Consider the following 57671-nt stretch of genomic DNA (forward strand, 5'->3'; position numbering starts at 1 on the left):
AATAAAAGGAGGTGAAAAGAGAACTTGTGATAAACCCACTCTCATTGATAATAGATCAGATTGTTTATCACGTGCGAAATGAATCTGATTGCATCATCTAAACTGAGTTTGTTTGGTTTAGATTGAATCTGAAATTGATTTGATTGATTTGATTTAGTTGTTTTGATTTTGATTTGAATCTAAATCTGTTTTGATTTTGATTTGAATGTTTTGGTTTTGAATTAGTTTTGAATTTGAATTGTTTGATTTGTTTTAAATCTAAAATTGATATTGAATCTAATTGATTTGAATGTTTTGATTTTGATTTGAATCTAAATCTGATTTTAATTGATATTGAGTCTAATTGATTTATTTTAAATCTGAATCTGATTGATTTTGATTTTGAATTGAATCTTTTTGATTCAAGACATCATTTTATTGTTTGAACGCATTGAGAAACCTTCAAGCTTGAACCCCCCGTTAATACCCGATTGAGCCACGTTGTCATCATAGGAACTTGGGGAGGGGGTAATACTAGCAATTTTTATTTATTTCTTATAATACATATTAAAACCACTCAGATTTATATTGAAAGCTAATCTTGTGTCTTGAATATCCATCCTATCCATCCTAACCATCCAAGATGTTTTGTTCTGATTTGTTTAGATCTAACCACAAGGAGTGATTGATGAACAAATCCAATAAAAGAGAGTCCAAAAACTCCTCAAAGTCAAGAGCTATGAAAATGATAGGATTTGTTTAGAACTAACCACAAGGAGTGATTGAATTAAGAATCTCACTGCAATCAACATCTCTCACTCATTGGAATTGATATTGAATCTAATGAGATCATCTCTTGTTTCAATAGGAACGATGATTTCAAAGAGTAATAAACAGGAAGTGACGAGAAGTGAATTTGGTTTGTTTAAAAATGAAGTGCTAGAGCGATGACATTCCAAATCCACTCGCTAAATGATAAGAAGTCATTAGAGTTGCTATATAAATCTTGATTCTCAAGGAAGCTCTATCAAAAAAACAACTCCATATCTTTATCTCATAGACTCCCCTTGTGAGATCTTGATATTGAATATATAAATGTTCAATCTTGAATGTAATGAACTATTTCTTATATCATTGATCTTAAACACACTGATAGGATTTCCAAAGAAACCACTAAAACTGAGTTTCTAATCCTCTCTAGCAGGTTATAACTCAATACCTTAGGAGCGAGGTAGATTTTTAACCTGCGTAGTGATGAGGATTCAAAAAATCCCAAACCATCAAAATTGGGTTGATAAGAAAGCTTTAGCTTTAAAATAACTCTAGTCTTTAGAAAACCACGCGAATTTAAATCGTGTGCATCATCTTGACCTTCATAAGAAGGTCAAACAAATAAAACACAACAAAGGAGCTAAAATGCTAACAAAAACATTTAAATTCAGTGATGATAGAGAAATCACACTCAAAGAACCCACAGTACTCCAGCTAGAATCAGCACAAAAGAAATATGGCAAAGATGAATTAGGTATTTCCAAAGCCTTGCTAGTAGATATGAGTGGAGGTGATCTAACCATTGATTCAATCAATAGCTTATCTGTTAGAGAATTCAAGCAGTTATTAGAAAGCGTGAAAGAGTTCATCGGGGTTGATGTATCGGACTAAGAGAGGGCATAGCTTTATTAGGCTATGCCCTACATTTCACATTGGTGGAAATAAAAAATATGGGTTATAGTGAATTTTTGGATTATTTTGAGATAGCTAAAAAGATAGTTGAGGTGAAGATATGAATGGATTAAAGAAGAGAGTAAAAAAGCAGACAACACTCTATCTATTTAGATATAGCGTTGAACTGCTTTCTCAAATTCACGCTCTTGCTTGGTTATTGCACTTCGCTTTTTAAGGCCAAACTTGATTTTATCGAATATGCCTGGTTTTTCTATAGAGTCAAATTCTGCTTGAATTTGGCTTATTTTTTGTTTCAATTCAAGCTTATAAAGTACACCGATTTTTTTGCGTATATAATCTTTTGCAATGTTAAGTTTTTCGTCTATGGTATCAAGATATTCGTAGGTTTTTTTGATTTTTTTGCCAAATCCTTTAGAAGATGTTATTTCAGAGAGATTTTGATCAATCTGGCTTATTTTCTTTTCAAGTTCGTCATCTGCTTGTTTAAGGTCTGCATCAAATTCGCTTACACTCTCGCCAATTTTTTTAGAGATAGCATCGTTTATTTCTTTTACTTTGTTTTCAAGCTCTGGAGCTTCTATTTGAATTCTCTCAGCTTTGAGCTCATAACTAAGCCTAGTAACATCATCAAGCGCATTTTTAGCTTTTTTTTCAAGTTCCTTAATTTCGTTACTAGAATCGCCAGAAGTAAGAGGGGTTAGGAAGTACAGATCGACAAGACTCAAACTCATATTTCACCCTTTTATCATAAATATTTTGCAAATATTTTACATCGTTTGTTTAAAAAAATCAACACCAAAACCACAATAAAGGATAAACAATGGGCTTAAAATCAGATCTAACAGTTAATCTAGGAGCAGAATTTTCAGAGATCACTAAAGGCATCAGGATTTTCAGTAGAAAAATAGGAGAGAGCCTAAGTGATAGCATTGCCAAAGGAATATCAAACCCGATCAATAAATTCAAAGGAGAATTAGTAAAACTCAAAGTCTCTTTCAGTGTTCCTGCAGGTCAATTCAAAAAAGTTGATGAAATGGCTAAAAGAATCAGCGATACTACGCACGTAAAACCAGAATTGGATTTAAAACGAGCCAATAAACAGCTATCAGATCTTAGAGGTCAAATACTAGGGACCTATTCCACATTTATCTCTAAGCCCGTATCCGCAAGTATAGACTTCAACAATGCCATCAATGAAATCAATCGTTTTGCTGATCTATCCACCAAAGAACTCTCCATTGATCTCACCAAATACAATGCTTTAAAAGAGCAAAAAATAAAATTTGAATTGATCTTATATAAAAAACTTTTAGGAATCTATAACGATATGATAGGGAGTGTTAAGCAAATGAATCAAAAAGAATTAGGGATATTTGAACTATGCGATAGACTTCCGAGTTTGCTAGAAGACAAGGAGACTATCGTGGATTTAAAAGCATCATAAAAAGCTATTAATTTAGGTTTATATATTTTTGTATTGCTAAAAATAATCTTTCTATTCTTCAATTTTACCCTAGCTTTTTTAAGTCAATATATAATGTTTTTCCTTTTTCTATAATTAAAAAAATAAAAAGAGGCTCATAACCAAGGTTGCTATAATTGTCTATTTCAGAGCCAAATATAGAATGTTGATTTTGATTATAGCCTTTTTCTATAAAGTGTTCTTTGAGAGAAAAACGTAACTTTATTGCATCATTATTTGTTATTGTGTTAGATAGAATGTCTTTTTTCAATAGCCTTTTTTGCTCCATCAGGAATTTTGTCGAATAATTCATCAACTTCTTTTTCTGCGGTAATCATTCTGTCAGCAATTAAATTTATCATTTTAAAAAGTTTATAGGCAATTTCTGACTTGTCGTTTATATCTAGCTCATTTGGAATGGACGGCATTATTACCAACAACTCTGACAATATCTAGTGCCTTTTGAACTTTTGAAGGCAAACCCTGTTTTACTAGTTCTGCAATAACATCATTAAGATTTTTATCACCTTGTCCTAAATGTTGCGTTAATTTTTGTAACGCTAATCTTAGCAAAGCACAGGCTCCTCTTGGAGAATAATTCACAATCAAAGCAGTCTCTTTATAGATTTCTTTGATGTCTTCAGGTAAATCTTTATTAGGAGAATCAACAAGTATTGGTTCGGGATAAACCATTTTTTTTGAATACCATATGCTTGGCTTTTCACAAACCCAACAAGTTGCTCTATCGATTTCTGCAAAAAAAATTGTAACAAATTTTCTCCATTCCATCTGAGCATGTACATTACAACGGGGACAAATAAAGTTGCTTTTCATAAATTGTGGTTGTGCTTCACTAATGTTTTCGATTATTTCTGAAATCCTTTCAAAAAATTGGGTGGAGATGGTACGCTGCTTTCGAGTGTTGTGTTTTAGGTAGTTCTTAAATCTTCTTATGCTAGAATCACTGATAGGAACACAGATGGCGAGTTCGGGTTTTAGGCAGTTCTTAAATCTTCTTATGCTTGCTAAAATAGCATTTGCTATCCAAATATCTTCGGTTGGTTTTAGGCAGTTCTTAAATCTTCTTATGCTAAAATTATTGAATTTATTATTGAAAGTCTTAAAAGGTTTTAGGCAGTTCTTAAATCTTCTTATGCTAAAATTAATAAAATTCATATTTCCAAAACGAATGAGTTTTAGGCAGTTCTTAAATCTTCTTATGCTAAAATTGTCCCAATCGAAAGAAAGGGACAACCTGAGTTTTAGGCAGTTCTTAAATCTTCTTATGCTAAAATATTTTGAATACCATCAAAAATAGAAAAGAAAGTTTTAGGCAGTTCTTAAATCTTCTTATGCTAAAATGAAGTCCAATGTAAATAGTTCCCTCCTCTAGTTTTAGGCAGTTCTTAAATCTTCTTATGCTAAAATACATGAGATATTCACTTGAATCTTCAGAAGGTTTTAGGCAGTTCTTAAATCTTCTTATGCTAAAATGATAGGGCATTTTTAATCAAGCTACCAAAGGTTTTAGGCAGTTCTTAAATCTTCTTATGCTAAAATTTATATAGAATGTGATAAAAACCTTTCTAGGTTTTAGGCAGTTCTTAAATCTTCTTATGCTAAAATCATACTTCTCTGCAATAATTTCATCAAAATTGTTTTAGGCAGTTCTTAAATCTTCTTATGCTAAAATTTATGGGGAGCAAAAACGGCGATACCACAGTTTTAGGCAGTTCTTAAATCTTCTTATGCTAAAATTTTGGGCAGTTTGTTCTGCTTGGGCTTTAGGTTTTAGGCAGTTCTTAAATCTTCTTATGCTAAAATCTTTTGATAAGTTATCCAAACTCAAGGCAGGTTTTAGGCAGTTCTTAAATCTTCTTATGCTAAAATTACTTTTGTTAAAAAGTATTAATATGTCCTGTTTTAGGCAGTTCTTAAATCTTCTTATGCTAAAATCTTTTGATAAGTTATCCAAACTCAAGGCAGGTTTTAGGCAGTTCTTAAATCTTCTTATGCTAAAATTGTCATTGGTAATGCTAATAATGTGAGTTCGTTTTAGGCAGTTCTTAAATCTTCTTATGCTAAAATTACTTTTGTTAAAAAGTATTAATATGTCCTGTTTTAGGCAGTTCTTAAATCTTCTTATGCTAAAATATTACCTTCTATTATGGAAAAAATAGACAAGTTTTAGGCAGTTCTTAAATCTTCTTATGCTAAAATCTTGCCCTTGATTCTTAAAACTCAGGATAGTTTTAGGCAGTTCTTAAATCTTCTTATGCTAAAATAAAAAACATAAACAATTCTATGTTTATCATGTTTTAGGCAGTTCTTAAATCTTCTTATGCTAAAATAGACCCTCTTGATTTCCCCTGTATTGTGGGAATTTTAAGGATAAATAGCATTGAAATATGCTAAAATTGCATCAGAAGATTTAAGAACTGCCTAGAATAAACGGTTATTGGGTTCCGTGCGGGGTTACAATCCCCCAAAAACCCTAAATCAGAAATTATTTTGTATCAGCAAAAAATAAGATAACATAAAGATTAGCTTATCAGAAACTAGATTTCAAATATCCCTAGTCAAATCGCCTTTTATATTCCCAAAACATTTTTCAATCCCCACAAAAAATCCATTCCCTGAATCAGAAACCTTAACTTTGAATGTGTATTTATTAGAAATTAAATTATTTCTATTTTGAGTAGTATTTTTTATTCACTATTTTTATAAATTTTTAGTATATTCAGTTTTAAAATTATATTTTAAAACTATTTAGTAGGTTTAGTTTTAAAATAATAATAAATCTATGAGAGAATTTGAAAAAATAATCAATATTTAAAAAATAGACTTCTTATACACCATAGATAATCTAACAAAAAAATACAAGTTAGCCATTATTGTTCGAAATTGATAAAAAAGTGATTTGACGTCCAGATCAAAACAAGGAATGTATCCTTATTTTATTCACTCAGGCCACATCTCCCACTATCACATTGATTCACAGAGGCTGCTGATGGAAACACTCCAGTTCCTCTTCTATCCTCACCCTCTCCAGTACAATTATTGTTAGAAACTTCCCTATCAAGGGAATCAGAATATAAAGTCCTCATTGCAAAAAGTGCTATACCTGTCAATGAATAGCTTCCTGAAGCTCTTGCAGTAAGCCTACTAACTAAAGATTGTGCATCATTTGAAGGTGCTAGTAACTGATTGAACCGCTCAAAAGACATATTGGTATTTGTAGGAATCACAACCAAACCTTGTGTTGTTCTTACAATAGGAATAGCGTGATTATTGATACTCCCATCTGGTGCACGTCTAACTACAACAGCTATCCACGCACTGCCATCAGGTGCATTAAAAAGCGATGTGAGTGCAGCAATTATATCTGGACGAGCCAAGGCACGATGTGTGAGTGTCCAGTCATATTGAGAAAGCATTGAAATGGATGAAGCAAGCACAATATCCATATCCCGATAAAACGCGTTATCTCCAGGCAAAAGAGGTCGATTGAACCAATCAGTCATATCAATGAGAGTGTGATAAAGCAAAGAGTTCCTAGTAGAAAAGGAAATGAATGGATTTACCCCCGTAGCGGTATTGAAAAAATACCCTCCAGTTGTGAATGGACTACCTGGATAACGTTCTTGGAGTTCTGCTAACATCTGATAAGAATGCAACAAGCATATTCCACATCTCCCCGCTATAGGGGTACTCCCATCTGTTGAAACTGCGATGCTATAAAGCCTATTAATCCATTCTTGATTGAGAGTAAAATCAGAGGGTAAATTTCTTTTTTGACGTTTCTTGCCTTCGATGGTTTTTAAGCCAGGTGCAGGACAATGCTGAAGAGTCCTGCTAATATTCCCATCAACGTAACGAATCCAATTGAGTAAATCTCGATCTACTCTAAACTCAGAGGTAGGACTATGAATGGTATCGTTTTTTAAAAAACCGCGTTTAGCGGTATAAGCCACGCCCCAATTAGATCCATATCTAGTGACTCTAAGTGCATTATTTCTATAATCCCTAATGATGCCTCCATTTTTACTCATCAACTCCAGGTTCCAAAAATTTGCATCATCTTTAGCCATAGGTGCGTCATTGCAAATCTCCCAACTTGCCCAATTCCAATCCTGTGATACCGAAGTTTGGGTATGCATACAATAAAGACTCCCACTCACTTTATCATAAGATGCAATATGGCCATTATCGGGATTGTAATAAAGTGGAGGCGACCCTTCTGAAGAGAGATTTCTATCTAGATAATAACGTGTTATACCCTTAGTATTGGGAAAATTCCATCCAATAAGTGTTCTCACACTAATATTTCCAGGTGTGGCAATAGTATTCATCCAATCTTTCATTGAAGCATCTAGGGTGTGATTGTAATTATCACCAGAATTTTTTGAAATATAGCCATACCATTCATAATCTTTCAGTCGATACTTGCCATCAGCAGTCCAAAAGGCATTATCTTTGAGAATCCAACGTTGATTGGCATCATTGATAACACAAGGTCTAAGATGCACATAATCCCAACCTTCACCTCCTTGAGTCACGCTTTGAGGTGCTGTGATACAAAGCCAAACACCATCAATTTGATAAGAAAGTCTTTGGAATACATCATATCTAGAAGCTATGGCACCTTGTTCCCAACATTGAACGATTTCTATATAAGATTCTCCACCACTAAAACTAGGAGCATAACAAAATTTTCCTCCATCATGAACAGTGATTTTTATGGGCTTGTCTTTAGGAGAATCTGTAGGTTTTTGAACGACTGAGAGGGGAGTTTGTTCTGCCAAAGACAAAGTGATGTAAAATAAAACCATCAAGATAATTTTTATTGTCTGAGTCATATTTTTCCTTTCTTAAGTGATTATTAATATGGCATAAATCTTAGTTTTTTATTAAATCAAGCTCTATTTTTCCCTTGCTCAAACCTAAAATTTGACATTTTATTTTATCACCTTCAGAAATATAGCTTTGAATACTCTCATCTCTATTTTTGGTTATCTTGGTCACGTGCAATAGTCCATCACCGCCTTTTGGAAGAGATATGAATGCTCCAAAATCGAGTATTTTTTTTACTTCACCTTCAAAGATAAGGCCAATTTCATATTGACTCAAATCAATTTTTTGTCCTTGTGTGAGGTTTAGGATAAAATCTTTTGCACCACTCACATTATTTTTATCATTTCCTGAAATTTTTACTTCTCCATTTTCTCTATCTAGATCAATACTCACACCAAAACGTTCAATAATATCTCTGATAACCTTTCCACCCTGTCCGATAATTTCTACGATTTTATTAGGTTGTACGCTAAATATTTCTAAACTTGGTAAAATATCAGTATTGAGAATAATTTTTTCTTTTGCTTCTTCCATAATATCAAGTATGCGTTTTCTTGCATTTTTGGCTTGATATAGTGCTTCTTGAAGTATGATATGGGAAATGCCGCCCATTTTTATATCCATCTGCATCGCTGTGATGCCATTTTTAGAACCAGCAATTTTAAAATCCATATCTCCATCTTGATCTTCTAAGCCATTAATATCAGTGAGGATTGCATATTTATCTCCCTCTATGACCAACCCCATCGCAACTCCAGCCACAAGAGAGCCTATCTCAATCCCACTTGCAAGGAGTGCCAAAGAACCTCCACACACACTTGCCATTGAGCTAGATCCATTAGATTCTAAGATTTCTGAAACCAATCTGATGGTTTTAGAATGATCTAAAATATTACTTTCTAAAGCTCTTTTTGCAAGATTTCCATGTCCTAGCTCTCTCCTACCTGGAGAGCTGATGATACTCGCCTCCCCCACACTAAATCCAGGAAAATTGTAGTGAAACATAAATTTTTCTTTGTTAGGAAGCTTGTCAGAAAGCATTTCCTGAGTTTGAGCATCACTATCTGAACCAATAGTACTCACAACTAAAGCTTGAGTTTGTCCTCTAGTAAATAAGGCACTCCCGTGGGCAAATGGAAGAATATTTGTTTGTATCTCTATAGGCCTTATGTCTTCATATCCCCTACCATCGCATCTGATTTTTTTATCCAATATCTGATTTCTTATGATTTCTTTTTTGTAGTTTTTCAAGACTGCAACGATGTCTGCAATTTCCCAATCTTTACTTTCGGCTATTTTTAGAGAGATGTTTTTTAATCCTGCTGTTCTTTCGCTTTTGGCCATTTCTACAATGGCATTTTGAATTTCTAAAGAATAGTTATCTTTAATATATTGATAAATTTCAGAGTTATTTTTATCAGATTTCAAAAGCAGATTTAATGCATCTTTTTTATGAGTATCAAAAGCATTTTGATACTGAATGCAAGAATTTAAAATACTATTTTTTGCTAGCATGAGTGCTTCTAAAAGTTTTTCTTCGCTTATTTCATTTGTTTCAGAGTCTTTGGAAAGACTACGCATTTCTATCATCAATAGCTGATCATTACTCCCTGATACATACAAGTCAAGAGTAGAATTCTGAAGTTCTTGCATTGTTGGATTGATGATAAATTGTTTCTCAATCATCCCGATTCTAACCGCACTTATAGGATGATAAAAAGGCAAACTAGAAATATAAAGAGCATTTGCAGCAGCATTAAGAGCACAAACTTGCAAATCACTCTGTTTGTCATAACTTAAAACCATCAAAGTGATTTGTGTAGGGTAGCTATAACCCTTTGGAAATATAGGGCGGAGAGTTCTGTCAATAATTCTTGAAGTTAAAGTCTCAAATTCCCCTGGCTTACCTTCTCGCTTGATAAATCCGCCTGGAAACTTCCCTATAGAATAGGATTTTTCTATATATTGAACAGTGAGTGGAAGAAAATCTTCTTCTACGATTTTTTCATCCACACTAACACTTGCTAAAATCACCGTACCACCACTTTGATATAAAAGCGCTCCACTTGATTGCTTGGCAACATACTCTAGGGTATATTTTTCTCTTAGATTTTGTAGTTCTAATTCAATAACATTCACTTGGTATTCCTTACTGTAATTGTATTTTTTAAAGATCGATCCAATATGTTTTCAACTTCCTCTTCATCCATAGGTGGCAGGGATTTATAATAATGATCAGTACAAACAAAATGATCGGGTCTAAAAACGCTAATAACCTCATCACAGATTTCTGAGAGAGAAGAAGCGACATTTTGAGCTATCACAGGCGTAGCCACATAGATGCTTTTAGCTCCTTTTGCTATGCAAGTCTGGATAGCAACATTCATGGTAAGACCTGTTTCAACCCCTTGATCAACGATAAAAATATCCTTATCGCTCAAGGAACTTATCATAGAGCCTTTTCTAAATTTATAAATATCAGCCAAAATATCTTCTTCGTATGTTCTTTTGGCTTCTCCATAAACATAATCTAAAGTGATTTCAAAAGAATCAATTAAAGCTTCGTTCATAATTATATCGAGATTTTCACTCACAATAGCAATTTCACATTCACTATTTAAGGGAGCGTAAATAGGCATAGTGAATAAGAAATCCAATGGAACATTCATTCTTTTAGACATTTTCTCTCCAAATCCCACTCCCGCTAAACTTGTTGCAAGAATAATGGAGTCCTTAGTCTCTAAATGTCGTATCAATATCTCATCCATCAAACGCCCTAAGGCATCATCTCTATTTTCAAATTTGAGATTATCTATTTTTAGTTTGCTCATTATGCTTCCTTATTTTGTAATCCGATAAGTCAATCCTGTATTTGTAAGAGGAACAAAGTTTAACTCAAGTTTGATATAAGTATTCTTTAAAACTTCAAGAGGGTTTCCAGGATTGTTGGTGAGTATAGGCCTTCTTTGATTAACAAATTTTAGTCCAATACCAAAGCAACGAATATTTTTGAAAATACCAATATCCCAATCAAGCAATACATTATTTTTGATATCATATCCTGCAGAGGCACTGAGCCCAAAATACCCAAAATCGTTACTAAAACCACCTTTGAGATAATTTGCTGAACTTTCTACAATTTTATTGATACCATCATCACGAAAATCTCTTTTAATATAATACGATAAATTTGCAATCATATATTTGTATTTATAGTTTGCGTTCAATGCAATTTCATCTAAAGCATTGTAATAGAATGAATAAAAGATACTTGCATAAACATCTAAGCCTTTAAGTGGGGAAAAACCAACCTTATTTTCCATAGGGATACGGGCAATGGAGATTGAATCATCAAAATTCAGTGTCTGGGTTATCTTCCAATAAAATAACTCTTTTCCTTCTAGTCCATAGAAATATTGAGTGAGACCTAGATCCATTGTTTTTGCTGAAATTGCATCTCCTGTTAGGCTATTAGGATCCCAAATATCGCTATAGGATTTTCCACTTATGAGATATTGCTCAAGACTATTTTTAGCATATAAATTTTTCGCTTGAGTAGTTTTCTTATACATTTGAGAATCAAATAAGCCATTTGACATACTAAAATATGGAGCACGAAATGCCATTTGAAATTGAATAGTATGAAAAACCTTATCATAATCCTTTGCTAAATCAGAATTCAAATAGATCGTATAACCTGCTGATAAAATATTTCCATATTCTTGTGTGGATTTCTTATGAAGATCTGGTATGTATGTATTTTGTTCTTTAGTAAGAATAGCATTACTGACATAAATATTATTCCAAATTCCTAGTGAAATGTATTTTTTAAAAAGTGAAAACTGGATCCCAATAGGTACATTCATGGAGTTTTGTACATATCCATAACCAATATCTCTAGTTGTATTTTTAAACTGATAGTCTATTGAATAAAGAAGATTATTAAAAAATAAAGAATCTAAATATTTATGATATTGCAAGTTTGGCAGGGACTGAAAAGTGCCATCATTATTAATTTTATTTAGGTTAATAAAGTATTTAAAATTAATGCCATAGTAGTTGTTTTCAGTTTGGACATAATAATTTCCTCTAGACATATGTGTTCCATCAGTAATAATAGTGTTAATATTCTCAAATCTAGCGTAATCCAAGTCGTTCATAAACAAGAAATCTACATAAAGTCCATTATCTAATGGAGATTTTAAACCAAAATACTTCTGAAGAGGATTTCGACTTGTATTTAAAATCTCAAAACCATAGATATTTTTATTCCTAAGACTATATTTTTCATAATAATTCATATTATTATGAAAAAATCTTGTTGTTAAGGTTAATTTATCTTGTGCCTTATTGATAAAACGAGCTTCAAAATTTGCTCCATAACCCCGACTTGTTCTAACCTGAGGAGTGAGCGTCATATCCCAAAAATCCTGAAGTGCCAAATAAAAAGGCTGCATGAAAACAAAACCTTCAGTATTTGAGGCAGCGAATTCTGGATATAAAAGTCCTGTTGTTCTTTTTGTGCTAGTAGATAAATGCACATAAGGAAAATACAAGATAGGAACATCACCGATATATATCTTTGGATTCCATAAGGATAAAGCCGACTTATCTGAATTATAAGAACCCGAAGTAGCATCAATATGCCAAATAGGATTTTCTATACTACAACCAGAAACTGTGACTTTTTTGAAACTATATTTTTTATCACGACTACCAGCATTATCTGAACTTATCCATAATCCACTCACGCCATCTTGCAAATAAAATGGCTGAATAATTTCATATTTTTCATTCATATTTAAAACAATATGCTCTGCTCTAGCAAAAACACCTCCGCCTTTGTATATCTTAATATCTCCATCAATGGTGGCGATTTTATTTTTTGTATCATATGAAATCTTATCAGCAAGGATATAAATATCCGTATTCAATAACACTGCATTGCCTGAAGCAATAACTATATTTCCTTCACCTTTGACATTATCAGCTAGAAGTTCAAAAACCTTATTGTTATTTTTATCAAATTTTTGCACCGCAGTTTGAGTACCAAAAGCAAAAATACTAAAGGAAATGAAGATAATGATAAATCTAATCAAGCTTTTTACCTATCTGAAACGACAAGTGTTCTGCTTAATCTATCATGAATAGCACGATAAAATTTATCATCAATAGCAAAAATAAGCAATACAAAGCCAAGCAACTCTTCAAAAACCTTCAAGACAGATCTTTTGAATATTGCTTTTAACATAGGTCTATCTAGATCCAATAAAGAAATAACCTTAAGTCCAAAGATAACTTTCCCAATAGAAGCACTAAAAAACCTCAGAGAGAGACTCTGATATATAAAATTCAAAATAAAATAAACAAGAATAAGCTTTTCAATCGAGTATATTTTGGATTGTATATCATCAGAAGAAGTGATTAAAAAATTGATATATATACCCCAACTAAGAAAAGCAACTAAAGATACATCTACGATAAAAGCAGCTATCCTATGAGATAAAGAAGCTATTTTGATATTTTCTCGATATAATATCTCCTCTATTTTTTCATCTGTGTAAAACATCTATCCCTCAAATTCAAACATAAGATCTGATTCATACATTTCTTAATGCCCTAAATCCAATATCATCTCGATAAACCATCCCATCAAATTGAATCTTACCTACTAAAGCATAGGCATTTTTTCTGGCCCCTTCAAAATCATCCCCTATACCGATACAAATCAAAACCCGCCCTCCTGTAGCCATAAGAACACCATCTTTAAAGCTCACTCCAGCAAAACAAATATGTCCTAAGATATCATTAAAATCATCAATTCTAATCACACTAGGCTCACTTGAATCATAAGGATAATTCTTTGAAGCAACCACAACTCCTACGCAATATTTATTTAGTAATTCAATCTTCAATAGACCTAATTTATGTTCCATAACACCATAACAAATATCTAAAAGAGAGGTTTTTAATAATGGTAATAAAATCTCACATTCTGGATCCCCAAAACGCACATTGAATTCAAGCAAATATGGCTCTAAGATATTATTATTTTTTACAACCATAATCCCTGCAAATAAAACTCCACAAAAGGGTACATTTTCTTCTTGCATACCCTTAAGCGTAGGCTTTATAATAGAATCCTCTATCTTTTTCATCATCTTTTCATCGCACAATGGTGTTGGAGCATAAGCACCCATTCCACCTGTATTTGGACCCCTATCTCCACTCAAAAGACGTTTATGATCTTGAGAAGCGGGAAGCAATACATATTCTTCTCCATCGCATATGGCAAAAACTGAAAGTTCATACCCGTCTAAAAATTCTTCAATCACAACGCATTTGGCAGCATCACCAAAACTCTTCCCTTCAAGCATATTCTTGAGTTCTTCCAAAGCTTGTTTGTGGGTGGGGAGAATCAAAACACCCTTCCCTGCACACAAACCATCAGCCTTTAGTACAATAGGGGGGGTTAATAAAGTTATGAATTCTTTTGCTTTAGTAAAATCTGAAGTCTGTAAATATTTCGCAGTAGGGATATTAAAGCGGGAAACAAAATCTTTCATAAAAGCCTTAGAGCCTTCTAGTCTTGCAGCTTTTTTGCTCACTCCAAAAACTTTGATTCCAGCTTTTCTTAGAGTATCGCTCATTCCTTGCACTAATGGTATTTCTGGACCAATAAATACAAAATTTATCTGATGAAACAAGATAAAGTCTATGAGCTCTTTATCGCTCTTGAAGGAAACATTCTCTCCTAATTGAAGGGTTCCGCCATTTCCAGGATAAAAATAAATCTTATCAACGCGAATATCTTGAGAAAATGCCTTTCCAATAGCATACTCCCTCCCACCATTTCCAATAATTAAAATTTTTTGAGATGAGTTTATTTTCATTACTTTATCTTTGTATCAATTACCCAAATGACCGTTATGTATTCATACGTAGCCCAGAAAGCTACAAAATAGGTCAAGAGAATCTTATTAGGCGGCAGATTCTAACCAAAAAGGCTCAAGCAAAAATACCGAACACACAAAGACTACTACAATCGACCTGATAATACTTATTAATAGACTCGTAATTTTTAACAAACACGAATCATTCAGGCAAACACATTATAATCAATGCAGCTTTAAAATAAAATATATTTTTTTAATAAATCACTCGCACTAAATACAAACCATTTGCACTAACGGGCTTATGATAGTGATAGTTTTCACAACGCAATTGTGATGAAATTTGATCTAAGGTGATTTCACCTCTAGAATAAGCCAAGACAGAACCTATGATAAGACGAACTTGAGATCGTAAAAAACCATTGGCTTCTAAGTAGATGATATTGCAATTCTTAGAAAATATCTTACATTGATATATTTTTGCCTTAGATATCTCCCTATCATCAGTTTTTGTAGGACTTCCTTGTTTTTTAAAATAACTAAAACAATGTTTCCCCATAAAAAGATTCAATGCTTCTTTGATGAGCTCCTCTGAACCGTATTTTTCAACTGAAATATATTTGGAAATAAAGGGATTATCAAGATAATCACAAAACACATATCGATAGCCTCTAGATTTTGCATCAAATCTGGGCTGAAAAGACATAGAAACTTCTTGAATATTTTTTATAAAAATATGAGGATAAAGTTTTTGGTTCAAAAGTGGTTTAATTTTTGAAATCTGTATTTTTTCATCTATACAAAAACTAATGATTTGACCTGTAGCATGAACTCCTTTATCCGTTCTTCCTGCGGCAATGATTTCATTATTTATACCCATACTTTTAAGTGCGATCTCTATACGTTCGCTAACACTCATAATACCCTTGCATCTTTGACGTGCAAAACCACTAAAGACACTTCCATCATAAGAAATTTTTGCAATGAGTTTTTTCATCAATAAAATTTCAAAATAAATCGTTTATACAGAAAATAAGAAACAATAAACCAGAGAGTGGGGAGAAGTGTCATGCCCCAAAAAGGAATGTTTTGACTTGTTATATGCATAATCAAAAAATAAATTCCAACGCCAAGTAAAATATAGACATAAGACATATTCTTATGAAATCTTGGATTGGCAATTCCGAATAAAGGTATCAAAAATACGCTCACAATCGGGAATAAAGAAGTTATTATGGCTTGGGAGAGTCTTCTAGCCTGAGATGAATCCCCACTAAAAGCACTCTTCCAATAATCAATCAAATCATAAGAACTAAGCTTGATAGTTCCTGTTTGATTTTTTAAACTCATCTTCTTAAAATCAATTTTATTTATTTCTTTATTTTCTGCAAAGTAAGCATCTCCATCATAAAGATTGAGTTCAAAAATACCATTATTGTTATTCACTTCCCCGCTATTTGCAACAATAAAACTCTCTTGAGCTAAACCATCACTAGAAAAAAGCACGAGCTGATTGTATTGATTATGGCTAACATTACCAACATAAATAAGCCAATCACCAAGTTTTTGACCAAATTCACCTGGTCGAATATTCACATCCACCTTATTCTTTTTCTCAGCAATAAAATCTGAATAAGCACTTTTTGACAAGGGTATCATTACAAGTGAAAACATCAGCAAAACGATGCTCACCAAAATACTAATGGGCACAAAAACCTTTAAAATCGTTTTAGGCGAAACACCTAGTGAAAAAAAAACAAGCAATTCATAATCATAACAAAGACGAGAAATACCCAAAACGCAAGAAGCAAAAAACGTGATAGGGATAATAAAAAAGACTGTTCCAGGTAATGAATATAAAAAAAGCTGCCCCAAATCAAAAATATCCATTTTTACTACTAATGTGACTCCAGCTATTCCAATAAGCAAAACAACAGAAGCAATGAAAAACAATACTAGGAAAAATGGAAAAAATATTTGTGAGATAGCTAGGAAAATGTATTGTTTAATCATTTGATATACTCATTAAAAAACAAAATAATAAACCTACGGAAATAAAAGTTATGAATGGTAACTTAGAAACTTTTTTACCAAAAAATCTGAAAAAAATGCTATAAGTAGAGCCAAAAACACAACCCCAAAAAATACTCATCAAAGTATCATAAACTCCTAGCAACATTCCAATGCTAGATCCAAAAACAATATCTCCTTCGCCTAAAATTTCGGTTTTACAAAACATATCTCCAAAGATTCTTAATATGCTAAATAATCCAGCAATACCAAGTCCGCTTAAAAAAACATTCCAAAAATTTTCTGAGAAAAAAAAGCTACCTAATAAAATACAAAAAAATAAAACCAAATTCATCCAATCAGGAACGGCTAATATTTTAAAGTCTATTGCAGATAAGAGTACCAAAAAGCTAAAAACAATCATTAGCCAGATTTGAAATATTCCGCTATAAAAATAGCCTATAACCAATCCTCCTAAAAAAAGAAGGAGTATTAAAACAATATTTTCAATCTTAGAAAAAAATAACCCTCCATAAAGATCAAAATTTATTTTTTGTCTTTTTTTTTGTATATCAATTAAAAATTCTACCAAAACAAAAATACCAATGCCAAAAATCCCGACCAAAAAACTATCAATACCAAATGAAGTAGGAGAGAGGAAACGATAATAAAGAGCACTTTTATCAAAGTTAAAAAAATCAGTTAGCATTATCTCATCACCCCATCAAGAACTGGGACAAACAAACACTTCTCCAAAATTTCAGGAGCACTCAATCGATTATTTTTTTTTCGAAATCGCATAATAACTTGAGTATCGCCATCTAAAATTGGAGCAACCAAAATTCCATCTTCTTCAAGTTGCTCAACAATAGCTTCAGGAATTTTTTTCACACAAGCTGAAAACATTATCCTATCATAAGGAGCAAATGCCGACCAACCATTTTGACCATCATCTAGCTTGGTATTAATGTTACTTATACCTGATTTTTTGATTCGCTCTTTTGCTTCTAAAAGTAATTTTTCAATACGCTCTATTGAAAAAACTCGGCGAAAAAGTTTGGAGAGAACCATCGCTTGATAGCCACTCCCACAGCCTATTTCAAGCACACTATCCCCACCTTCTGGTATGAGATATTGAGTCATTTTGGCAACTGTCAATGGAGAGCTTATCCACTGATCTGCACCCATTGGAAGAGCATCTAAGTTATAAGCGAGATGTTTGAGCGAAGAAGGAACAAACAACTCTCTATCAATGCTTGAAATGGCCTCTTTGACATTATCTTGAAGAGGAAATTTTTCGGCGATTTGATGACACATCAAATGGCTTTTGATTCTAAACATAATTATTCCCGTAATTTGAGATTGAATGTAATAAAAAAATCACCCTAATAATAAAATAATACTATCATTAGAAATCATCAAAATTCACACTTCCTTTGGCATAATTGGTTACTTTTGCTTCAAAAAAGTTGGTTTTTTGATCATTAAAACTAGCGAACTGATCAACCCACTTTATCGGATTACTGACATTATAAAGCTTTGGAAGACCCACTTTTGACAACCTTTCATCAGCAAGACTTTGAATATATTGGTGAATAATTTCAGAGGTAAGTCCTAAAATCTGTCCTTGAGTAATATAATCACCCCATTGAGATTCTATCTCAACAGCCTTTCTAAACATTTCAATAACTTCTTCTTCAAGAGATTTTGTAAAAAGATCAGGTCTTTCTTTTTTGGTAGCATTAATCATATTTTGAAACAACACAAGATGGGTCACTTCATCACGTTGTATGAAACGTATCATCTGTGCAGAACCTAACATTTTTCCACTCCTAGCAAGCGTATAAAAATAGCTAAAACCACTATAAAAATAAATCCCCTCTAAGATTTGATTAGCAAACATCGCTTTGACTAAATTTTGCTCTGTGGGATTTTCCGATAGTTGCATATAAACATCAGCAATATAGTCATTTTTACTACGAAGTTGCATATCCACACGCCACATATCGTAAATTTCTTCTGTATTTGCAGAGATTGATTCCACCATTACAGCATAACTTTGAGAGTGAAGAGCCTCCTCATAAGCTTGTCTGACCAAAATAAGATTGATCTCAGGGCTGGTCATAAAGGGATTCACATTATCAATGAGATTATTTGTCTGCAAACTATCCATAAAAATAAGTTGTGCCAAAGCTCTATCATAGCCTAGTTTCTCCTGAGTTGTGAGATGATTACCATAATCAAGTTTATCACTATTCATATTCACCTCTTCAGGAAACCAGGTATTTGCCAACATCAGTTTCCAAAGATTATATGCCCATTGATATTTGATTTTATTCAAATCAAACATACTCGTGGGATTCCCTCCAAAAATCCTACGATCATTCACACTTTCATTTGAATTGGGATTATATATTTTCTTCCGCGGAACAATTTTTCCTTCCATAATGACCATCCTTTTGTTTTTGTGTTGAAAAATTATTGAAGAATAACGAAATTTTTCTTTAAGTTCCCATAACTCGTTTTACTGAATTATTATTTCAGTTTGATTTAAAGTTTTAATGAGTAAAATACTGCCCTTGATTAAATTTCTTGTTGTTTTGCGGAAGTGGCGAAACTGGTAGACGCACCAGACTTAGGATCTGGCGCCGCAAGGTATGGAGGTTCAAGTCCTCTCTTCCGCACCACTGCTACCTAATTTATACTTACTTATTTTCTACTTTTTTGTAAAATCTCTAGCGACTGATATTCGCATTTAGTCTTGGTATTTTACTGAGCTTAATATTTCGTGATTTTAGCAAGGTTTTTGGTAGAATTTTATCCTCAAGGCATAATCAAAAAATCATAGGCAGAAAACTCAAAAGGGCAAAAATGAAAAAGATAAATCTTCACGAATCTTCTCCTTTTCGTATCATTCTTTTTAGGACTGATAGACTTGGAGATACTGTGCTCACAATACAATGCGCACAAGCACTCAAAGATAAATATCCTGATAGTTATATATGCTTTGCTTTGCGTTCTTACACAGCTCCCCTATTGGAAAATAATCCCTTTGTAGATGAAGTGATTTTGATAGATAAATACTCACAAAAACAGCTCACACAGCTACTGAAAAATAAAAAAATTGATATAAGTATCTCATTTTTTGCATCCAAGTTAGCTACCTATGTGCCACTTTTTGCCAAAATTCCAATCCGTATTGGCCCCTTATCTAAACTCAGATCAATATTTTTCACGCATAGAATTCGTCAAAAACGATCAAGTGGATCTGAAAACGAAGGTCAATATAACCTCAATCTACTAAAACCACTAGGTTCTCAGAAGGTATTTTTTCCAAAAATATACGTGAATGAAAATGAAAAATCAAATGCAAAAGAGTATTTAGAAAAAAAATTTGGTTCTCTAGAGAAAAACCTCATCATCTTACATCCAGGCAGTGGAGGATCATCAAAAGATTGGAACACCAACAACTATCTAGCTTTAGCACAAAAAATCCTTGAAGAAAATCTTGCTGAAGTTCTTATTACTGGATCTACAGAAGAATTATCAAAATACAAAAAAATGCTAAAAAACTACCCTATCATTGATAAAAATAACTTATTAGAAGAACAGAAACCCTTGAGAGAGTTTTTTGCCATTATCCAACAAGCAAAACTCTTTTTAAGTAATGGTACAGGGCCTTTGCATTGTGCTATAGCTTTAGATGTGCCCACAATTGGATTTCATACCTTAATGAGATCTTGTAAGCCTGATAGATGGGGGCCATTCACCTCTGATATGCAAAAACATACCGTTTTTACTCCCAAAGATGATAATAATGAGCCTCTGCCTGAATGCACTTCTTGCAATACAAAATGTCCTTATTATCTGTGTATGGATAGAATCAAAGTCATAGATGTTTATGAAAAAATTAAAGAAATTTTTTATCCATAAATACATATAGTCTTTTTTTGATTTGATTATAGAGCCTACAAAACTCTCTCCTCAATCGATACACAAGAGGCTTTTTTATATCATCATTATCATAGCGATGCAAAATGGTGGTGTTATGGCTCATCTCATTATCTCCTTTTATCAAAAAAGGAATATGCAAGATATTCCTTACACCATGCATCCAAATTCTATCCATATAATTATCCACTGGTAAAACCCAATACTTAGATCCTTTGATAAATTTTTTTGCCGCTTTTGGAGTGATGTAATAGCCCTGTGCTCCAAGCACTTCATCATAACTCAAGGCAAAATGTGAATCAATATTTATGAATGGCTTCTTAAAAGTATCCATCGCAAATAATCGCACATAATCATAACTACAATCACAAATCCTAGCTAGTCCTAGTTCAAACTCAGGCAATAGCTCAATATCATCTTCTAAAATCACTATGGGTTCATTTAGTTCTATGCATTTTTGCCACAAAGAAAAATGAGAAGCATAACAGGCTCTTTCGGACTCTTTTAACTCTCTTCCTCCATTGACAATCGCCAAAGATTTTTTATAAAAAGACTCAAATGTATGATGTTCGCCATTTTTTGCATCAATGGCATTAAAAAAGATAAAATCAAGATGCTCAAATTTATCAATCTGCTTTTGCATAAACTCTCTTCTATCTAGTGCTCTAGCTAAATTGATGATAAATATTTTCACAATAACCCTTTTTTGCATAGAAAAATATAAATATTCTGTTTGATTTGAATGAAAAATCGATAAAATTCCCTGAAAATCTTCCAAATCAAAAATTTTTTTAAATTCTTATCATAGCGATGTAAAATAGTGGTATTATCCCCTATTTCATTATCTCCTTTTATCAAAAAAGGAATATGCAAGATAGTCTTCACGCCAGTCATAGAAATCCTATCCATATAATTATCCACTGGTAAAACCCAATACTTAGATCCTTTGATAAACTTTTCTGCCGCTTTTGGAGTGATGTAATAGCCTTGTGCTCCTGCTAGTTCATCATAACTCAAGGCAAAATGCGAATCAATATTTATGAATGGTTTCTTAGGTGCATCTGTAGCAACCAATCGCACATAATCATAACTACAATCACAAATCCTAGCTAGTCCTAGTTCAAACTCAGGCAATAGCTCAATATCATCTTCTAAAATCACTATGGGTTCATTTAGTTCTATGCATTTTTGCCACAAAGAAAAATGAGAAGCATAACAGGCTCTTTCGGACTCTTTTAACTCTCTTCCTCCATTGACAATCGCCAAAGATTTTTTATAAAAAGACTCAAATGTATGATGTTCGCCATTTTTTGCATCAATGGCATTAAAAAAGATAAAATCAAGATGCTCAAATTTATCAATCTGCTTTTGCATAAACTCTCTTCTATCTAGTGCTCTAGCTAAATTGATGATAAATATTTTCACAATAACCCTTTAAAGAATATTTGTGCAATTATAGCAGACTTGTGAAGTTCTTATGCTGGTAGTCTTTAGAGAGTTTTAGATATAATCTCCCTCTACTATAAAAATTCAAAAGAGTTTGAATGAAAAATAATAAATTCTTATACAGTCTAAAAGGAATGGGATATTTTTTATACCCGAAGTTTTTAGGAAAATATGCTATCAATTCCAAACTCCAAAATATAAAAAAACTCAAAGATGATGAACTTCAGAAAATTGCTAAAAGAGTGAATTATTATTGTTCTTTTCTTCATACTTGTTTGCCGACAACTTCTAATCCAAGCAATTTAGAGCTACTTAAAAGAGGATCAAGATATTTTTTTGATACCTATGAACATATGAGATTTTTTCCAAAACATCTCATCTATACCTTAAAAGAAGGAGATATTAACTTTGAACTCTCTAGCCCTTCTTTATGTAAATCTCGACCTGTGCTAAAAGATTTCAGCAATAATGTTTTGCTCAATATGGATAAAATTAGACATTTTAAATTTTTTACCTCCACTCCCTTAGTTGAATATGAATCAAAAAAAAATATTTTGTTTTTTCGTGGAGCGTGTTATCAACCCCATAGAAAAGATTTTATGAGAAAATATTTCAATCATCCCATCTGTGATCTTGGGCACGTAGGAGGAAATGAAAGCGAACTTAATATATGGAGAAAAGAAAAAATTAGCATAGAAAATCATATGCAATATAAATTCATTTTATCTTTGGAGGGAAATGACGTTGCTACAAACCTAAAATGGATAATGAGTTCAAATTCAATCGCAGTGATGCCAGAACCAAAGTTTGAAACCTGGTTTATGGAAGGAACACTTATCCCAAATGTGCATTATATAAAAATCAGTTCTGATTATATGGATGTGCAAGAGTGCCTACAATATTTTATCTCTCACCCAAAACAAGCTAAAGAAATTATTCATAATGCAAACAACTACATCAAGCAGTTTTTAAATAAAAATACCGAAGATCTGATCTCGTTTTTAGTATTGAGAAAATATTTTTATCAAACCCATCAAATAGAGATTTCAAAACTAGAGGAAGAAATTTTCACCTAACAGATTCTCAAAAAAGCTTTTTTGATTGAATTCCAAGAGTTTTTGATACAATTCAAAAATTGAAATTTTCGCTATTTGGGAGAGAAGATGAAAAAAATAAAACTTAATTTCGTGGATATGTGGGTGGATTTTGATATTGAAGACAACTTCTTCACAAGATTACTTTCTAAAAGATTTGAAATAGAAATTTCTTCTGAACCTGATTTTATTATTTGTTCTGTTTTTGGAAGCGATTTTAAAAATTTTAATTGTCCTAGAATTATTTTTATTGGTGAAAATATTGTGCCAAATTTCAACGCTTATGATTATGCATTGAGTTTTGAATTCTTGCAATATGGGGACAGACATTTAAGATTGCCCCTATATTACATGTATTTAGATAACTATATTCACAAAGGCCAAACCTTTGATAGAAACATCACAAAAAATGATGCTCAAAGAAAATTCTGTAATTTTGTCTATTCCAATAATCTGCAAGCTGATCCTATCAGAGAAGAATTCTTTCATCAATTATCAAAATACAAACAAGTTGATTCTGGAGGAAGATTTTTGAACAATATAGGTGGTCCAGTCAAAAATAAATATGAATTTCAAAAACAATATAAATTTTCTATCTCATTTGAAAATAGTGCTCATCCAGGCTACACAACAGAAAAGATACTTGATGCATTTCTAGCTAAGAGTATCCCTATTTATTGGGGAAGTCCTATGGTAGGAAACGATTTCAATAAAGATGCATTTATTGATATCAATGATTATAAAAGTATAGATGAGGCTATCAATGCCATCATAGAATTGGATTGCGATGATGAAAAATATCTTGAAAAACTATCACTTCCATATCTTAATAATGACAAATTTTGTGATGATTTAAATGATGATAAAATTTTAGATTTCTTTGAAAATATATTTTCAAATCCTCATATTTATCACAAAGATTCCTTACCTAATCGTGATGAAAATGGTCATTATGGTAAAGTGCCCTTTATGATAAGATTTCTAAGTGCCCTCGTTCCTATCAAATCAATGCGACATCAGTATAGAGATTATCTCATCAATAAAGATAAAATGAAAAAATATCAAAAGTTTGTAAAAAAATATTAGAAAAAATAAAAAAGGGAAGGCAAACCTGATTTAAATACCATAAATAAATATTTCAACAAATCAAGCTCAAAACTATTCTTCTATTTATTGAGATGCTTAATTCAAGGATTTATTTTTGTGAGAATAAACAATACTTGCAAATACTATGACTATCAAAAGAAAATAATTTCCTTCTGAAAATGCAATCATCGGCTCATTTCCTATGCCAGCAACAATATATAAAGTCAAAATACCCATAAAGGCAATACTAAAAATTGAAGCTAGAGCTTTATTTGGATCAAATATATCACAAAGCGTATCATCTGATTTGATTCTCTTGGCAAAGAATACACCTGTGCTTATCCATACCGCCAATAATGCCAAAATACCCAAAATACCCTTTCTAGCTAGAGTATTAAAAAATTCACTATGAAGCCTTTGATAGCAGTGATTTCTAGGATAAGTTTCCTCATTTGGATATTTTACATATTCACATAAACTTTTTGGATTCAAACCTATGATAGGAGATATTTTAAAAGCCAACCAAGCATCTTTCCACATGTTAAAACGAGCACCTATACTTGTATCAGGATTCTTATTTTCATATTCTTTGAGATCTGTTTTTATCATATCATAGCGACCTAAAGATTGCTTGATAAAAGGAGAGAAAGCACCTGCAAATAGTGCTCCAAAAACAATCAATAAACATATATTTTTGAATATAGAAGAGATTTTTTCTGGCTTGAAAAAAATATAAATAAACAAGATAGCAACACAGCCAAAGCCAAAGCCCATCGCAATACCTCTAGATTCATTAAAAATCAACACACACACTACCAAAATAAAAGCAATTCCAAAAAATATGCGTTCTTTTAAACTTGTGCTATCTTTCAAAAAATAAGCAAAAATACACAGCCCCAAAACAGCACTCAAGTGTGCAAATTCAAATATTTCAGTAAAGCCATCAACTCTCTGTATATGAAATAATACCTTCTGAATGATCCCAATAATGCCATTAATATAAGCTGATACACAAATGATATACATTATAATTTTTGAATTCAAAGTTACCTTTAATTTAATCATCAAGATAAGACAAACAGAACCAATAATATAGGCTATCTGCATATTAAAACTTCTAAAATGATCATAAGCAAAACCACCATTAAAAAATAAATTTGGAATAATGGTTACAAACATCGCAATAAAGGAAAAAACAATATACTTTACTTCCCTCTGAATATTTGCAAACTTACTAATTTTAAAAGCACAAAAAATTAATGATAATAAAAATAATATTAAGATTGCTTCAGAAGAATGATTTACACAAGAAAGAAGAAAAACTCCGCAAGAAAGAATCATAAAAACTAGATTCATCCTATTGGAAATAAAAGTATTCAAACAAAACCCTATCTGTCTTTGATACCTAATTCAACTATCAGTTTAGAATATCTCTGGTACTGAGTTTTCTTGAGATATTTAAGTAAATTCTTCCTTTTTCCCACAAGTTTTAAAAGCCCCAATCTACTAGAATGATCTTTTGGATTTACTTTTAAATGCTCTGTCAGCTCCGAAATCCTCTTGCTAAATAATGCAACTTGAACTTCTGAAGAACCTGTGTCCTTGCTGTCTCTTGAAAACTTTGAGATAATCTCTTGTTTTTTCGCCGTATCTAAAGCCATAATGACCTCCTGAATGGTATTTTATTTTTAAAGTCAGCATATTACACAAAAAAAGCAAAGTTTTACATTAAAGATTGTAAAATTACGCTCAAAAACATTTTTAAAATTAAGGCATCAGTGTAGTGGCTTCAGAGAGACAAAAAAACATCATCAAAAGAATTATTCCATCACTACGATACATAACCGAATCCAAAGATTTGACCGTTGTTGCCTTTGTCATAGCTATATTGGCCATTATTATCGTCCCCCTACCCCCTTTTTTATTAGATTTTTTATTGACTATCTCTATTGCTTTATCTGTTCTCATTATCCTTATTGGACTCTATATCACTAAACCCACAGATTTCTCTGCTTTCCCTACTTTGCTTTTGATTGTAACTCTATATCGACTTGCACTTAATGTGGCTACCACAAGGATGATACTCACTGAAGGATACAAGGGACCTCAAGCAGTGAGTGATATCATCACTGCATTTGGAGAATTTACTGTTGGTGGCAATTACGTCATTGGAACGATCATTTTTACAATTCTTGTGCTCGTGAATCTTCTTGTAGTCACAAATGGTTCAACGCGTGTTACAGAGGTTAGAGCGAGATTCGCACTTGATGCTATGCCTGGAAAACAAATGGCAATTGATGCGGATTTGAACTCTGGTCTCATTGACAATGAAGAGGCAAAAAAAAGGCGTACTGCCCTCACTCAAGAAGCTGATTTCTACGGAGCAATGGATGGTGCAAGTAAATTCGTAAAAGGCGATGCGATTGCCTCAATCATTATCACTCTTATCAATATTATCGGTGGATTCCTAGTAGGCGTGTTTCAGAGGGATATGAGTATGGCTTATAGTGCTTCAACCTTCACCGTTCTGACTATTGGAGATGGTCTTGTAGGTCAAATACCTGCACTTATTATCGCCACCGCAACAGGCATTGTGGCTACCAGAACCACTCAAGGCGAAGAGGAAAATTTTGCTAGCAAACTCATCACCCAACTTACCAATAAAAGCAAGATACTCATTATAGTGGGCTTGATATTAGTCCTATTTGCAACCATACCTGGTCTTCCAGCATTTTCTTTGGGCTTTGTAGGGATTTTATTTTTATTTATTGCTTGGATCATCTCTAGAGAAGATAAAAAAAATCTATTTTCAATTTTTGAAAAATGGCTAGGCAAAAAAATGAATATGGATATTTCCTCTAAACCTTCTAAAAATAGCAACGAAGAAGAAAATGATGAAAAACATCAAGGAACGAAGGCACAAAAAACTCCTGAGGAGATCAAAAAAGAAGAAGAAAAGGTCATTGATGAGGTTCTAAAAGTGGAACTTTTAGAACTCGCACTAGGATACCAACTTATTGGACTTGCCGATGTAAAGCAAGGTGGAGATTTATTAGAGAGAGTCAGAGGGATTCGTAAAAAAATAGCTAGCGACTATGGGTTTTTGATGCCACAAATCAGGATTCGAGACAATCTACAGCTCCCACCCACAAATTACGAAATCAAACTAAAAGGAATTGTAATAGGTGAAGGCAGTGTGATGCCTGACAAATTTTTGGCGATGAATACAGGCTTTGTTGGTAAAGAAATTGAGGGCATACCCACAAAAGAACCTGCATTTGGAATGGATGCTTTATGGATAGAACCAAAAGACAAGGAAGAAGCTATTATTCAGGGATATACAATTATTGATCCCTCTACGGTTATCGCTACTCATATGAGCGAACTTGTGAAAAATTATGCAGAAGAATTTATTACAAAAGACGAAGTAAAATCACTCTTAGAAAGACTTGCCCAAGACTATCCAGCTATCATAGAAGAGGCCAAAGCAATCCCAACAGGAGTGATTCGATCAGTATTGCAGGAATTATTGCACGAAAAAATACCTATCAGGGATATGCTCACTATTCTTGAGACCATTACAGATGTCGCACCTCTAGTACAAAATGACGTTGCAATTATAACCGAACAGGTTCGTTCAAAACTTTCAAGAGTAATCTCTAATATTTTTAAATCCGAAGATGGAAACTTGAAAATCCTTACCCTTTCAATCACTTCTGAACAGTACCTTCTTGGAAAACTAAAAGAACAGCCTTCTGGAAGAACACTTCTCTTAAATGCCACCGAACTCCAAAAACTAGTTGATGCTATTAGTGAAGAGTCAATGAAAGTACTACAAAAAGGTATTGCCCCTGTTATTCTTATCGTAGATCCACAATTAAGACGTCCTCTAGCAAACAAAATTGAACAATTCAAAATTGATTTGGTTGTCTTAAGTCACGCAGAGCTTGATATAAACAGCAAATACGAAGTCTTGGGCAATATTAATATTAATTTTTAAGGAAAAAAATGGAAGTTCATCATCTCTCACATATCGATTTAGACGGCTATGGCTGCCAGTTAGTTTCTAGTCACTTTTTTGAAAATATTAAGTTTTATAATGCCAACTATGGAAAAGAAGTCATTGTCCGTATTAATTCAATACTAGATAATATAAATAATTCAGCACACGCCAAACTCACATCAAAATTTCATTCCAAATCGCAGGTGAAATTTTTTATTCTAATAACTGATCTAAATCTCTCAATGCAAGAGGCAAAATATCTTCAAGAAAGAGTTGATGAGGCCAAAATAGCTGGAAAAGATATAGAAATTTTACTTCTAGATCATCATATTAGTGGGGAAGAAAGTGCAAAAGCATATCATTGGTATTTTTTAGATTCCAATCGATGTGGAACAAAAATCACATACGAAACCCTCAAAGAAAAATATCCCTTAATCAATCCCAAAGATGAGCAATGGCTCAAGCCAATGGTTGATATGATTAATTCAGTGGATATTTGGCAAGAAAATGGCTTTGGATTTGAATTTGGGAAAGTCGCAATGAGTATGATTTCAAGCTCAAATGAACTCAATCGTTTTATGTTTGATACCGAACATAGAGACTATAAACTCAAACTACTCAAAGAGGCTAAAAATTACCTATTACTTCAAAGAGGGGAAATCAAATTTGACAATGAAATTTTTCGTCTCAAAAAAATTGCTTTAGGTGGCGATCCTGATCTTCAAACAATGGATAATATCGCTTCTTTAGCACAGGTAAATCTCTTATCGCAAAAAAAATCTCAATGTAGCATATCTTATGGCAATAAAAAAGGTTTTTTGAGTTACTCAATGGGAGGAATTAGTGTTCTTGCAAACTTGTTTCTAACACAAAATCCAGAGTTTGATTATTATATGGATGTCAATCCTAGAGGAAATGTCAGCCTTAGAGCAAATGGAAAATGTGATGTGAGTGCTATGAGCAAAGAACTTTTTAATGGCGGTGGACATAAAAATGCCTCTGGAGGTAAAATTGACGGTTTTAGAGAAAGCTTTTTATACGAAGATATTAAGCATCAGATTGATAAAATTTTTGAAACCCACTCTAATGCTTAGGAGGTTATAAGGTTTTTAATCTAAAATAAAATATCTTAAGGAAAATAAATGAAAACAAATGAAGAAGAAAAAATAGATTTTGAAGATCTCGCTCTTGAAGTCATTGATATGTTGGCAGTTGCTTTGCATTTTGCTGGAGTCAAAAAAGAATGTATCGAAAAAGCTATTGATGACTATTTAGAAGAATTGGATAATCTTGATGAAAACACTTCTTATGGTCAAAAAGAAATCATAGAAGTGATTGAATCTCTCAAAATCAAACGAAAAGATCTATTTGAAATGTGAAAATCTTCAATAAGGATTAACATGAAAACATCAATCAATATCACACTCTTGACACTTTTGATAGTGTTAATGAATGCCTGTACGAACTATAATGTAACACCTCAAAACATTACTCGTTACGATAAAGGTATTGATATTTTGGATGCCTCACAAGAAGATTCAAGGGTGCAAATTGAGATCTCTCAACACAAACTTGGAGGCATCAATAAAACCCCGCTTGTAATCTATGTTGGTGTTCAGATCATAGCTGGAAAAGAGATTATTTTTGATATAGATAATTTATCTGCGACTCAAAATCAAAATAAATTAGAAATCCTAACCTATGATCAAATTCTTCGCTCAAATTATGATTTTAGTGATATATTACAAGGTTTTGGTATTCTTACTCCACCAATTCCTAGCACTACAAATATTTACGCACCGATGTTTTATTTTGGAAGGGGTGGATTCCTAGCTTATGGAATGTTTTTCAGCCCATTCTTTATAGACAGTGTTCAAAATCAGCAAGCCATTGCCGATCAAATACAAGCAAAAAAAATCTTAGCTACAAACTACTTGAGAAAAACAACGATCAGTGTACAAACTAAAGCAAAAGGTGGATTCATCGCCATCAAGCCAAATAAAATCAAAGCTGGAGTAATAGAACTAAAGATTTTTATCAGAGAAAAACCTTATATATTTAAGATTGATATATCAAAAGCTCAAAAATAATACAGGAATTTAATTTCTCACATCAAATCTTAATTATTTTTTAATTTTCCATAAATTATAAACGACCTTGATAAGAATCGTGAAGATAATTCCTTCAAAGATAGCTGCAAGCAAAAATGAATAATACGTACTTTGATCCATTGCCTTAAGTTGTAACCCCAACGCTGCAGTCGCGACTAAAAATGTCAAAGGCATTGAATCGCTCAATGCAAACAAAACAGTGTTTTTTGTACTCTTAAAATATGTCCTAAAAGCAATCGTAGCAGATACCAATCTCAAACTTATCATTGCTATTACAATAAAGATTCCGTGCAACATTAAAGCTGGGGTATGGATAATCAAAGCAAGATCAAGTGTTGTGCCTACGTGTATAAAAAATAATGGGACAAAAAAGCCAAACCCAATATCATTAAGTTTATCTATGAGTTCGTGCTTATAAGGGAAAAAAGTAGCTACAATCATACCCGCTAAAAATGCACCTAAAACACTTTCTAACCCTAGCCAAATAACAATAACAATCAAAACAAAAAACAGCATCATGCTAAAACGAATATCCTGATTGTTGGCATCATCATAAGGCATAATAAATAATTTTAGATTTGGAAACCACCAAAATAATATTTTACCCATCTGAAATACGCCCACAATCACGAGTATAAATAATAATAAAACCGCTAAAGTTCTATAAAGATCAATGGTGAGTCCATAAGAATAAGCCCCATTGATAATAACCAAAACAGCGATACTGACAAGCTCTCCAATAATCCCAACCTTCAATGCAAGATCAAGCCAAGGCATATTTTTGCCATAATCTTTAATGAGTGCCATAATCATTCCCAAGCTCATCACAGGAAAAGCAGCAATATAAATAGGTGGAAGCTTTAAAAGCAAAACTGCTGAAGTCGCAACAACGTATAAAACTAAAAAATAAACTCCCGCTCTTTTTAAAAATCTTTTTCCAAGACGCTTGAATCCACGTAGATCAACTTCCATACCACACAAGAACATCAAAAATAAAAAGCCTACTTCAGCTAAAGTATCAAAAGCCTCTGAATGCTTAAAAACACCCAGATAATAGGCCAAAGCTCCCAATATCATTTCAACCACGACAATAGGAATCCTTGTTATTTTACTAACAAATGGGGCAAAAACTATCAAAATCGTAATGATTGCAAAAGTAACTAGATTCTCCATTATTTAATCACTCGTGTTAGATTCAATGCTTTTAATATGGCAGTTGGATATAAGTTATGTTCTAATTTATGTATTCTATCCTCAAACGCTTCCAAACTTTCCCCTGCAATTTTTGGAATATAATCTTGTAAAATTATCTCCCCGCCATCTAAAATATCACTAACCCAATGAACACTAACACCACCAAATTCATCGCCTGATTCATAGGTTTCCTTGATCGCATTAGCTCCTTTATATTTTGGAAGAAGCGAAGGATGTATATTGATAGATTTTATTACAGAGGTAAAGACTGGAGATAATATTCTCATAAAACCTGCCAAAATCACAGCATCAGGATTATATTTTTTTAAAAGAGTGAGCAAGGCCTCATCAAATTTTTCTCTTGAATCAAACTCCTTATGAGGAAGTATTTCGCAATTCACCCCTAAAGCCTCGCATCTAGAAATGCCATAAGCATTGGGATTGTTTGTAACTGCACAAGAAATCTGAATACCTACTTTTTCTTTAGCATCTTCACTTAAAAATTCGTTATGATTGAAGTATTCAATCAAGTTTTCCATATTGCTTCCATTACCACTAAAAAGAATAACAAGATTGATTTTTTTCAAATACACATACCCTTTTGATGCTCTATTTATGAGCTAGAATTCTAGCATATTTTTATAATAAGATTTAGTTTGATGCAATTAATCTATCAAGATACTGATATCTTATTTTGTTTAAACACTTCTTCTGGAGATGTTTTGTACATGATTTTTTCATTCAATAGGTTTTTCTTTAATGAAGACAATAATCCCCGCTTTTCCCACCACTTTTAGACTCTAGCTTGATATCGCTAATAACCATTGATTTATCAATTGCTTTGACCATATCATAAATCGTCAAAAGTCCTATACTCACACTACTTAAAGCCTCCATTTCAACCCCAGTCTTTCCTTCTGTTTTTACGCAAGAGGTTAAAATAAAACTATGAGAAAAATCATCTTGAGAAATGTCGATATCAACACCATTTATCATCAATGGATGGCACATTGGAATCATATCGCTTGTCTTTTTCGCACCCATAATTGCAGCAATGATTGCAGTCTGCAACACAGGTCCTTTTTTACCCGTTTGTGAAATGACAGCCTCATAGGCTTGCTTATTCATAGTGATTTTACCACTTGCCTTAGCCTCTCTTTTGGTTATATCTTTTTGACCTACATCTACCATTTTTGGACGATTTTTTTCATCAATATGAGTGAGTTGCATTTAAATTCCTTATCAAGATGTGATTTTATCTATCAAGACTTTGGGCGGAAAATCTTGATATTATCTTCATTTGCGTTAATATATCTACCACCAATAAGATCTATACAATAAGGAATAGCAGGAAATACCGCCTCCAAACATTCTTTTATACTCTTTGGCTTCCCAGGTAAGTTAATAATTAAAGATTGCTTTCTAATACCTGCGGTTTGTCTAGATAAAATAGCTGTAGGGACATATTTTAAGCTAGTTTGACGCATCAATTCCCCAAAACCAGGCATCATTTTCTCGCATACATTTTGTGTTGCTTCTGGGGTAACATCTCTACTTGCTGGTCCTGTGCCTCCTGTACTAACTACCAGATCACAGTTTTGAATATCACACAAGTCTATAAAATTTTTTTCAATTATATCTTGCTCATCTTCTATGAGTCTATAAATATATTCGCACTCATTGAGTATATATTCTTTTAAAACATCTTGAATTGCCTTTCCAGAAATATCTTCATAGATACCATTAAATGCTCTATCGCTAGTAACGACAATTCCGATTTTAATTTTATCCATCAATTTTCCTTGCATTTTTATCAATCCATCCAATGATTCCTTGAGTGTCATTTACATCAAACACACAAACCCCTACAGGAAGAATTGAAATATTTTTTGTATCTTTATCTAGTGCAAAAGCATCACTATAAGACAGATATTCTTCTTCTATCTCATCTCTTGCAACACAAATTCTAGGGAATTCAAGTTCTTTGAGACCTTCAATAAAAACATAATCTTTATCAAAAAATACTCTATATAAAAAATCCATATCCAAAACATCTTGAAAAATCATCGTTGTTTTACTTGGTGAAGCAAGGACAACATCCGCACCTGCTTGAAAAAACTTATAGCTATCTTTACCTTCAGTATCAATTTGAGCTTTATTTTTAGGATCGTGCTTTATAACACCTATAGAATAATCTGAAGATAAAATCTTGATAATTTTTTCAATTAATGTGGTTTTTCCGCTATTGCTTTTTCCAGTAAATGCGACTATCTTCATTAGCTTAAAATACCACTCCCACTCAAATAATGACTCCTATGGAATGCATAAATACGTTCATTGCCCTTGAGATCATATTTCCAAATTGGAGCATTATGCTTAAAATCCTCTATAAACTCCTCATAAACCTCTAAGGCAAATTTTCTATGAGCACATAAAACAGCTGACATATATGAGCTTTCGCCATTTTTCACATCTCCAAATGAATGTGCCATCATCAAAATCACCCCTTGATGGCTTACTTTTTCTTGCCAATGAGAAAACCATTTATTTAAAAGTGGCTCATAAATATCAAAACTAAGTCCATCTATGCCAGATTCTTCTCTCACAATCCCTGTAAAAACACAAAATGCCCCAAAGTTTCTATTTCTCGCTTGTGATTCCCATTTTTGGTAGATTTGATATGTTGGCAAAGCACCTTCATAGATCTCTAACATTTTCTAACCACCACAAACAGGAGGCAAAATAACAACTTTATCACCATCTTTTAAGGGTGTATTTATATCCTCTACCAAAACATCATTGATGGCTAAAGCACTCATAGAAAGCCATTTTTGAACACTTTCAATTGTATTTAATTTCTCTTTAAGCTCTACCAAATTTTTTACATCTAGCTCCATTTTTTTTTCACCAATAGGTCCTAAAAACTCAACACTTACCATTATATGCCTCCTATTAAAAAGTTTCTGAAAAGAATTATATCAACTTCCTGCCCACTATATAGATTCCCTTCATTTTCTGGCAAAACCACAAGGGCACTCTGACCACATAGATTGTTTATGACCGAACTTTGAAAAGCTCTTTTTTTTGAAAAACCTACATGATACTTGCCATTAAAAATCTCTAAATCACAAACTCGAAATTCCATTCTATTATCATTTCTAAGAACATCTTCAGTTAAAGTTGCTTTCAAAAATTGATGCTGGTAATTCATACCAAGCATTCTAGCAAAAACAACACTACCAAATAAATAAAAACTCAAGGCGGCCGAATTTGGCGATCCAGGTAATCCTAATAAGTACTTTGTTTTTCCATTTTGGTGATAAAGTGCATATGTAAAAGGCTTACCAGGTTTGATTCTAACACCCTTAAAAAGCACCTCACAAAGCTCTGCAAGTACTTCTTGGGTAAAATCATAATCTCCCATACTCATACCTCCTGTGCTTAATAAAATATCACAATCTCTCAGTGCCTCAGACATAAGCTCTCTTATAATTTCCTTATTATCGGGTATTATGGGATAAAGAATTGCTTCTCCTCCCATTAAACTCACCATTGCTTTAAGCAGATGATTATTCACGCTATAAATTACATTTTCATTTTCCCTATGTTCTCCAACCTCTATTATCTCTGAACCACCTGTCAAAATAGCAACTTTTGGCTTTCTAAAAACCTCTACAAAAATTTGATTTAAATCTGCTAAAAGCCCAATTTCATACGCCCCTATAGCACTCCCTTTCTTGAGTAAAACATCTCCCTTGCAATAGTTTTCTCCAATACATCTCACCCACTGCCCTTTTTTGGTTACTGGGGCATCTTGGGATAAAAATACCTTATTGTCTCTAATGACACTATACTCAACTAACAAAATCGTATCTGAACCTTTAGGCATTTTTGATCCCGTAAAGGTTTTGATAGCACTAGCAGGTTTTAAAGAAAAATCAAAATTCGCACCTGCTGGATTATCGCCATCTAAAACAAGCCCCTCTTTTAAAAGCTTGGGGAAGTCCTCAAAACAAAAAGCATAACCATCCATGCTTGAAGTAGGAAACTTAGGCATATCAATTTTAGCAACAATATCTTGAGCTAAAACTCTACCTAAAGAATCACTAAAAATAACCTTCTCAACACTCATTGGTGCAATATTGGATTTGGATACCAGATCCAATGCTTGGTAAAAACTAATATTTTTTTCCATTACAATAAATGCCCTAATTTCGCTTTCTTGGTGGCTAAATATTTTTCATTATAACAATTACTTGGTACAACAATGCTGTCCCTACTGACTTCAACATATTTACTCATCGCTTCAATTTTTTTAGGATTATTTGTGAGTAAGCGAATTTTTTTGATTTTATAGTATTCAAAAATATCACCCACAAGCGAGTAATTGCGATTGTCACTTTTAAATCCAAGTGCTTCATTTGCCTCAACAGTATCATAACCTTTATCTTGAAGGGCATAGGCATTCACCTTATTAAAAAGTCCAATTCCTCTACCTTCTTGACGCAAATATATCAACATGCCGCCTTTCCCGTTTTCTTGTTCTTGTGCTATTTTTTCCATCGCAAGTGCAAGTTCGCCACCACAATCGCACTTGTGAGAACCAAATACATCTCCAGTGAGACATTCAGAATGAACTCTTACAAGTGGAGCATCGCAAAATTTATCTGTAAAAACAACTAAATGTTCTACTGGACATTCACACTCTTTTTCTAATTTAAATTCTCTAAATGATTGTATAAAAAAATTCCCAAATCGGGTAGGCAACTTTGCCTTTTGTGAAACTTGAAATTTTTCCAAAAAATATCCTTTTATTCATTTTATGCGATTATATCAAGAAAAATATCGATTTTAGAAAACCCTAAAATTGATAAGCAAAACTTACCCCTGTTGGAGAAATACCTGTTAAGATTTTATTTTTATTTTTAACGCCCACAAGCTCTCCAAGTCCAAGATCAGAAATGATAAAACCTATAGGATCCATTAGCGCAATGAGCGTATAACCCAAAACTCTAGAACCAAAAAGTTCGCCATTATTGGACTGAATATAACGTGTAAATTGATAAAAAATTTCTCCAAATATTGAACCCATCGCAGGGGTATAAATCAGATCCTGCCAACTAGGTATCTCAACAAAAGCTTCAATACCATATTCCCAAAAAAAAGCTGAAGTGATAAAAGAAAAAAGCACAGACTCTGCCCAGCTATAACCAGCTTTACGTGGTTGGAGATAATACACAGCTCCAAAATATGGATGGGCAACACCATTGAGCCAAAAATTATCATCATCTACAGCAGGAGCCACTTGGACATCTTGAACCCAACTCCTAAATCCAAACCTTTCTCTATCCCAATTTGTAACGCTCTCAGGCATCAAGTATAAACCTGCAATGCCTACAAACAATCCCGCACCCAATATTCCAGCACTAGTCCCTAGATATTTACCCTTACTATCAGGCACGTAATAATAAGGATTGCCTGGCTGATCAGGTTTTGCAGGAAAATTCCAATGCCTTGACTCAGGATTTTTAAGCGTCTCTTCAAGCGAAGAGCCAAACAGGCTTGTACAAATACACAGGATCGCTAGGGTTTTTAAAACATTCAAATTCTTAATTCTCCGAAAGTAAATCGCTATTGAAAGCAAAGATTTTATCTTAGTATTTTAAATGATTGCATATACAATTATTTAAAATAAAATGGTACAATCTAGAATTCAAAAAACAATAAGTAACTCTTTATCTAGTAGGAAGATTGATGGCAATTATAGGAAAATTACATTCTTTAGAGCATTTATTCCAAAAAACAGATGATCTTAAATATCTATACGAATATCTTCAGAACGCGACAAATCCAAATCATTCTACTCATCAAGCCATCATAAATACTCCATTAAAAACAGAAAACAAAATTGATTTAATCAGTGGAATGTTCGCCATAATCCAATCTTATCCTCTGAAAAATCCAGATGATGCATTCTATGAAACCCATATCAAGTATATAGATTTCCAACTAGTGATAAAGGGGGTAGAATTTTTTGAAATCGGGGATAAAACAGATTTTGAAATCAAAACACCCTATAACGAAGAAAAAGACCTGATTATTTATAAAAAAAGCCTCAAAACCTCAAAGCTCAGACTCCATGAAGGAATGCTAGGAATTTTCTTTGATACCGACGTACACGCTGGAGGGCTCAGTATGGATGAAACACAAGAAAATGTTTCAAAAGTTGTGATCAAAGTTCCAAAATCAATCGTAAAATTAAAACTGTAGAAAAATAATGAAATATTTGTTTTTATTTTTATTTTTTATAGATTCTGTATTTGGAAATCAATTAGCGGGAATTTATCAATCCCAATCCTTTTTACTCTTCAAGAGTGCTTATGTTGAGTTCTTTGAATTTAATGGTAAATATTATGCTTATGGCATAGAAAATACAGATCATTCTCCACCAAAAAAAGATTCTAAAAACCCAAATCCATATCTTAGAAATCGAAGTGATAAGGGAGTGGTTTTTTTATATGGACTCGTTCATACTTCTGCAGACAATTATAAATATGGCAAAGCGTATAATTTTTATGATGGCAGAACCTACCATATCAAAATTCACCAAAGAAAAAATGGAGATTTAGATTTTCGCTCCAGCATTGATTCAACAGGCTATATAGGGAAAACTTTTTTGTGGAAAAAGCTAACCCAAGATGAGATAGAAAAAGCGGGTATCAAAAGACCTAATTTTCATGAAGTTTTAAACACTATTTCTGAGCTTGATCTTTAAATTCTACCCATTTTTTGGCAATCCTCACAGCATTTGTTGCCGCCCCTACACGTAACTGATCTGCCACGCACCACAAGTGTAATATTTTCTTATCATAAATATCATTTCTAATACGCCCTACATAAGTTTCATCGGTATCTATAGAAATAATAGGCATTGGATAAAGCTTCTCAGCAGGAGTGTCTACGACGACAATATTCTCAGATTTTTCCAAAATTTCTCTTGCCATTTGTGCTGTGACTTCACGCTCAAAAGCTATACTGATAGATTCACTATGCGATCTCAAAACAGGAACTCTCACACAAGTTGCACTCAATGGAAAATCAGCTCCTAAAATCTTATGAGTTTCATTGACCATTTTCATCTCTTCTTTTGTGTAATCATTGGGCATAAAAACATCAATTTGTGGAATCAAATTAAGAGCTATCCGATGTGGAAAAGTTTGTGGCTCACACTCTTCTAGTTCAAATGCAAAAAACTTTTGCATTTGGGTCACAAGCTCCTCCATCCCTTTTTTACCCGCACCACTCACTGCTTGATAAGTACTTACATCCACGCGTTTAATTCCAAATGCCTTATGAAGAGGTCCTAAAACTTGCACCATTTGAATGGTAGAACAATTCGGATTGGCAATAATCCCTGCACCTTTGCACTTCAGTATATCTTTGGGATTCACCTCAGGAACGATGAGAGGAACATCATCTTGCATCCGAAAATGACTTGTATTGTCTATGACAAGTGCTCCAGCTTTAATTGCACTAGGGACAAATTCTGCACTCACACTTCCTCCTGCTGAAAAAAATGCGATTTCTATCCCCTCTTTTTCAAAGACGTTATGAGTGGTTTCCAATATCTTGTGATTTTCGCCAAATGCTTGTATTTCTTCTCCAGCACTACGAATACTAGCTAGAGGTACTAGCTTTTTGATAGGGAAATGTTGCTCATCTAAAACTCTAAATAGCTCTTCTCCGACAGCACCACTAGCCCCTACCACTCCAACAACATATTTTTTCATCTCTATCCTACCTTTTTGCGTATCTTCTCAATATAAAATATAGCCTTTAGTGTCATTTTAAAATTCTTAAATTTTATCAAAATAATCACAAAATTAGTATCAACCTAATATGAAATTATGAAGTCTTTTATAGAATTTTATTTAAAAAACTTGTAAAACCTATTTTCCAAAGGTGCTAATTCTAGCATTTCTTTATCGCCCTCACTATCCCCATAGGCATAAATCTGGGTGTAATCTTTCAAAACATATTTGCTTTGAATTCTATTTACCTTTTCCTTGCCATAACAGTTAAGACTAGCAAACTTCCCACTTAGCCTTCCATTTGTAATTTCCAAAATAGTTCCTATGCAATCTATCTTTAGCTCTTCGCATAAAGGCCTGAGATATTCTTCAAAACTCGCACTCACTAAGACAACCTTATGTCCTTGTTTTTTATGCCAGTATATTTTTTTTAATGCAGATTCTTTTAGAGTTGTTTTTAAAATCGGTAAAAATTTCTCACATTTATCTAGAAATTCTTTAGATTCATATCCTTTGAAAAAATAACCACTCAATCTTTCTTTGGCATAAGAATTTTTTAATATACCCATCAGATATCCAAGCAAAATATATAGATGAATGAAAATACCCCAATAAAATCCCCTTTTTCCGACCAAAAACCTTACAAATAAAAATAGGCTATCCTTGTGAGTCATGGTGCCATCAAAATCAAAAAAAGCAATATTTTCTCTCATTTTATTTCTCTTTTGAAGTCTTGTATTCATCATAGGCTTCTAAGAGCATATCTCCATCTTCTTGCAATGGTTCCCAACCCAAGATATTTTGCGTTTCTGTAATATCTACGATATATTCTTCATCGGCAATTTCATACTGTTCCTTATACATAATTTCTAACCCCAAAAATCCCAAAAACCCCAAACAAAATTTTACAAATCTCCCATAAGTTGGTATCAGTAAGGATTTTGAACCCGTCTGTAAAATAACTTTTCTGAGTAGATCTTTTACTTTTGGAGGATTTTTACTCCCTAAATTAAATTCAGCATTAGGGATACCTTTTTGCAATGCCAAATAAATCGCATTCGCACAATCTAGAACGCTCACCATTTGATAGCAATTATTCCCGCTTCCAATCATAGGAATAGGCAATCCCATATCCATAAGTTTGAATAATTTTATCAAAATTCCAAATCTACCCTTCCCTACTATCATGCGAGGGCGAAAGATAGTTATATTAAAACCCTTCTTTCGATATTCTTCACAGAGCTTTTCAGATTCAAATTTACTCTTACCGTAATCTCCAAAAGGATTTTTAGGATGATGTGAATCAATAGGCAAGTATTGAGGTTTTCCATAAACCATATCTGTGCTGAAATAAATCATTTTATTGCAACCTCTTTTTTCCATTGCCTCTAAAATATTTTTTGTCCCTGAAACATTGGTATCAAAAAAATATTCCTTTCTGTTTTTTCTAGGTGGCTTTAAATGGTATTGTTTAGCGGCTAGATGGATCACGTTATCATCACTTAGAAATTCAAAGTCAATTTTTTTAGCAATATCAACACAAAAAAACTTTGATTGATTGGGAAGTTTTTTGGGCTTTAAAGTATCTAATATAATAATCTCGCTCTGAATTCCTGTAGATTTTTTAGAAATCAGATCCACTACATATTCACCCAAAAACCCCGCTCCACCCACGATGATATAACGCATTTTTATCCTTTAGAAATACTCAAGAAGAGCAAACCCGCACAAATAAAAGCTATCCCTATCATTTTATAAAATGTTAAAGGCTCTCCAAAGCTATAATAAGCAATAATTGCTGAAAGGATGAAGCCTAGACTCAAAAATGGATATGCGATGCTGACATTCACCTTTGAAAGCACAACCATCCAAGAAAGAATACTGATAGCATAACAACCCATACCAAGCCAAAGATAAATATTTCCCAATCCTCTAAGAATGAAATCCATATTCAAAGACAAAGAACCAAGACTCATCATTCCTTTTTTAATAAAAATCTGTGCAAAAGAATTCAAAGCCACTGAAAAAATTATGATTGGAATAAATTTAATCATTTAAAATCCTTTTAATGTGAGGGTATATCTTCTGATATCTGAAAACTATCCACTCCAAACTTATGTGCATACACCCCATTAGGCCACTTGTTTGGATCTGTGCCTGGATTGGCATAATCTCCAAAATTTTTATATGAACTCTCAAAAACTCTTCTATCTACAATAATATGTTTATTTCCTTTGAGTTTTTCTTGCTCAATATAAGAAAGCATATTTTCCCATCTGATAGAATGTTTGAGATATTGTATTTGCACAAAAAAACTATAGGACACACTCATGAATATAACCAAAGAAGCCACATATTTTCTGTGTTTAAAATGCAACAATTGGTATATCTTAATAAAAGAAAAAATCATTATGGTAAATAACATTAGATGGCTAAATAATCTTGTTCGATTTGGAATATTTGGCACCTGCACCAACGCAAAACCACCTACAATCCAAAAACAATACAACAAAAAAGCGATGAATAAAAACTTTAAATCTTTACTTTGATTTTTGCGTAAAAAGAAACATCCTAACAAAACCACAAAAAAAGATAGAAAGAAAAATAAAGTATGAGATAAATGCTTACCAAAAACTAAAAATGCAGCACAAAAAAGAATAAAACCTAACCATAATAATACCTTATGGCTTTTTGATTGCAAAAATTTAACAAAAAAATAAAAGAATATACTCAAAATAGAGACCGCAAATGTATTTGAATAATAAGCGTTGATAGCAAGAGAAAAACGTTTGATTTTATCTATGAAAGAAAGTCTTAAAAAATCTCCTATACTTAAAAACTCTGGAAAATATACAGCTCTTAATCTTGGGCCAGGGGAAAAATATAGCACACAATAGCCTATCAAAAATCCTATAATTCCTGCATAGTACCAAGATGGAAGTTTAATCTTAGCAATAAAAATGGCAAAAAATAAAAAACAAATCTGAGCGATTATGGTGATAATTCCTCCAAGCTCAGTGCACCAACCAGCAAAAAAATTCAATACAAAAAAGAGAAATACACCCAAAAAGGAGAAATTTTTCATTTCTATCTTTTTGTCTAAAAAATATAAATTCCAAAAAATCCTATAGGGAATCAAGCATAATATAATCATCAAAACAGAAAAAAGATTATTAAAAACTCCACTCCCCCACAAAAAGTCTGAACCAAAAGCACTAAAAAAAAGAATCAAAAATAAACTTAAAAATAAAACCAATGCATCAAGTTTGTATTTGGGCCATCTGCCAAATACAAGTATAAAAAAAGCAAGAAAAAATCCTGTCTCTAAACCCGCAAGCAAAATATCAAAATAAATGCTTCCATTATATTTTGCTAAAAATCCTACGTATATAAAATCACCAAACCTTGAATTCCAACTAAGATAAGACCTTATAGCACTATCTAGACCATTTAAAGCTTGATAGTAAGCATCAAAATCATCACTCTGAGGAGGAAACAACATATTTACGGTAAATAAAAACAAAAATAGATACAATACACTACCTAAAACAAAATAATCACTCTCTTTTTGTTTTTGCATATTCATTTCATTAATTCCTTTTTATTTCTATCTAAAAAAAGTAGCCAAAACGATGATATTAAAATCATCACACTCCCAACAAAACAAAAAATAGATCCCATATTCATTGCCCAATGATATCCATCTGGAAGAAAATTTTGAATCCTAGAACCAATCCAAAAAAACAATGCTAATATTACCAAAAAACACATCGAATAATAGGTGCTTTTAAGACAAAATTTTGCAAACAATATGGCTATAAAAAACATATACTGATCATATCCCAAGTGATAAAAGGTTCCTAACGATAACAGTATAGAAGAAGCAATGATTCTCGCTGGGGGGGGGGGAATTCTCAAACATATCCAAATATAAGCACAATATATGAGTGTAATCACCCATAAAAAGGGATTTGAAAATGAAAAAAAGCTCCCATCAAATAAACTCCTAGATAAACTCATCAAGTCCGAAGGGCCAACTCCAGTAGCCTGTGATGACACCTTCAAAGGCAGAATCAAAGATTCCCATATGGTAATATCAAATTGCAATGCAAATAAAATCACAAAAACAAGATTAATAATCCCTGCAAAAATCACTTCTTTTATATATCCTGCTAGAAAAAATCCTATCAATATAGGGATTCCAAAGGAATATTTAGTGAATAAAATACTCAAACATATAGTTAAAATAAGCCAATTCTTTCGATACATATAGCCTAGTGCAAGAAAAAAACCAAGAATAATAGCAACTTGGCCATTTGCAATCACATTGCCAAATGTATAACCAAACAAAACAAAAATACTCACAAGAAGCAAAAAGGCTAGATTGATTTTTTTATAAAATAAGAACATCGTACCGAAGAAACATATAACACTGAAAATAGCAAAAAATATTTTGGCATTCTCAAAATCCATCAAAGCAAATGGATACATTAAAACATAAAGCATCGGTGCATAGTTTGGATCTTGAGCCATAAAAGTATCACCACTTAAAGATGCAAGATAAGGATTGATAGAATGAATAAAATTTCCTAATCCCCAATATTGAGTCGCAGGATACCATTGCATATCTACACTACCATGAATAGACAACACCACACTTTGATAAACACTTTTACTTGCAATAAATACAAAAATAATAATGAATAATAATTTATATTTATCAAATAAATATAGCATCAATATCTTTATTCTATCTAGCAACTCCATCTTAATATCCATTTATAAAAAATATTTTAATTTCCCATATACATCAATATCCAAAAACCAATTAACCAGCACAAAATAACACTTTGCAAAAATCTATCTTGTAATATTATCTTGCTAGGATTGCCACTTTTTTGTTCCACAAAAGTCACTTGCATATATCTAAAAATTCCTGCCAAGACAAATATACTCGTGAGATACAAATAATCACTATGGAGTCTTAATTTCACTTCTGGGGAAATACTCCATAAGATATAAGCAATCATCACAACAGAAGCACTGATAGCCATAGCAATGTCTAAAAATTGACGATTGTATCCATCAATAACTTTACGCATTTTTTCACCACTATTTTCATACAAAATCACATCATCGCGTCTTTTTGCTAAGGCCAAAAACAATGCCAATAAAAATGTCATCACAATAATCCATTCAGATAATGGAACATTGATACTTAAAGCTCCAACAAATAGTCGTATCACAAAACCACTAGCAATAATAAAAACATCAATGATAGGAATATGTTTGAACTTGAAGCTATAAAATAAATTAATCACAATATAGATGACAACAGGTAAAATCACATTAGAAAGTAGCCATAGCAAACCACCCACAGCAATGAACAAAAGTGCCAATGCAATCAATAACGCTACTTTGGGTTTTATTTTTCCACTAGCTATGGGGCGATTTCTTTTGCTAGGATGAATACGATCTGAAGGTGCATCAACAATATCATTGATGATATAAATCGCACTTGCACAAAAACAAAAACATATAAAAGCAAATAGAGAATTTATTATAGAACCCTCATCAAAGAATCGGAAGCTAAAAAACGCTGGAAGAAAAATAAAAAGATTTTTGATATACTGGTGAAACCTCATTAGATAAAAAATGTTAAGGATACTCACTAAAACCCACCCCATTATCTATTTTTCCTAGCAGTATGCCTAAAAATAACTTAAATAAGAAAAATAGTTCATTAAATCATTTCACTTAAAAACAAAAATAAAATCAAACAGAAGGGTTAAAAACCCTTCTAAAAACTATATCAAGCTCCCACCTTTTTTATGATATTTGATGATGCCTTCAGCACATCGATATGCCAATGCGCCTGCAGTTCCAGTGGGATTATATCCACTATTATGAGCAAAATTTCCAGCACCAACCACAAAGAGGTTTTCCATATCCCAATGCTGCAAATACTTATTCACCACACTAGTTTTTGGATCTGCCCCCATTATAGTGCCTCCGACATTATGCGTTGATTGATAAGGGATAACGCTATAATCAACAATTTGACTAGCAGAAACAATTGATTTTGGATTCATCGCTTTTACAATTGCCTCTGTTTGCTTGGTGATAAACTTAAAAAGTGCCCTATCTTGATCGGTAAAATTATAAGTCATTCTCAGTAATGGAACTCCATAAGCATCTTTATAGGTAGGATCTAAAGACAAGTAATTTTGATAAAAAGGCATTGAAGCACCTTGCCCACCTACTGATATCGCACGAGTATAATTATGCACAGAGGCTTTTTTGAATTCACTTCCCCAAGAAGGAGTTCCAGCAGGAACAGGATTACTCAAAATAGGTCTAGCACCACTTTGAAGACCATACACTAAAGCTCCATGAATAAAATCCAAACTAGAGTGATCGAAATTATCTCCATTAAAATCATCTATATTCGTTCCTAGAGCTCCAGATCCCATAAAAACATTGAATTGCTCATCAAAAAATGCTGTTGTTCCAGGATTTAATTGATAACAATAGTTCTTACCCAAAGTTCCCTTACGTGTCTTAGGATCATATTGCTCTCCTATCTTGGAGACCATCAATAGCTTGGCATTATTAAGCACAAAGCTACTCAATACAACAATATCAGCAGGTTGTATATATTCCTCCAAAGTCTTGGTATCAACATACTTCACTCCGATAACTTTATCACCCTTTTTAAGAATCTCTATGACATTTGCATTGCATCTGATTTCATAATTACCTGTTTTTAATGCTGTGGGAATAACCGTAACAATAGGACTTGCTTTAGCACCATATTCACAACCAAATCTTTCACAAAAAGCACAATACTGGCAAGGATTTAAAACTTCTCCATCAGGATTAGTATAGCTCCCTGAGCTATTTGAAGCAGGCATTCTGTAGGGATTGTAACCCATTTTTGTTGTTGCCTGTTCAAATTTTGAAAGAATAGGAGTATTTTTTAAGGGAGGCTGAGGATAACCATTTGACCTTTTTCCAGAAAATGGATTTTTTGCTTCTCCTGAAACTCCTGCTGTTTTTTCAAATCTATCAAAATAAGGTTCCATTTCATCATAAGTAATCCCCCAATCTTGAATCAAATAATCTTTTGAAAGCTTATTTTTACCATAACGTTTTTCGGTCATTGTTTTGATCTCAAAATCATAAGGAAAAAATCGATATGTCCAACCATTCCAATGAACTCCTGCACCTCCAAGATTATCTCCAAGCAAAAAAGAACCTAATTTCCTCATAGGAAGAGCTTTTTGTTTAGGAGAGTTTCTAAAAGTTACAGTTTCTTTAGAAAGATCTTGCATCAAAGCATAATTCACGGCATAACGCCATTCATCATGCACTTGCACAAAATCTTCAGTGCTTCTCATATCGCCACGCTCTAATCCAACAACTTTTAATCCTGCTTTTGCACATTCAGCAGCTACAATACCACCTGTCCAGCCAACACCCACTGTCAATACATCCACTTTTTTTAATATTTTTGCCATTTTATTTTCCTTGCATATCGGCCAATGAAATAGGCGAGAGTTTTTGAAATTTATCATCTGCAACAAATGCAAGATAAGACATCTGAGCTCCTGGAAATTCCTTCATTTTCCATCCTTGCATTTTGTCATTACCGCTATAAATGGGATCTGCATAAACTCCAGCAAGAGTCATTTCCCGCAAAAGAGAAAAGAAATAACTTGATAAAACACCCTTCATAGAAACCTTATCAGCTTCAAAATCTTTAAGAATCAAATCTTGATCTTTACTATCTAAATCTACAAAACTCTTTTTATAATGATGTATTGCTTGTTTTTCTATGGTTTTTACTCCCTCTAGGAAAATATCTCTGCGAATCATAGGAGTTTGATACCCTTGTGTTGAAGTGCCGTTTTCAAAAGGTCCTTGCATGTATTCCCTAGCATTATAGCCATAAGCACCTGCAAGTTCGTTATCTATAAAATATGGCACACCAAGCTCTATAGCACCAGCTCCCAAATCATCTTTTGGAAATATTCGCTCACAACTAGCTGATAAAACAGCAAAATCTATATCTTTGGTAAAAAACATTCTCCCTCTAGCTTGAGATTCTTGGGCAATATTATTATGATGGGATGCCTTCATAGATGAACGATCCCCTTTAGAATCATCACAACCTGAGAAAGTACTAGCAAAAACACCTCCGCCCAAAACAGCTCCTGCTGCTAGAGTAGAAGTTTTAAAAAAGTTTCTTCTACTCAAAAGTTCATTTTTTTTATTCATATTATCTTCCTTGTGATTATTTTGATACATTCTGATTGTAATCCAAAAATACCAACAATAGAAAATTTAATTTAGATATATAAGGGAAAATTTTTATCCATAATGCTAAAATAAGTCTAAATTCAAGTGAAAAAATAAACCAGAAAGACTTAACATTGTATGATACAACCGCATCCTTTAAGTTTTATCAACATTTTTTTGACCCATCTTTTCCATATCTAGATTCCTGAACATCTATAAAAAATTCTTTTTGGGTTTTGGGTATCTTATCTGGATGAAATTTTTCCATATACTCAATATATTTATCATAACTTGGAAGTCCAACCAAAAGATGAAAAAAACGATCGGACTTCCTATAAGCTTTTTGAATTTTAGATAAAAATCCCATTTTAGGAAACTTTTACGTATGGGGATTCACATAAACTAGGTTTGACCTCACTTATGCCCCTGAATGAAGAAATGCAAATTCGCAAACAAGAAAAAATCACTAGGATAGTTACAAGCATAAAAAATATGCATAAAACTGCATTAATAACATTGCTTGTGATAGCACTATGAATGGCTGAAATTTGAGCAGGATCACTTATGCTTGAGAGCTTAGCGGAAAGATTTTGAGCTATGGCAATATGACTCACGCTATCACTTAATACATTTCCAGTTGCAGGGAGAACCTTTTGGATTCCTGCATAAAATGTCGCAACAAGAACAAAAACACAAGGAAAAAAACTCACCCAAGCATATTTACCTTTGCCCATTTTGAATAATATGGCACTCACAAGCAATAATGCCATACTCGCAAGCATTTGATTGCTAACACCAAAAAGTGGCCAAAGAGTGTATATGCCCCCTTTTGGATCAATGGCTCCTTGATAAAGAAAATATCCCCAACCCGCCACACATAAAGCTGTAGCAATAACCCCTGCAAAATACGAATGAGTATTGCCAAAGGGTTTATAAATATTTCCCAAGATGTCTTGAACCATAAAACGACAAGTTCTAGTACCTGCATCTACAGCAGTAAGGATAAATAAAGCTTCAAATAAAATAGCAAAGTGATACCAAAACCCCATCATCTGTGTTCCGCCAATAATCTGATGGATAATCAATGCTAAGCCAATAGCAAAAGTAGGTGCTCCTCCTGTTCGACTCAAAATACTCTGTTCGCCAATATTTTGAGTGATATCATTGATTTCTTGTGCAGAGATTTCAAACCCCCAGCTAGAGATAGTTTGTGTGGCCAAAAGAACATCTTTACCGATACTGATTTCAGGTGAATTGATGGCAAAATATAATCCAGGATGCAAGATAGTAGCGGCAATAAGTGCCATAATTGCAACTCCTGATTCCATAATCATCGATCCATATCCCACTATTCTAATATGAGATTCTTTCTCTATCATCTTAGGCGTAGTGCCAGAAGAAATTAATGCGTGAAAACCGCTAATAGCACCACACGCAATGGTAATAAATAAAAATGGAAACAAACTTCCAGCAAATACAGGACCACTCCCATCAAGATATTGAGTGAGTTTTGGCATCTGTATAGGAGGAGCCACATACAAAATAGCAAGTCCCATCGCTATAATCACGCCAATCTTCAAAAACGTACTCAAATAATCACGTGGCGCCAAAAGAAACCACACGGGCAAAATAGCTGCCACAAAACCATAAGCTATCATCATCATAGCAAGTGTAGGGGCATCAAAAGTAAAAAAACTTGCCAAAACAGGATCAGAAGCAATATGACGCCCAAAATAAAGAGCTACCATCAAAAGAATAAATCCTATTATGGAAGTTTCTCCAACTCTCCCTGGACGTATAAATCTCATATAAATTCCCATTAAAATAGCTATTGGAATTGTCATAGCAATTGTAAAAAATCCCCAAGGACTATCTGCTAGAGCTTTCACAACTACCATAGCTAAAATTGCAATGATAATAAGCATAATCCCAAAAGTTCCAAGCATTGCAAAAAATCCTGTGATTTTACCCATCTCATCTTTTATCATCTCGCCCAATGATTTACCATTTCGTCTTACAGAGATAAACAAAACAACAAAATCATGAACTGATCCAGCAAGAACCCCTCCAACCAATATCCAAATCATACTAGGAAGATACCCCATCTGAGCAGCAAGTATTGGTCCTACAAGCGGCCCTGCCCCAGCAATAGCAGCAAAATGATGTCCGAATAAAACAATTTTGTGAGTGGGAACAAAATCTCTACCATCATTATTTACCACCGCAGGAGTAGCTCTAGCATCATCAAGCCCCAATATTCTATAAGCAATAAATTTACTATAAAAACGATAGCCAATACTATAGATACAAACACTCGCAACCACCAACCAAATCGCACTGATACTCTCACCTTCATTAAGCGAAAGTACGCCAAAACAAAAAGCACCAAGAATGGCAACAAAAGCCCAAAATACATACCAAAAAACTTTATTCATTCATCTTCCTTGAAAAATCTTATTTGAGGAAGATTATGATAGTGCATAAAAACATTATTTGGAATGATTTCTAGGTAAATTAGAAACACAATAAAGGGATTTTTGGAAAAAAAGTGACAATTTTAGAAAGAATAAGAAAGAAATAACCTCCAGGATAGAATCCTAAAATGAAACCATCCTGAAATGAAATTATTTTTGCTCAGGCACCCAAGTAGTTTCCTCACTTGATGTAGGAGCTTTTTCAGTGTTTTTTTCTTCTAGGGCACAACCTAAAAATATTACTGCTACGATACTCATTACAACAAAAGCTTTTAACATAATCTCTCCTTTAAATGTTTAGCTACCCTGTAATTATATCTAAAATGCACTTACTTTGAAATTTTTCTATTTTTCAAGATATCTGCTATCAAAAATGCAAGTTCAATGGCCTGAGTAGCATTCAATCTAGGGTCACATTGAGTATTATAGTTACAACCCAACCCTGCTTCTGTGATCTCTTGAGAACCTCCAACACATTCAGTGACATCTTGTCCTGTCATCTCCAAATGCACTCCACCTGCGTGGCTTCCCTCTGCTTTGTGTATTTCAAAAAAACTTTTTACCTCACTAAGCACACTATCAAAAACCCTAGTTTTATATCCCGAACTTGCTTTAATAGTATTCCCATGCATAGGATCAGAACTCCATAAAATTTCCCTACCCTCACCTTTGAGTGATTTGAGTAATTTTGGAAATTTTTCATCAATTATATCCGCCCCCATACGCACGATAAGATTCAATCTGCCTTCTTCGTTTTCAGGATTGAGTAAATTACAAATCCCCATAATATCACCTTTTGTAACATTGGGTCCTATTTTTACCCCCACAGGATTTTTAACTCCACGCAAGAACTCCAAATGTGCTTCTTGTAATCCCCTTGTTCTTTCTCCAATCCAAAGCATATGAGCAGAACAGCCATACCAATCTCCACTCAAACTATCTTGACGCACAAGTTTTTCTTCATAGTTGAGTAATAAAGCCTCATGGCTTGTATAAAATTCAGTTTCTTTTAAAATGGGTGTATTTTCTGTATTGATGCCACAGGCCTTCATAAAACCAAGTGTTTGAGTAATACGATCTGCAAGTTCTTCGTATTTTTTTCCAAAATCATTATTTTTTACAAAACTTAAATTCCATCTATGAACCTCATTTAGATCCGCCATTCCTCCTTGTGCAAAAGCCCGTATCAAATTCAGCGTAGCCGCACTTTGATGATAGGCTCGTAACATTCTTTTAGGATCTGGAGTCCTAGAGAGAGGATCAAATTCAATTCCATTTATCATATCACCACGATAACTAGGAAGTTCTATTCCATCAATCACTTCAGTATCAGAAGATCTGGGTTTGGCAAACTGTCCTGCTAAACGTCCAACCTTTACTATCGGACAACTCCCAGCAAAAGTAAGTATGGCTCCCATCTGAATAATTACTTTAAACATATCACGTATATTGATGCCATTAAATTGAGAAAATCCTTCTGCACAATCCCCTCCCTGAAGCAAAAATGCTCTTCCTTTAGAGGCTTCCTTAAAACGTTCTTTAAGATTTCTAGCCTCCCCTGCAAAAACAAGCGGAGGGTAACTCGCAAGCTCTGCTTCAACTTCCTGAAGTTCTTTTGCATTATTATAAATAGGGTTTTGCCTGATGGGAAAATTTCTCCAAGAATCAGGACTCCATTGTTTATTTTGATGAGAGGATGGTGGATTTGTTATCATCTAAAATTGCTCCATTTTGTTGCTAAAAACGGTTGCATTCTATCCTAAACTTATCAATAAATTTTCAAATACTTAAGCGTATGATAAAAATTCTAGTAATTTATTATTCTAAATACCTCATCTCTCAAAAATATCTTCAAAAAAACTAATTCTATCATCCCAAAACGAATTGGTTTTATCACGTCATTGATCGAATTTTTGGTACAATACCCTCATAAAATAAGCACAAATAAATAAGGTAAATGATGGTAACGCTTGATGATAAATTGCTTGAAAAGCTCGAAAAATTAGGAATGATAAAGATTGATGAAGCCAAAAAGGAAGAGATAAGAAAAGATCTCAGTGATGTTTTAGGATTTGTAGATAATATTTCTAGTTTGGATTTAGAGGGGATTGAACTTGAAAGCAAAAATCTCAAAACTCCACTCAGAGAAGATAATAAAGAAAATAATCCTGAGATCCCTGAAAATATTCTCAAAAATGCCCCAAATTCAAAAGATGGTTATTTTATCGTGCCAAAGATTATTGAGTAATCCTTGCAAAATTTAATTTGTTTGAAAACTTGATTTAGAAAATTTGAGTATGCCACCTACTGATCATCAAATAATGTTTAAAGCTTTTTGTATTCTTGTGATTGCCCCAATCGATAAAGTGCGAAGTCGTATTTAATCGGATCGGACGCATCAAATTTTTTGAGTGATTGTGTGATAAGCAAAGCAGAATAGAGATCATAACTCTTTCTATCTAATAGTTTTAGCTTGTGTGATACCTTAAAAGTATGAGTATCTAAGGGAAGAATCAAATCCGCCTTATTGATTTCTTCCCATCTTCCAAAATCCAAATTATCTTTTCTTACCATCCACCTAAGATACATATTCCAACGCTTTAAAGGAGAGCTCCCCTTAAGTTTTGTGCAAACCCTTCCAATGAGAAACTCTAAGCCTCTTGTTTTAAGATTGGACTTTTCAAGCATTGTGGAAATTTTATTGATTGCTAAGTATATGCCTTCCAATATATTTTTATTTTTTGCATAACCCTCAAAAACAAGAGCTTTAATCCTCTTATCATTGATGATTTGATAAAAAACTATGAATAGATTTTTAATATCATCTGAACTCTGAAATCGATAAAAAGGAAAGGTTTGTTTTTGAATTTGAGAAACAGATGTTTTGAGCAATGAAAAATCTAAACTATCAAGTATCCGAACAATCTGCTTCACATTTCCATAAGAAAGCAAAGCACAAATCAAGGAAATTTCTTCAAAAAACTCATCATTTACATATTTTCGCACCACCAAAAGAGGATCGGGATTTTCTAATGTAATTTCATTGAAATTATTCTTAATAGCATAGTGTTCATCTAATAAGGCTTTTAATCCTCTCATTGTTTGATGCTAAGGAGTGTGTCTATCATCCTATCAATTGCGGTTATAACTTTGGCATTGGCTGCATACCCACCCTGAAATTTAATAAGATTGACCATTTCTTCATCTATACTAACTTGAGATATTGCCAAATGTTCTTTTTTGATTGCCTCAAAGACTGATTTTTTAGTATCAAGAGTTTCTTGAGATTTTTGAGTATCAGTAGCAACCTTACCATTGAGATATTGATAAAACTCACTCAATTTCATTTGATTGATTTCAAGCTTATTGTTATAAAAATCAACCTTTTCATACTGTAGCTGTTGCATCATATTGGCGACATCAAAATTTCCATTTATTGGTGCTAACCAAGGTCTTATATAAGTGGGATCTTTTTTATATTTGCTATTGATTCGTATATTCTGAGCACTCTCGCCCTCAAAAAATGGATTCACTCCAAGTGCACCTGTAAAGTTTGTGCCATTATCTTTGAGGGAAACATAAAAACCTTTTGAAGGCTCTTTTGCTTGAATATAGAATTTTTTGGTTTTGTTGTCAAAAAAAGCCTTGAAATAATCATCAAAGTCATTTGTGTCATTATTGTCGTGATTATCATCTGTGTTTGCGTTTATCTGTGTGATGATGTCTTTCATCGTAGTGACATCAGTGATAGCAATAGTTTTTTTTGCAATCTCTTTTCCATCTGTATTGTAGGCAATAAGATCAATGGTGCCATTTTTTATATTATAGTTGGTGTCTTTTAGTGCTTCAATATCTTCAAATTCAACCTGTCGGCCTTCAACCTCGTGTGCGGCACTCTGAGCATAAATAGAATTAGTCGCTTCAATAAAACCTTTAGCAAAAGAATCTAAAAGATTGATATAATTTTGAAGTTTTCCTGTTTTTGTTCCATCATATCCAGTGTTATAGAGCCCTATCAATGCTCCTGCTTTACCTTGATTTATTTTGTCTGTAATATCCACATCTTTAAAATCATATCCACGAAAATATATACGATTAAGATGTGCGGAATTATTCTGTTTCTCAAGAACTAAAGGATGAAAAATAGTACCATCTACAATATTGAATCCATTAGCGATATTAAGCACATATCCATCATCAAAATCCGCTGTTTTTTTATCATTAAGCGCATTCGTTCTGATATTATTCTTAAATACATTTCCTCCAATAAGTTCTCTTAAATGAAACTCAAGTTCATCTCTTCTATCACGGAGCTCGTTGGCTTGTTTGAATATTTTAGGATCTTCTGTTTCCCTAAGACGTTTATTAATCTCAGCAATTTGAGAGGCTAAATTATTAACCTCTTTTATAGTGCTCTCTAACTCTTCACTACTTTTTTGTTGCAACATTAAAAGTTTATTTCGAGTATCCCTGATATTATGGGTAAGAACTTCTGCACTCTTAGCTAAAACTTGTTTTTGAGCGGGATCTTTTCCATTTTTTGCAAGATCTTTCCAGCCATTGAAATACTCTTGCAAATCATTATATATTCCTACTCCATCTATATCTGGAAAATAAGCGGAGGCTTCCTTAAGAGCACTAAAATCAGTATTATAAAATTCATTATCTTCAGAAGCTTTAGAATAACGAGAAAATACAAATTCATTATGTATCCGTTCTACTGATTGGACATCCACTCCTCTACCAATACTTTTATTTTGATATTCAATAGGTTTTTCAGGCCTAGCAATAACTCTCTGTCTGCTATAAAATTCATCACTTGCATTAGAGATATTGTTTCCCGTGACATCTACCATCAATTGATGAGCCTGAAGTCCGCTATAAGAAGTATTCAAAGAAGATAAAATTCCACCCATCGTGCTTCCTTATGCCTGAACTTTCAAAAAATTACTTCGAGGAGTTTTGTTTCCATTATAATCAGATGCTTCATGTGGAATGATTTTTTCAATCAAGGAATTATAAAACTCTGAGACTGCAAACACAATCCTAGCATAGCTCGTATTGAGGTTTTTAAGCTCTTCAAGATTTTTTCTCATTTGAGCTAACAATACCCCAGCTTCTTCATCAATCAACTCCGAAAGAGTTTTATTGGGAAATTGATTTTTTAAATTCAACATCTCTTGATCAATAAGATTCTTCTTTGCTTCAAAAGCTTTGATAAGTTGCTGTTTTGATCCATTACGATCAAAAATACTATTATGATTAGCAATCCTAATGTCTTCAACATCTAAAGAAGTCAATTCTATGAGATTTTCAAGGTCACAAACAGCACCTCTGAGGTAATTATGAAGCATATTTTTAATCCTAAAATATTTAATAATACCCCCAAAGAAGGAGTATTGTATTATATTTATAGATTAAGCAAATTTAGTGCCATTTTTTCTGAAGTTTTCTGGATATCAACCCTATAAGTGCCATTTTTCATAGATTCTTTAATTTGAGTTGCTTTATCTTCAACTTCGGGGGTATCTTTAGGCTTAATGCCTTCTGAATATTTTTTATTCTCATTGGCAACCAAATGGCTATTGCTAGTTGCTATAGGACTTATCATTTAAAATCTCCTAAGATATAAAATTTATTTGCACAAACTACATCGGCAATAATAGTTAATGCTTTAATTTATTTTTTTGATCTGCTTCATCATCTCTTCTCTAAATTTTGACACATCTGTGACACTTGTAGAGCTTTTAGTGCTACCAAAAAGCGATGCATCTTCATTGGATGAATAGGTATAAATAAAAACAAACACCATCGCATAACAAAACAAACCAAAACAAACGCTCGGAAAAAGCCAAGTTCTAAAATCAAATCTTTTAAATTTCATTTTTATATACCCTCATCTAGTGTGTCTTTAAGCACAGCATATTCGTTTTTTTTGAGATTATAGCAAATTTAACCATGTATATCATTAAGCTTGGGATCTAAGATTTACTTTTATGGGAGTATTTGTAAAGTTAATATATAATCTGTTCTTTTATATTCTTTTATAAAATCTCAGAGGCATTCAATGAAAAGACTTTTGCTATTATTTTTGCTATTATCCTCGAGTGTTTTTGGTGCGCTTGGCGAAAAACTCTTCTGGGATAAAGGCACTACGTTGCTCGGTTTTTTTGAGCAAAACTCTCTTCCACTTAAACTTTACTATAACCTTTCTTCTCAAGATAAAGAACTCACCGCAGAAATCTATGCAGGAGTTTCATACTACACCCTCAGAGATGATAATGGGGATTTACTTCAAGCTCTTATTCCCATTAGCGAAGATGTGCAAATCCATATTTATAAGAGCAACGAAGATTACAAGCTAGATTTTATTCCTATCATTTATTCTTCTGTACAAAAAATCCTGACTCTTTCTGTGCAAAAATCCCCCTATCAAGATATCATTGATGCCACGTCAGATACTAGTCTTGCCAATGAATTTATCAATGCCTATAAAAAAAGTATTAATTTTAAAAAATTTGTCATCAAAGATGATAAGTTGGCTCTGATTTATACTAGAAAATATCGACTTGGCAATCCTTTTGGTTCTCCTGATATCAAAGCAACCGTCATTGAAACCAATAAAAAATCAAATTATATTTTTGCTTACAAAGGTCGCTATTATGATCCAAAGGGAAAAGAGGTAGCAGGATTTTTATTAGAGGTTCCTGTGAATTTCACACGCATTTCTTCAAAATTCTCCTATGGAAGACTCCATCCCATACTCAAGGTTATACGTCCTCATTACGGAGTTGATTATGCAGCTAGAATTGGCACTTCTATAAAGGCCGCAGCTGATGGAAGAATCATATTTTTAGGAGTAAAGGGTGGGTATGGAAAAACGATTGAAATCAATCACGGTAATGGTATCAAAACCCTTTATGCTCATATGAGCTCTTTTGCAAGAGGTATGCACAGTGGAATGTATGTAAAAAAAGGGCAAATTATTGGAAAAGTTGGAACTACGGGTGTCAGCACGGGCCCACACCTGCATTTTGGAGTCTATAAAAATAATCGCCCTATCAATCCCTTAGGTAGCATACGTACAGCAAAAAGCGAACTCAAAGGAAAAGACAAGAAAGAATTCAACGAAATAGCCAAAACCTACAAAAAAGAACTTGATGATGCACTTGAAAAAAGTTCTTTTGAGGATCAAAAATCTTTTGTGTCCATCAAGGCTCAATGATGAAATATTTTCCTACTGTTGATTCAAAAGTAGATTTCAAATCGATACATTTTGAAGAATGCATAAATTCAGACTACATCAAACCCACCAG

At 33.1% G+C, this 57671-nt stretch carries 61 protein-coding genes, 1 tRNA gene and 1 CRISPR repeat array (1 of these 63 running past the window's edge); of the genes, 15 read left to right on the plus strand and 47 right to left on the minus strand.

The genetic code is table 11. The annotated features are described in order from the left end of the window. Positions 1–1395: 1395 nt before the first annotated feature. Entirely contained in the window at positions 1396–1641 is a 246-nt protein-coding gene (locus BKH42_RS05405) for a phage tail assembly protein (RefSeq protein WP_095295607.1), read from the plus strand. A gap of 170 nt (positions 1642–1811) precedes the next feature. Here the strand turns inward: BKH42_RS05405 and BKH42_RS05410 are convergent, their stop codons facing one another. Then, positions 1812–2396: a hypothetical protein gene (locus BKH42_RS05410; RefSeq protein ID WP_095295608.1), complete on the minus strand. Its 585-nt coding sequence runs from the start codon at positions 2394–2396 to the stop codon at positions 1812–1814. A gap of 89 nt (positions 2397–2485) precedes the next feature. On the opposite strand from BKH42_RS05410, the gene BKH42_RS05415 reads away from it, so the two are divergent. Beyond that, positions 2486–3109, plus strand: a complete 624-nt coding sequence (locus BKH42_RS05415) for a hypothetical protein (RefSeq protein ID WP_095295609.1) — start codon at positions 2486–2488, stop codon at positions 3107–3109. 64 nt (positions 3110–3173) lie between these two features. Here BKH42_RS05415 and BKH42_RS05420 read toward each other — a convergent pair whose 3' ends face one another. From BKH42_RS05420 to BKH42_RS05480, 14 genes are all read right to left on the minus strand, one after another. Next, entirely contained in the window at positions 3174–3398 is a 225-nt protein-coding gene (locus BKH42_RS05420; protein WP_095295610.1) for a hypothetical protein, read from the minus strand. After that, positions 3376–3555 (minus strand): hypothetical protein, encoded by a 180-nt coding sequence (locus BKH42_RS09770; RefSeq protein ID WP_219349837.1) that lies wholly within the window; start codon positions 3553–3555, stop codon positions 3376–3378. The genes BKH42_RS05420 and BKH42_RS09770 overlap by 23 nt, the downstream gene beginning before the upstream one ends. Continuing rightward, positions 3536–3961, minus strand: a complete 426-nt coding sequence (locus BKH42_RS09775) for a DUF4145 domain-containing protein (RefSeq protein WP_219349838.1) — start codon at positions 3959–3961, stop codon at positions 3536–3538. Before BKH42_RS09775 ends, BKH42_RS09770 begins: the two co-directional genes overlap by 20 nt. A gap of 92 nt (positions 3962–4053) precedes the next feature. After that, a CRISPR array of direct repeats spans positions 4054–5479; the repeat unit is 36 nt; unit sequence GTTTTAGGCAGTTCTTAAATCTTCTTATGCTAAAAT. Between the two features lie 605 nt (positions 5480–6084). Next, complete coding sequence (locus tag BKH42_RS05430) at positions 6085–7986, minus strand: DUF1561 family protein (RefSeq protein ID WP_095295611.1); 1902 nt, start codon at positions 7984–7986, stop codon at positions 6085–6087. 40 nt (positions 7987–8026) lie between these two features. After that, entirely contained in the window at positions 8027–10120 is a 2094-nt protein-coding gene (locus BKH42_RS05435) for a polyribonucleotide nucleotidyltransferase (RefSeq protein WP_095295612.1), read from the minus strand. Next, positions 10117–10812, minus strand: coding sequence for a phosphoribosyltransferase family protein (locus BKH42_RS05440; RefSeq protein WP_095295613.1), 696 nt, complete (start codon positions 10810–10812; stop codon positions 10117–10119). Before BKH42_RS05440 ends, BKH42_RS05435 begins: the two co-directional genes overlap by 4 nt. A gap of 9 nt (positions 10813–10821) precedes the next feature. Next, entirely contained in the window at positions 10822–13080 is a 2259-nt protein-coding gene (gene lptD / locus BKH42_RS05445) for an LPS assembly protein LptD (RefSeq protein ID WP_095295614.1), read from the minus strand. Positions 13081–13085: 5 nt separating this feature from the next. Then, the gene (locus BKH42_RS05450; RefSeq protein WP_095295615.1) at positions 13086–13550 is read right to left on the minus strand and encodes an RDD family protein; all 465 of its coding nucleotides are present in this window, start codon (positions 13548–13550) and stop codon (positions 13086–13088) included. A gap of 31 nt (positions 13551–13581) precedes the next feature. After that, positions 13582–14874 (minus strand): phosphoribosylamine--glycine ligase, encoded by a 1293-nt coding sequence (purD, locus tag BKH42_RS05455; RefSeq protein WP_095295616.1) that lies wholly within the window; start codon positions 14872–14874, stop codon positions 13582–13584. Between the two features lie 256 nt (positions 14875–15130). Continuing rightward, the gene (gene truA, locus BKH42_RS05460; protein ID WP_095295617.1) at positions 15131–15871 is read right to left on the minus strand and encodes a tRNA pseudouridine(38-40) synthase TruA; all 741 of its coding nucleotides are present in this window, start codon (positions 15869–15871) and stop codon (positions 15131–15133) included. Next, positions 15871–16887, minus strand: a complete 1017-nt coding sequence (locus BKH42_RS05465; protein ID WP_095295618.1) for an LptF/LptG family permease — start codon at positions 16885–16887, stop codon at positions 15871–15873. Before BKH42_RS05465 ends, truA begins: the two co-directional genes overlap by 1 nt. Continuing rightward, on the minus strand, positions 16880–17593 hold the full coding sequence (locus BKH42_RS05470) for a prepilin peptidase (RefSeq protein WP_095295619.1): 714 nt from the start codon (positions 17591–17593) through the stop codon (positions 16880–16882). Before BKH42_RS05470 ends, BKH42_RS05465 begins: the two co-directional genes overlap by 8 nt. Then, positions 17593–18225, minus strand: a complete 633-nt coding sequence (locus BKH42_RS05475; protein ID WP_095295620.1) for a protein-L-isoaspartate(D-aspartate) O-methyltransferase — start codon at positions 18223–18225, stop codon at positions 17593–17595. Before BKH42_RS05475 ends, BKH42_RS05470 begins: the two co-directional genes overlap by 1 nt. Before the next feature lie 67 nt (positions 18226–18292). Continuing rightward, positions 18293–19330, minus strand: coding sequence for a ribonucleotide-diphosphate reductase subunit beta (locus BKH42_RS05480; RefSeq protein WP_095295621.1), 1038 nt, complete (start codon positions 19328–19330; stop codon positions 18293–18295). Positions 19331–19486: 156 nt separating this feature from the next. On the opposite strand from BKH42_RS05480, the gene BKH42_RS05485 reads away from it, so the two are divergent. Further along, positions 19487–19571 (plus strand) — tRNA-Leu (locus tag BKH42_RS05485). A 184-nt stretch (positions 19572–19755) separates the two neighbouring features. Beyond that, positions 19756–20817: a glycosyltransferase family 9 protein gene (locus BKH42_RS05490; RefSeq protein WP_095295622.1), complete on the plus strand. Its 1062-nt coding sequence runs from the start codon at positions 19756–19758 to the stop codon at positions 20815–20817. Here BKH42_RS05490 and BKH42_RS05495 read toward each other — a convergent pair. Together BKH42_RS05495 and BKH42_RS05500 are read right to left on the minus strand one after the other, a co-directional pair. Continuing rightward, positions 20795–21529 (minus strand): glycosyltransferase family 25 protein, encoded by a 735-nt coding sequence (locus BKH42_RS05495; protein ID WP_180673991.1) that lies wholly within the window; start codon positions 21527–21529, stop codon positions 20795–20797. The two genes, BKH42_RS05490 and BKH42_RS05495, sit on opposite strands and share 23 nt — an antisense overlap. Beyond that, complete coding sequence (locus BKH42_RS05500) at positions 21526–22260, minus strand: glycosyltransferase family 25 protein (RefSeq protein ID WP_180673992.1); 735 nt, start codon at positions 22258–22260, stop codon at positions 21526–21528. Before BKH42_RS05500 ends, BKH42_RS05495 begins: the two co-directional genes overlap by 4 nt. 119 nt (positions 22261–22379) lie before the next feature. Here BKH42_RS05500 and BKH42_RS05505 point away from each other — a divergent pair, with 119 nt between their 5' ends. After that, positions 22380–23357 (plus strand): glycosyl transferase family 90, encoded by a 978-nt coding sequence (locus BKH42_RS05505; RefSeq protein WP_095295625.1) that lies wholly within the window; start codon positions 22380–22382, stop codon positions 23355–23357. Between the two features lie 87 nt (positions 23358–23444). Continuing rightward, positions 23445–24461, plus strand: a complete 1017-nt coding sequence (locus BKH42_RS05510; RefSeq protein WP_095295626.1) for a glycosyltransferase family 10 — start codon at positions 23445–23447, stop codon at positions 24459–24461. Positions 24462–24557: 96 nt separating this feature from the next. On the opposite strand, the gene BKH42_RS05515 is transcribed toward BKH42_RS05510, so the two are convergent. Then, positions 24558–25841, minus strand: a complete 1284-nt coding sequence (locus BKH42_RS05515) for an O-antigen ligase family protein (protein WP_095295627.1) — start codon at positions 25839–25841, stop codon at positions 24558–24560. A gap of 8 nt (positions 25842–25849) precedes the next feature. Continuing rightward, positions 25850–26122 carry a 30S ribosomal protein S15 gene (gene rpsO / locus BKH42_RS05520; RefSeq protein WP_095295628.1) on the minus strand — a complete coding sequence of 91 codons (273 nt, stop codon included), beginning with the start codon at positions 26120–26122 and terminating at the stop codon, positions 25850–25852. Between the two features lie 146 nt (positions 26123–26268). Between rpsO and flhA the strand changes: the two genes are divergently transcribed. The 4 genes from flhA to BKH42_RS05540 are packed head-to-tail and all read left to right on the plus strand — an operon-like array spanning position 26269 to position 30554. Next, the gene (gene flhA / locus BKH42_RS05525; RefSeq protein ID WP_257874277.1) at positions 26269–28461 is read left to right on the plus strand and encodes a flagellar biosynthesis protein FlhA; all 2193 of its coding nucleotides are present in this window, start codon (positions 26269–26271) and stop codon (positions 28459–28461) included. Between the two features lie 8 nt (positions 28462–28469). Beyond that, positions 28470–29558 carry a 3',5'-cyclic-nucleotide phosphodiesterase gene (locus BKH42_RS05530; RefSeq protein WP_095295630.1) on the plus strand — a complete coding sequence of 363 codons (1089 nt, stop codon included), beginning with the start codon at positions 28470–28472 and terminating at the stop codon, positions 29556–29558. 48 nt (positions 29559–29606) lie between these two features. Then, positions 29607–29843: a hypothetical protein gene (locus BKH42_RS05535; protein ID WP_095295631.1), complete on the plus strand. Its 237-nt coding sequence runs from the start codon at positions 29607–29609 to the stop codon at positions 29841–29843. Between the two features lie 21 nt (positions 29844–29864). Then, positions 29865–30554 carry a hypothetical protein gene (locus tag BKH42_RS05540; protein ID WP_095295632.1) on the plus strand — a complete coding sequence of 230 codons (690 nt, stop codon included), beginning with the start codon at positions 29865–29867 and terminating at the stop codon, positions 30552–30554. A gap of 33 nt (positions 30555–30587) precedes the next feature. On the opposite strand, the gene BKH42_RS05545 is transcribed toward BKH42_RS05540, so the two are convergent. The 10 genes from BKH42_RS05545 to BKH42_RS05590 all read right to left on the minus strand — a co-directional run bounded on the left by BKH42_RS05545 (position 30588) and on the right by BKH42_RS05590 (position 37374). Next, entirely contained in the window at positions 30588–31748 is a 1161-nt protein-coding gene (locus BKH42_RS05545) for a cation:proton antiporter (RefSeq protein WP_095295633.1), read from the minus strand. Further along, complete coding sequence (gene purN / locus BKH42_RS05550; RefSeq protein WP_095295634.1) at positions 31748–32356, minus strand: phosphoribosylglycinamide formyltransferase; 609 nt, start codon at positions 32354–32356, stop codon at positions 31748–31750. The genes BKH42_RS05545 and purN overlap by 1 nt, the downstream gene beginning before the upstream one ends. A 169-nt stretch (positions 32357–32525) precedes the next feature. Continuing rightward, a complete protein-coding gene (moaC, locus tag BKH42_RS05555) occupies positions 32526–32999 on the minus strand; it encodes a cyclic pyranopterin monophosphate synthase MoaC (RefSeq protein WP_095295635.1) in 474 nt (157 codons plus the stop codon). Positions 33000–33031: 32 nt separating this feature from the next. After that, positions 33032–33562 (minus strand): molybdopterin adenylyltransferase, encoded by a 531-nt coding sequence (gene mog, locus BKH42_RS05560; RefSeq protein WP_095295636.1) that lies wholly within the window; start codon positions 33560–33562, stop codon positions 33032–33034. Next, the gene (mobB, locus tag BKH42_RS05565; RefSeq protein WP_095295637.1) at positions 33555–34046 is read right to left on the minus strand and encodes a molybdopterin-guanine dinucleotide biosynthesis protein B; all 492 of its coding nucleotides are present in this window, start codon (positions 34044–34046) and stop codon (positions 33555–33557) included. Before mobB ends, mog begins: the two co-directional genes overlap by 8 nt. Further along, entirely contained in the window at positions 34046–34483 is a 438-nt protein-coding gene (locus BKH42_RS05570; RefSeq protein WP_095295638.1) for a molybdenum cofactor biosynthesis protein MoaE, read from the minus strand. Before BKH42_RS05570 ends, mobB begins: the two co-directional genes overlap by 1 nt. Before the next feature lie 3 nt (positions 34484–34486). After that, the gene (locus BKH42_RS05575) at positions 34487–34708 is read right to left on the minus strand and encodes a MoaD/ThiS family protein (RefSeq protein WP_095295639.1); all 222 of its coding nucleotides are present in this window, start codon (positions 34706–34708) and stop codon (positions 34487–34489) included. Then, a complete protein-coding gene (locus BKH42_RS05580; RefSeq protein WP_095295640.1) occupies positions 34708–35964 on the minus strand; it encodes a molybdopterin molybdotransferase MoeA in 1257 nt (418 codons plus the stop codon). The genes BKH42_RS05575 and BKH42_RS05580 overlap by 1 nt, the downstream gene beginning before the upstream one ends. Next, positions 35964–36569 (minus strand): GTP cyclohydrolase II, encoded by a 606-nt coding sequence (gene ribA / locus BKH42_RS05585; protein WP_095295641.1) that lies wholly within the window; start codon positions 36567–36569, stop codon positions 35964–35966. The genes BKH42_RS05580 and ribA overlap by 1 nt, the downstream gene beginning before the upstream one ends. Positions 36570–36630: 61 nt before the next feature. After that, the gene (locus BKH42_RS05590; protein WP_257874274.1) at positions 36631–37374 is read right to left on the minus strand and encodes a DUF3943 domain-containing protein; all 744 of its coding nucleotides are present in this window, start codon (positions 37372–37374) and stop codon (positions 36631–36633) included. Positions 37375–37523: 149 nt separating this feature from the next. On the opposite strand from BKH42_RS05590, the gene BKH42_RS05595 reads away from it, so the two are divergent. Continuing rightward, positions 37524–38039: a YhcH/YjgK/YiaL family protein gene (locus BKH42_RS05595; RefSeq protein ID WP_095295642.1), complete on the plus strand. Its 516-nt coding sequence runs from the start codon at positions 37524–37526 to the stop codon at positions 38037–38039. Positions 38040–38046: 7 nt separating this feature from the next. Continuing rightward, positions 38047–38544 (plus strand): DUF2147 domain-containing protein, encoded by a 498-nt coding sequence (locus tag BKH42_RS05600; RefSeq protein WP_095295643.1) that lies wholly within the window; start codon positions 38047–38049, stop codon positions 38542–38544. Here BKH42_RS05600 and BKH42_RS05605 read toward each other — a convergent pair. From BKH42_RS05605 to BKH42_RS05660, 13 genes are all read right to left on the minus strand, one after another. Further along, complete coding sequence (locus BKH42_RS05605) at positions 38522–39559, minus strand: aspartate-semialdehyde dehydrogenase (protein ID WP_095295644.1); 1038 nt, start codon at positions 39557–39559, stop codon at positions 38522–38524. The two genes, BKH42_RS05600 and BKH42_RS05605, sit on opposite strands and share 23 nt — an antisense overlap. 137 nt (positions 39560–39696) lie before the next feature. Continuing rightward, entirely contained in the window at positions 39697–40293 is a 597-nt protein-coding gene (locus BKH42_RS05610; protein WP_095295670.1) for an HAD family hydrolase, read from the minus strand. A 1-nt stretch (position 40294) separates the two neighbouring features. Further along, positions 40295–41269: an NAD(P)-dependent oxidoreductase gene (locus BKH42_RS05615; protein WP_095295645.1), complete on the minus strand. Its 975-nt coding sequence runs from the start codon at positions 41267–41269 to the stop codon at positions 40295–40297. A gap of 2 nt (positions 41270–41271) precedes the next feature. After that, the gene (locus BKH42_RS05620; RefSeq protein WP_095295646.1) at positions 41272–41634 is read right to left on the minus strand and encodes an EamA family transporter; all 363 of its coding nucleotides are present in this window, start codon (positions 41632–41634) and stop codon (positions 41272–41274) included. 11 nt (positions 41635–41645) lie between these two features. Further along, positions 41646–43166, minus strand: a complete 1521-nt coding sequence (locus BKH42_RS05625; RefSeq protein WP_095295647.1) for a DUF6056 family protein — start codon at positions 43164–43166, stop codon at positions 41646–41648. After that, a complete protein-coding gene (locus BKH42_RS05630; protein WP_143428570.1) occupies positions 43163–44317 on the minus strand; it encodes a hypothetical protein in 1155 nt (384 codons plus the stop codon). The genes BKH42_RS05625 and BKH42_RS05630 overlap by 4 nt, the downstream gene beginning before the upstream one ends. A gap of 56 nt (positions 44318–44373) precedes the next feature. Further along, positions 44374–45267, minus strand: a complete 894-nt coding sequence (locus tag BKH42_RS05635) for a decaprenyl-phosphate phosphoribosyltransferase (RefSeq protein ID WP_257874275.1) — start codon at positions 45265–45267, stop codon at positions 44374–44376. A 120-nt stretch (positions 45268–45387) separates the two neighbouring features. Further along, the gene (locus tag BKH42_RS05640) at positions 45388–47100 is read right to left on the minus strand and encodes a GMC family oxidoreductase (RefSeq protein WP_095295649.1); all 1713 of its coding nucleotides are present in this window, start codon (positions 47098–47100) and stop codon (positions 45388–45390) included. A gap of 1 nt (position 47101) precedes the next feature. Continuing rightward, positions 47102–47860 carry a gluconate 2-dehydrogenase subunit 3 family protein gene (locus BKH42_RS05645; RefSeq protein WP_095295650.1) on the minus strand — a complete coding sequence of 253 codons (759 nt, stop codon included), beginning with the start codon at positions 47858–47860 and terminating at the stop codon, positions 47102–47104. A 187-nt stretch (positions 47861–48047) separates the two neighbouring features. Next, complete coding sequence (kcuS, locus tag BKH42_RS05650) at positions 48048–48248, minus strand: KCU-star family selenoprotein (RefSeq protein WP_095295651.1); 201 nt, start codon at positions 48246–48248, stop codon at positions 48048–48050. 1 nt (position 48249) lies between these two features. Continuing rightward, positions 48250–50316, minus strand: a complete 2067-nt coding sequence (locus BKH42_RS05655) for a carbon starvation CstA family protein (RefSeq protein ID WP_095295652.1) — start codon at positions 50314–50316, stop codon at positions 48250–48252. Positions 50317–50505: 189 nt separating this feature from the next. Beyond that, positions 50506–50634, minus strand: a complete 129-nt coding sequence (locus tag BKH42_RS09860; protein WP_257874276.1) for a hypothetical protein — start codon at positions 50632–50634, stop codon at positions 50506–50508. 50 nt (positions 50635–50684) lie between these two features. Then, positions 50685–52070: a 3-deoxy-7-phosphoheptulonate synthase class II gene (locus BKH42_RS05660; RefSeq protein ID WP_095295653.1), complete on the minus strand. Its 1386-nt coding sequence runs from the start codon at positions 52068–52070 to the stop codon at positions 50685–50687. A gap of 245 nt (positions 52071–52315) precedes the next feature. On the opposite strand from BKH42_RS05660, the gene gatC reads away from it, so the two are divergent. Beyond that, positions 52316–52603 carry an Asp-tRNA(Asn)/Glu-tRNA(Gln) amidotransferase subunit GatC gene (gene gatC / locus BKH42_RS05665; protein ID WP_095295654.1) on the plus strand — a complete coding sequence of 96 codons (288 nt, stop codon included), beginning with the start codon at positions 52316–52318 and terminating at the stop codon, positions 52601–52603. A 77-nt stretch (positions 52604–52680) separates the two neighbouring features. Here gatC and BKH42_RS05670 read toward each other — a convergent pair whose 3' ends face one another. The 5 genes from BKH42_RS05670 to BKH42_RS05690 all read right to left on the minus strand — a co-directional run bounded on the left by BKH42_RS05670 (position 52681) and on the right by BKH42_RS05690 (position 56239). Then, positions 52681–53454, minus strand: a complete 774-nt coding sequence (locus BKH42_RS05670) for a TIGR02757 family protein (RefSeq protein WP_095295655.1) — start codon at positions 53452–53454, stop codon at positions 52681–52683. Then, complete coding sequence (gene flgK / locus BKH42_RS05675; protein ID WP_095295656.1) at positions 53451–55271, minus strand: flagellar hook-associated protein FlgK; 1821 nt, start codon at positions 55269–55271, stop codon at positions 53451–53453. Before flgK ends, BKH42_RS05670 begins: the two co-directional genes overlap by 4 nt. A 9-nt stretch (positions 55272–55280) precedes the next feature. Continuing rightward, positions 55281–55709, minus strand: a complete 429-nt coding sequence (locus BKH42_RS05680) for a hypothetical protein (protein WP_095295657.1) — start codon at positions 55707–55709, stop codon at positions 55281–55283. A 56-nt stretch (positions 55710–55765) separates the two neighbouring features. Next, entirely contained in the window at positions 55766–55966 is a 201-nt protein-coding gene (locus tag BKH42_RS05685) for a flagellar biosynthesis anti-sigma factor FlgM (protein ID WP_095295658.1), read from the minus strand. A 63-nt stretch (positions 55967–56029) separates the two neighbouring features. Then, positions 56030–56239 carry a hypothetical protein gene (locus BKH42_RS05690; RefSeq protein ID WP_095295659.1) on the minus strand — a complete coding sequence of 70 codons (210 nt, stop codon included), beginning with the start codon at positions 56237–56239 and terminating at the stop codon, positions 56030–56032. 183 nt (positions 56240–56422) lie between these two features. On the opposite strand from BKH42_RS05690, the gene BKH42_RS05695 reads away from it, so the two are divergent. Then, entirely contained in the window at positions 56423–57580 is a 1158-nt protein-coding gene (locus BKH42_RS05695) for a peptidoglycan DD-metalloendopeptidase family protein (RefSeq protein ID WP_095295660.1), read from the plus strand. Further along, positions 57580–57671 carry the start of an NUDIX domain-containing protein gene (locus BKH42_RS05700; protein ID WP_095295661.1) on the plus strand. It continues 508 nt past the right edge of the window, so only the first 92 of its 600 coding nucleotides appear in the window; its start codon is at positions 57580–57582; the stop codon falls past the right edge of the window. Before BKH42_RS05695 ends, BKH42_RS05700 begins: the two co-directional genes overlap by 1 nt.

The sequence above is a fragment of the Helicobacter sp. 13S00482-2 genome, from assembly GCF_002272795.1.
Classification (GTDB): Bacteria; Campylobacterota; Campylobacteria; order Campylobacterales; family Helicobacteraceae; genus Helicobacter_J.

Excerpts from the sequence above, each read along its gene's own strand:
- BKH42_RS05405 (WP_095295607.1), top strand. The coding sequence starts at position 1,396 with ATGCTAACAAAAACATTTAAATTCAGTGATGATAGAGAAATCACACTC.
- BKH42_RS05410 (WP_095295608.1), bottom strand. The coding sequence starts at position 2,396 with ATGAGTTTGAGTCTTGTCGATCTGTACTTCCTAACCCCTCTTACTTCT.
- BKH42_RS05415 (WP_095295609.1), top strand. The coding sequence starts at position 2,486 with ATGGGCTTAAAATCAGATCTAACAGTTAATCTAGGAGCAGAATTTTCA.
- BKH42_RS09770 (WP_219349837.1), bottom strand. The coding sequence starts at position 3,555 with ATGCCGTCCATTCCAAATGAGCTAGATATAAACGACAAGTCAGAAATT.
- BKH42_RS09775 (WP_219349838.1), bottom strand. The coding sequence starts at position 3,961 with ATGAAAAGCAACTTTATTTGTCCCCGTTGTAATGTACATGCTCAGATG.
- BKH42_RS05430 (WP_095295611.1), bottom strand. The coding sequence starts at position 7,986 with ATGACTCAGACAATAAAAATTATCTTGATGGTTTTATTTTACATCACT.
- BKH42_RS05440 (WP_095295613.1), bottom strand. The coding sequence starts at position 10,812 with ATGAGCAAACTAAAAATAGATAATCTCAAATTTGAAAATAGAGATGAT.
- BKH42_RS05450 (WP_095295615.1), bottom strand. The coding sequence starts at position 13,550 with ATGTTTTACACAGATGAAAAAATAGAGGAGATATTATATCGAGAAAAT.
- purD (WP_095295616.1), bottom strand. The coding sequence starts at position 14,874 with ATGAAAATAAACTCATCTCAAAAAATTTTAATTATTGGAAATGGTGGG.
- truA (WP_095295617.1), bottom strand. The coding sequence starts at position 15,871 with ATGAAAAAACTCATTGCAAAAATTTCTTATGATGGAAGTGTCTTTAGT.
- BKH42_RS05465 (WP_095295618.1), bottom strand. The coding sequence starts at position 16,887 with ATGATTAAACAATACATTTTCCTAGCTATCTCACAAATATTTTTTCCA.
- BKH42_RS05470 (WP_095295619.1), bottom strand. The coding sequence starts at position 17,593 with ATGCTAACTGATTTTTTTAACTTTGATAAAAGTGCTCTTTATTATCGT.
- BKH42_RS05475 (WP_095295620.1), bottom strand. The coding sequence starts at position 18,225 with ATGTTTAGAATCAAAAGCCATTTGATGTGTCATCAAATCGCCGAAAAA.
- BKH42_RS05480 (WP_095295621.1), bottom strand. The coding sequence starts at position 19,330 with ATGGAAGGAAAAATTGTTCCGCGGAAGAAAATATATAATCCCAATTCA.
- BKH42_RS05490 (WP_095295622.1), top strand. The coding sequence starts at position 19,756 with ATGAAAAAGATAAATCTTCACGAATCTTCTCCTTTTCGTATCATTCTT.
- BKH42_RS05505 (WP_095295625.1), top strand. The coding sequence starts at position 22,380 with ATGAAAAATAATAAATTCTTATACAGTCTAAAAGGAATGGGATATTTT.
- BKH42_RS05510 (WP_095295626.1), top strand. The coding sequence starts at position 23,445 with ATGAAAAAAATAAAACTTAATTTCGTGGATATGTGGGTGGATTTTGAT.
- rpsO (WP_095295628.1), bottom strand. The coding sequence starts at position 26,122 with ATGGCTTTAGATACGGCGAAAAAACAAGAGATTATCTCAAAGTTTTCA.
- BKH42_RS05530 (WP_095295630.1), top strand. The coding sequence starts at position 28,470 with ATGGAAGTTCATCATCTCTCACATATCGATTTAGACGGCTATGGCTGC.
- BKH42_RS05535 (WP_095295631.1), top strand. The coding sequence starts at position 29,607 with ATGAAAACAAATGAAGAAGAAAAAATAGATTTTGAAGATCTCGCTCTT.
- BKH42_RS05540 (WP_095295632.1), top strand. The coding sequence starts at position 29,865 with ATGAAAACATCAATCAATATCACACTCTTGACACTTTTGATAGTGTTA.
- BKH42_RS05545 (WP_095295633.1), bottom strand. The coding sequence starts at position 31,748 with ATGGAGAATCTAGTTACTTTTGCAATCATTACGATTTTGATAGTTTTT.
- moaC (WP_095295635.1), bottom strand. The coding sequence starts at position 32,999 with ATGCAACTCACTCATATTGATGAAAAAAATCGTCCAAAAATGGTAGAT.
- mog (WP_095295636.1), bottom strand. The coding sequence starts at position 33,562 with ATGGATAAAATTAAAATCGGAATTGTCGTTACTAGCGATAGAGCATTT.
- mobB (WP_095295637.1), bottom strand. The coding sequence starts at position 34,046 with ATGAAGATAGTCGCATTTACTGGAAAAAGCAATAGCGGAAAAACCACA.
- BKH42_RS05570 (WP_095295638.1), bottom strand. The coding sequence starts at position 34,483 with ATGTTAGAGATCTATGAAGGTGCTTTGCCAACATATCAAATCTACCAA.
- BKH42_RS05575 (WP_095295639.1), bottom strand. The coding sequence starts at position 34,708 with ATGGTAAGTGTTGAGTTTTTAGGACCTATTGGTGAAAAAAAAATGGAG.
- BKH42_RS05580 (WP_095295640.1), bottom strand. The coding sequence starts at position 35,964 with ATGGAAAAAAATATTAGTTTTTACCAAGCATTGGATCTGGTATCCAAA.
- BKH42_RS05595 (WP_095295642.1), top strand. The coding sequence starts at position 37,524 with ATGGCAATTATAGGAAAATTACATTCTTTAGAGCATTTATTCCAAAAA.
- BKH42_RS05600 (WP_095295643.1), top strand. The coding sequence starts at position 38,047 with ATGAAATATTTGTTTTTATTTTTATTTTTTATAGATTCTGTATTTGGA.
- BKH42_RS05605 (WP_095295644.1), bottom strand. The coding sequence starts at position 39,559 with ATGAAAAAATATGTTGTTGGAGTGGTAGGGGCTAGTGGTGCTGTCGGA.
- BKH42_RS05610 (WP_095295670.1), bottom strand. The coding sequence starts at position 40,293 with ATGAGAGAAAATATTGCTTTTTTTGATTTTGATGGCACCATGACTCAC.
- BKH42_RS05615 (WP_095295645.1), bottom strand. The coding sequence starts at position 41,269 with ATGCGTTATATCATCGTGGGTGGAGCGGGGTTTTTGGGTGAATATGTA.
- BKH42_RS05620 (WP_095295646.1), bottom strand. The coding sequence starts at position 41,634 with ATGATTAAATTTATTCCAATCATAATTTTTTCAGTGGCTTTGAATTCT.
- BKH42_RS05625 (WP_095295647.1), bottom strand. The coding sequence starts at position 43,166 with ATGAATATGCAAAAACAAAAAGAGAGTGATTATTTTGTTTTAGGTAGT.
- BKH42_RS05630 (WP_143428570.1), bottom strand. The coding sequence starts at position 44,317 with ATGCTATATTTATTTGATAAATATAAATTATTATTCATTATTATTTTT.
- BKH42_RS05635 (WP_257874275.1), bottom strand. The coding sequence starts at position 45,267 with ATGGGGTGGGTTTTAGTGAGTATCCTTAACATTTTTTATCTAATGAGG.
- BKH42_RS05640 (WP_095295649.1), bottom strand. The coding sequence starts at position 47,100 with ATGGCAAAAATATTAAAAAAAGTGGATGTATTGACAGTGGGTGTTGGC.
- BKH42_RS05645 (WP_095295650.1), bottom strand. The coding sequence starts at position 47,860 with ATGAATAAAAAAAATGAACTTTTGAGTAGAAGAAACTTTTTTAAAACT.
- kcuS (WP_095295651.1), bottom strand. The coding sequence starts at position 48,248 with ATGGGATTTTTATCTAAAATTCAAAAAGCTTATAGGAAGTCCGATCGT.
- BKH42_RS05655 (WP_095295652.1), bottom strand. The coding sequence starts at position 50,316 with ATGAATAAAGTTTTTTGGTATGTATTTTGGGCTTTTGTTGCCATTCTT.
- BKH42_RS09860 (WP_257874276.1), bottom strand. The coding sequence starts at position 50,634 with ATGTTAAAAGCTTTTGTTGTAATGAGTATCGTAGCAGTAATATTTTTA.
- BKH42_RS05660 (WP_095295653.1), bottom strand. The coding sequence starts at position 52,070 with ATGATAACAAATCCACCATCCTCTCATCAAAATAAACAATGGAGTCCT.
- gatC (WP_095295654.1), top strand. The coding sequence starts at position 52,316 with ATGGTAACGCTTGATGATAAATTGCTTGAAAAGCTCGAAAAATTAGGA.
- BKH42_RS05670 (WP_095295655.1), bottom strand. The coding sequence starts at position 53,454 with ATGAGAGGATTAAAAGCCTTATTAGATGAACACTATGCTATTAAGAAT.
- flgK (WP_095295656.1), bottom strand. The coding sequence starts at position 55,271 with ATGGGTGGAATTTTATCTTCTTTGAATACTTCTTATAGCGGACTTCAG.
- BKH42_RS05680 (WP_095295657.1), bottom strand. The coding sequence starts at position 55,709 with ATGCTTCATAATTACCTCAGAGGTGCTGTTTGTGACCTTGAAAATCTC.
- BKH42_RS05685 (WP_095295658.1), bottom strand. The coding sequence starts at position 55,966 with ATGATAAGTCCTATAGCAACTAGCAATAGCCATTTGGTTGCCAATGAG.
- BKH42_RS05690 (WP_095295659.1), bottom strand. The coding sequence starts at position 56,239 with ATGAAATTTAAAAGATTTGATTTTAGAACTTGGCTTTTTCCGAGCGTT.
- BKH42_RS05695 (WP_095295660.1), top strand. The coding sequence starts at position 56,423 with ATGAAAAGACTTTTGCTATTATTTTTGCTATTATCCTCGAGTGTTTTT.